We start from the raw sequence: 55836 nt of genomic DNA, 5'->3' as shown, positions 1-55836 counted from the left end.
AAGGTGATGCTGCCGCTGGTCTGGCCCGGCGTCGTCACCATCGCGCTGTTCGCCTTCCTCGGCGCCTGGAACGAGTTCCTGGCAGCGCTCGTGCTGATGACCGACCAGTCCAAATTCACCCTGCCGGTGATGATGACCGCGCTTCAGTCCGGCCGCTTCGGCGCCATCGACTGGGGCGCCGTGCAGGCCGGCGTCACCGTGATGATGGTGCCCTGCCTGATCCTGTTCCTGGCGCTGCAGCGCTTCTACATCCGCGGCCTGATGGCCGGGGCCGTCAAGTAATTCGAATGGAGTGAAATCATGACCGCAACGCAGCCCGCCGCGCCGACCGGCACCTCCGCCAAGCCGAAGCTCGCCTTCCGCCCGTTGCCAGTGCCGCAGGTCGATGTCCACGGCTTCTGGGGTGACCGTGTCGACGCAGTGGCAGCCAAGACCGCCGGCATCCTCTACGACCGCTGCGTCGAGGCGCACATGCTGGAGCAGATCGATCCGGACGTGCCGTCGCCCGGCGTCGTCATCCCCTTCCATGTCAGCGACGGTTTTACCGCGCGCACCGTGACGACGCAGATGTTCTGGGATTCCGATTGGGGCAAGACCATCGAGACCGCGGCCTATTCGCTCTACCGCCGCCGCAACCCCGATCTGGAAAAGAAGATCGACGCCGTCATCGACATGTACGGCAAGCTGCAGCAGGAGGACGGCTATCTCTCCAGCTGGTACCAGCGCATCCAGCCCGGCCTGCGCTGGACCAATCTGCGCGACTGCCACGAGCTCTACTGCGCCGGGCATCTGATCGAGGGCGCCGTCGCCTACTTTCAGGCGACGGGCAAGCGCAAGCTGCTCGACATCATGAGCCGCTATGCCGACCACATCGCCGACACTTTCGGGCCGGAGCCCGGCAAGCGGAAGGGATATTGCGGCCATGAGGAAATAGAGCTGGCGCTGGTCAGGCTCGCGCGCGCGACCGGCAACGACAAATATATGAAGCTGGCTAAGTATTTCATCGACCAGCGCGGCCAGCAGCCGCATTATTTCGACGAAGAGGCGCTGGCGCGCGGCGCCGACCCCAAGGACTTCCACTTCAAGACCTATGAATATAACCAGTCGCACAAGCCGGTGCGCGAGCAGGACAAGGTCGTCGGCCATGCGGTGAGGGCGATGTATCTCTATTCCGGCATGGCCGACATCGCGACCGAATATGGCGACGATACGCTCAAGATCGCGCTCGAGCGGCTCTGGGACGATCTCACGACGAAGAGCCTTTACGTCACCGGCGGCCTCGGGCCGTCGGCCGACAATGAAGGCTTCACCAACGACTACGACCTGCCCAACGAGACCGCCTATGCCGAGACCTGCGCCTCGGTCGGCCTGGTGTTCTGGGCAAGCCGCATGCTCGGCATGGGCCCGAACGCCCGCTACGCCGACATGATGGAACGGGCTTTGTACAACGGCTCGATCTCCGGCCTGTCGCTCGACGGCTCTTTGTTCTTCTATGAGAACCCGCTGGAGAGCCGGGGCGGCCATCATCGCTGGAAATGGCACCGCTGCCCGTGCTGCCCACCCAATATCGGCCGCATGGTGGCGTCGATCGGCAGCTATTTCTACGGCCTCGCCGACGATGCGCTGGCGGTGCACCTCTACGGCGATTCGAGCGCCCGCTTCGAGATCGCCGGCCAGCAGGTCAGCCTGGTCCAGACCAGCAACTATCCGTGGGACGGCGCGGTCTCGATCGCGGTCGAGACCGAGACGCCGGTTGCGTTCACGCTTCACCTGCGCATACCTGCCTGGTGCCGCAAGGCGGCGCTTAGGGTCAACGGCAAGCTGGTCGATCTCGAAGCGGCCACGGTCGGCGGCTATGCTGCGATCCGCCGCGAATGGCAAAAAGGCGACAAGGTTGAGCTCGACCTCGAAATGTCGATGGCGCGCCTCTTCGCCAATCCGCAGGTGCGCCAGGACATCGGCCGCGTGGCGCTCGCGCGCGGCCCGCTGATCTACTGCGTCGAGGAAACCGACAATGGCGGCGGGCTGCATCGCATAGCGCTATCGCGCACGGCCAGGATCGAGGCGCACAGGGAGCCGAACCTGCTCGGCGGCGTCGTCACCCTTTCGGCGATCGGCAGCAGGGCCGAGACGGAAAACTGGGGCGCCGACCTCTATCGCTCGAAGCCGCCGGTGACGCAGGAGACGAAGCTCAAGGCCGTTCCCTATTTCGCCTGGGACAATCGCGATCCCGGCGAGATGCTGGTCTGGCTGCGGGAAGGCTGAACGCGGCCTCTCTCAAAGATGCACGAAGGCCGTCAGCGGCAGGTGGTCGGAGGCGACCCGCGACAGCGGCGTGTCATGCGCCTCGACGCCTGAAACCAGGTCGTGCCGGTTGCCCATGATGCGGTCGAGCGCCAGCACCGGCAGGCCGGATGGGAAAGTCGGCACCGCCGGCGTCGGGCCGAAGGTCGTGTGCAGCGTGTTCAACGCCGAGCGGTTGCCGAGCCGCCATTCGTTGAGGTCGCCCAGAAGCAGCGTCGGCCGCTCGTCGGCGCTGCTCATGATGTCGAGCACGACGCGGGCCTGTTCCGAGCGCGAGCGGCGCAGCAAGCCGAGATGGGCGGCGATGACGCGCAGCGACCGTTTCTCGTCGAGATCGATCTCGGCGACCAGCGCGCCGCGCGGCTCCAGTCCCGGCAGTTTGAGCTGGTGGACGTCGCGCACGGTGCCGCGCTTGAACAACAGCACATTGCCGCGCCAGCCATGGCCCTTGCCGTTGCCGCTGACCGGCACCGGCACCAGCCCCGTTTCCAGCTCCAGGCGGGCCAGGTCGAGCAGCCCGGCCCTGTCGCCGAAGCGGTTGTCGGCCTCCTGCAGCGCGATCACGTCAGGGCTCATTTCGCGGATGACGCGTGCCGTCCGTTCGGGGTCGAATCTGCGGTCGGTGCCGATGCATTTGTGGACGTTGTAGGAGGCAACGACGATTTCAGTGTCGTTGACGCGCTTGCGCGGCGTCGCCTTCGCCTTGCGTGCGCTTCTGCTGCGGATCGAGAGCAGCACGGTCTCGGGCAGGCTGCGTCCTTTGATGTCGTCTATCTCCATGATCCCGATGCTCGATTTCCTGCTCTAAAGATAGGGCGATCCCAGCCACAGCAAACGGTCGAAGACGCGGATTGCGAACGGCCTTGCCTTCAGCGTCTGCAGCGTCACCGGCTGGGCGGTGGAGATGGCGGCGGCGATGCGGGCGTCGATCTCGGCGGCGAAGTTTTCATCCAGGACTTCCATGTCGATCTCGAAATTCAGCCTCAACGAGCGGGCGTCCAGATTTGAAGAGCCGACATAGGCCCACACGCCGTCGATCGCCATCAGCTTCGAATGGTCGAACGCGCCTTCATGGCGCCAGACGCGGCAATAATGCTTCAAAACCTGGTCGAACTGCGCCGTCATCGCATGATCGACGAGGAAGAGGTTGTTCACCGCCGGCACGACGATGTCGATTTCGACGCCGCGCCGGCCGGCCGTGGTCAGCGCGCTGATGAACTCCCGGTCCGGCAGGAAATAGGGCGACATGATGCGGATCGATTTGCGGGCGACCGAGAACGCCCCCATCAGCAGCTTGAGATTGGTTTCGTTGGACGCGTCCGGCCCGGTCGCGACCGCGCGCACCAGCATCGGCTGCCCTGGCGGCGGCAGGACGCGCTCGACCTGCCAGGGTCCGTCCTTCAGGGCTTCGTTGCCGGCGAAGCGCCAGTCCTCGGCGGCCACCGAGAACAGATCGGCCACCACCGGCCCGGTGACCTCGAAATGCGTGTCGCGCGAACTGTCGGAACCGGCGAATTCGGCCGAGAATCCCTTGCGGATGTTCATGCCTCCCGTGAACGCCACCATGCCGTCGACGATGAGTATCTTCCTGTGGGTCCTGAGATTGGCATAGGGAAGTCTCAGGCCCATGACGATGTTGCCGTTGAAGAGATCGACCGTGACGTCGGCCTCCCTGAGCTGCTTCAGGATGCTGGGCACGGAATAGCGCACGCCGACGGCGTCGATCAGCACGCGCACGGTGACGCCGCGCTTGACGGCGTTGCCGAGCGACTGGACGAAAAGCGCCCCGACCGCGTCGTTGTCGAAAATATAGGTTTCCAGAAGCACGCTTCGTTGCGCCGCGTCGATCGCCCGGCACATCGCCGTATAGGCCTCGTCGCCGGTCTTGAGCACCGCGATCGTGTTTCCCGAGGTGAGCGGACGCCGCGCCACCCTGTCGCCCAGCGTCTTCAGCCCGGTGAAACGCTGGCCGAATTCGGCGTTGATCAAGGCTTCCAGCGCGACGTCGCGGTCATGCCTGGCGGCAGCGGCCTCGGGCGAGACCGGCCGCATGGCGCTGATCGTCGCGCGGCGGATCCGGTTGATGCCGGCAATGGCGTAGATGATCGCGCCGAGGAAGGGCGACAGAAGCATCACGCCCACCCAGCCGGTGGCCGCGCGCACGTCTTCCTTGGTCATGATGGCATGCACGATGCCCACCGCCGCCATCGCCAGCGAGAGGACCAGGATAAGCGTCGACCAGTGACTCGCAATCGCCTCGAACATAGGCCCGACTATTGTGCGAGCCGCCGCGGAAGGCAATGCGGACGGGTTATTCCCGGGCTCATTCGGAAACCTGGCGGCAAGAACCGCGCTCATCCGCTCGGCCGGTTCCGTGACCGCGATCGAGCGATACGTCGGCAAGGCCGCCGGCCTAAAGCTTCCTGAAGAAGCCTGACAGAATGTTCGGACCTGCTTCGCCTGGCCGCAGCCTGATCCCGTCCTCGAAGCAGTTCAGCGTCACACACTCGAAGCCGTTGGCCGCGAGGAGCGCCACCAGCGAGTCGCGGTCGAAATGGTGCAGGTGCTCGTTGGGCAGACGCATGCGCCACTTGGCGAACCACGCGTCTCCGTCGGCGCCGAGCTCGCGCCAGCGGCAATAGGGGACGGCGACAGCCAGGTGGCGGGCCCGAAGGCGAGAAAGGAAGCCGAGATCAGGGATGTGCTCCAGCACGTCGAACATGGCGACGAGGTGCCAGGCGCCGGCGAGCGCCTCATCCCAATCGACGAAGCGGACACCCTTGGGCAGGGGAAACTCGGCGATATCGCAGCCGGCGCAATCGGCGACGCCGGTTATCTTCGCGGCTTCGATGAACGTGCCCGTGCCATATCCGATTTCCAGCACCGAGCGAGGAATCTCGCCGGTGATTCCCAGCACCCAGCCAAGCCGCTGATAACCGAGCTTGATGGTCCGGTCGCTCAGGTCCTCATAATAGGAGATGTATTTCTTGTCGTATTTGATCGGTGTAAAGTCGATCTGGTGGATCACGCCGAACCTGTCCACCTCATAATTGTCCAACATTGTCCGCTCGGTCTCCGGATGCCGAATTCCTTATAAGGTCAATTGCACGCAGCCACGGTTCTAAGTGCTTCGGCTCGGGAAGGTGCGGGCAAATTTCCGATCCGTCGAACAGAAGCGTAGAACCTCGGGTAGTCGCCGGAGCACAAGTCGAACAAGTGAAGGAACGCCGGAACCTGTTCGCCGTAGACAGCGGTCGCGGCAAGCTTTGCGTTGTTGATAGGGCTATCGAACCAGGCGTCATATCCCCGGTATCCGGCCCATCGCTTGTCGCGCATTTGCCGGTAGCGCATCCGCAGCCTGTCGATGGCGGCTGCTTTGGCGGCCGTCATCTGCTGCGGGCTGCGGGGACTTCCATAGACCTGCGTCAGCTCATCCCGGGTTTTCGATATCAGTCCGAGAAAATCGGCCTTGCGCTTGCGATCGATTTCGTAGCTGCGCAATCCGGCGCGATTGCCCGTGGCGCGCAGCCATTTCCTCGTACCGGTGGTTTCGACGGAAACCGCGAAAGCCTCGTTGAATGCGGAGTCGCCGTTCAAATAGATTTTCTGATGCGCCAGCTCATGGAAAATAAGGCTTGCGAGGTAGGTGTCGTCCTGACGCAGCATGGTGCTGAGCAGCGGATCGCTGAACCAGCCCAGCGTGGAATATGCGGTGACGCCCGACACATAGACGTCCAGCCCCTGCCGCTGCAGTTCAGCGGCACTCTCGAGCGCGTCTTTGCGCGAAAAATAACCCTTATAGGGAACGCAGCCGAAGACTGGAAAGCACCAAGTTATCGGCGCGAGCGAGAATTGCGGCGCGGCAAACACGGCCAAGGTCACATTGTTTCGACCGACGTCGACATAACTGCGGTAGCTGCTGTTATCGGGTAACGCCAGCTCTTCCGTGGCAAAGCGGCGTATCGCGCTCGCCGACGTCAACTTGGCGCGCAATGTCTGTGGCGTCGAGGGATCATGGATCAGCTTCGCAACATTCTTGCGCGCTGCCATGATCTCGACATGGCCCTCCAACGACTGCGCGTAATAGGAAATGCTGGTGCATCCGGTCACGCCGGACGCCAGGATCGCCGCGGCCAGCAATCGAAAAACGCGCTTCACAGCTTGCCCACCGCCTGCCCGTCTCCCATGGAGCAAATGTCTGCTCCCGTGTCTCAGGCGCGCCTGTTTTCGTCAAGACCTGGAGGGGCAGGGACAATGCGACCTTCGCCGCAAGTGACAGCAGGCTTAGGACTTTTCCCGCTAGGTATTGCTGGCTCGTGGGGGTAGCATGAGGCACACTGGGGATGCGGGAGATGACAGACGCCTCGATACGCCGGGCGGACTTCATGATGGTCCTTGCCTATGCTTCGGACCTTGCCACCGGCCATTCGCGTGATTTCGCGCTGAAATCCTGCGTGCTTGCAATGCGGGTCGCCAAGCTCGCGGGCCTTTCAGACGAGGTTCGGCGTAATGCCTATCACCAGTCGATGCTGCGCTATGTCGGCTGCAATGCCGACACCGACCTGCTGGCGGCCACCTTCGGCGACGAGATCGCGCTCCGCCAGGATCTTGTCGGTCTCGACATGGGCAACCGCGCGGAACTGGGCAGGGTCTTCGTGCAGGCCTTCAAGCGGTTCTACTACGATCTCGAGCCTGACGCGCAGGCCAGGGCGATAGAGGCCGCGATGGCGCAGGCGCTGGCGGTGGCCCGCCCGGTGCTGACCGCGCATTGCGAGGTCGCGCAGCGGATCGGCGAGCGGCTCGGCCTGTCCGAGGAAATCCGGCGCAATCTCGGACAAATCTACGAGCGCTGGGACGGCAAGGGTCTGCCGCGCGGGCTGAGCGGCGAGGACGTTCTGCCGGCCGTGCGCCTGATCACATTGGCGCAGGATGTGATTGCGCTCAGCGATGCCCTCGGTGTCGACGCAATGGCCGAAACCATCGCCAGTCGCGCGGATGGCCCATACGAAGCGGGTCTGGCCCGGCTCGTCTCGGCCAACGCGGCGGCCTTGATGGAAGGCATCGGCGCGACAGTCGACCGCGAGACGATTTTGGCGCTGGAGCCCGATCCGCCGGTAACGCTGGACGAGGCGGCTTGCGATGAGGCGTTCCTCGCTATTGCCGACATGATCGACATGCGCATGCCGTTCACGCAAGGCCATTCGCGGATGGTGTCGGAGCTGGCCGCGGGTGCGGGGAAACGGATCGGGCTGCCCGAGACTGACGTGCGCGCGCTGCGCTGGTCGGGCTGCATCCATGATATCGGCGAACTGGTGGTGCCGGTGGCGACCTGGATGCGCAACGGCCCGCTGTCGGTGCGAGAGCGCGACGCGGCGCAGCTGCACGCTTATTACGGTGAGCGGGCGCTGGCTTCCTTCGGCCACGGCGGCGACGCGATGGGCGCGCTCGTGCTGCGCCATCACGAGCGTCTGGACGGTTCGGGATATCACCGCAAGGTCAGCGGCTCCGATCTGTCTCCGGCGGCCAGGATCCTGGCCGCCGCCGAGGCGTTCCAGACGTCGCGGGAGGAACGTCCGCACCGCAAGGCGCTGTCCAGCGAGGCGGCGGCGACGCAGTTGCGTGCGGCTGTTCGTGACGGCTGTATCTGCCCCGAGGCTGCCGAGGCCGTGTTGTCCGTCGCCGGACAGCAGTCGCGCCGGACTTTGCCGCAGGCACTAGCCGGCATGACGCGGCGCGAAATCGAGGTGCTGCGCCTGATCGCCGCCGGCCTTACCGCGAAGGAGACGGCTCGCAAGCTCGGTATCTCGCCCAAGACCGCCGACCACCACATCCAGAGCGTCTACTCCAAGGTCGGCGTGACCACCCGCGCCGGTGCCGCGCTCTATGCGGTCGAGCACGGCCTTGTCCGACCGGGCGAAATGCCGGCATAGGGAATCCACCCCATGTGCGCCCGCTCCGGCGCGCGCATCGTGATCCTGTCGATGGACCAATGGTGGCCGCGACCGACAGGAGGAAATCAGATGCTTCTCGCAACGACCAAGGTGGCGGACGTCGACCACTTCATCCGTATCTTTTCGACCAAGGGCGCCGACAAGCGCCGGCTGCACGGCTCGAACGGCGCAACCGTGTTCCGCGACCCGAGCGAACCTGACCGCGTCTGGGCGATCTTCGACTGGGACGCCGAGGGTTGGAAGAATTTCGTGTCGGACCCGGAGGTTCCCGCGATCCTGCAGGAAGCCGGCCATGTCGGCAAGCCGCAGGCGGCGCTGCTGCTGGGCCACTACGAGGCCTGAGAGTCCATCTTGCGCGCCGCCTGCCTTTGGCGGCGGCGCGCCCAACGAATCCCCCAGAAACGGAGAAATCAGATGGATCCGAAACCCATCAAGATCGGCCTTATCGCCGAGCTCACCGGCCCATTGTCCTTCATGGGCATCGCCAACGCCAACCTCACCACCATGCTTGTCGACGACATCAACGCCAAAGGTGGTCTCCTCGGCCGCCCGGTGGAGCTGGTCGTCGAGGACGGCGAGACCGTCGAAAGCGTCGCCAAGGCAAAGGCTGCGAAACTAGTCGACGTCGACAAGGTCGATGTGGTCGTCGGCGGCATCTACAGTTCGACCCGCCTGGCCATCAAGAGCGAGGCGGTCACCCGGGGCAGGACGCTTTACATCTATACCGAGCAGTATGAGGGGCAGGAAAACGATCCGCTGATTTTCTGCACCGGACCCGTTCCCGCTCAGCAGGTCGAGCCGCTGATACCGTGGCTCATGAACAACACCGGAGCGAAGCGGTTCTATTTTCCGTCAGCCGATTACATCTGGCCGCATTTGCTGAACAAGGCTGCGAGCCGGGCGGTGCTCGCCAATGGCGGCGAGATCGTCGGCGAGGAGTATTTTCCGCTGGACACCGTCGATTTCCGGCGGACGGTGCAGCAGATCATGGCCAGCGGCACCGACGTGGTTTTCAACACCATCGTCCCGCCGGGGCTGACACCGTTCCTCGAAGAACTGCACAAGGCCGGCTTCGGCAAACGCGGCGGCCGGATCGTCTGCACCTACTTCGATGAGAACTTCTTCAACCTGGTGCCGTCCGAGCAGATCGAGGGCCTTTACAGCTGCCTCGACTATTACCAGGAACTCGACGAACCGTTCGGCCGCGCGCTGTTGCGCCGCTACAGTGAACGGTTCCCCGGCAGCGCTACCTTGACTGCCGGCAGCGGGTGCACCGGGCACTACCGGGCGATCAAGATGTGGGAAGCTGCCGTCAACGAGGCGGGCAGTGTCGAGCGCGACGCGGTCATACGGGCACTCGACCATGCTCGTATCGCCGAAGGCCCAGGAGGTGCGGCCGAGATGGTTCCCGGTCAGCACCACGTTCGCATGAATATGTACATCGCGCAGGCGCAGGCCGGTCAATTCCGGGTCGTGAGAAACCTGGGTCCGATCGATCCCAACGAGCGCGTGATTACCAATGAATTCCAGCCAAGCTAGGTGGGGTGACCGTCAGCACCTTTCTTTCAATTGGCAGGGCCGCTGAACGGCGCCTCCGTCCTGCCATCCACTTGGCCAGCAACGACGTTGCTGGCCAAGTGGAGATTGCCGACGGAATTGCACCTTCTGGCCAGCGCATTCGCCGAACCGGACTGACACGGCCATGCGTCGCGAACTCGCGCTTGGCCGGATATTCAGGGCCGCTCGCCGATGCTCCGCGGTCCAGTCTTACGCCCGCCGCGCCGCCAACCGCAGCCACGGCACCAGATGGAACGCAGCCATCAACAGATACATCGGCACCATGCCGCCGAGCGCCGAGACGCCCGACATGCATATCATGTCCCGGCCGCCATAGGCCGCCGTGAGCAGCGCCATCGTGGCGAAGGTAGGAGCCGCGGCGAGGCAAAGCCAGTCGGCTAGGCCGAAGCCGCTCAGGCCGTTTGGGCGAGGGGCAGGATTGTCGATGCTCATGATATCCACCTTGGTACGGGCAGGTTTTGAGCCCATTGGAACAAGCGCGAGGCGATCGGCTCCGGCGGCGCGCGGTTTGCGCCGCCGGAACCGCTTCACGCTCAGGCGTTCTTGTTGCGGAACGCTGCTTCGCCGGCATCCGACACCTCGACCCATCTCTGGTCGGGGGCGGCACCTTCCTCGTAATTGTCGTGCCAGTTCCACCATTTGTAGGTCTGGGTCTGCGGATAGCCCTCGGGTGAATCCTCCCACACCTCCTGTCGGCCGAGCGGGGTGACGTCGAGATAGCTCCAGACGGTGCCAAAGGCTTCGTCGCCGCGGTTGTTGACGAAATAAGTGCGGAAGATGCGCTTGCCGTCATGGATGAAGACGTTGTGGCCATGCCATTCGTCGACGCCGAAATCCTTATCCCAGCAATCGGTGATGGTGTACCAGGGCATCTTCCAATCCATCCGCTGCTTCAGCCGCTGGATGTCGGCCTGCGGCGCGCGCGAGGCATAGGCAAGCGTGGTGTCGCGGGCGTTGAGATGGGCGAGGTTGCCGACCTGGTCGGCGCCGAGCGAGCAGCCGCGGCACGCATGTTCGGGCCAGCCATAGACGCCGGGCTCGAAGAAGGCGCGGTAGACGATGAGCTGGCGGCGGCCTTCGAAGAGGTCGAGCAGGCTCATCTTGCCGTTCGGGCCTTCGAACACATAGTCCTTCTTGACTTCCATCCACGGCATGCGGCGGCGTTCGGCGGCCAAAGCATCGCGAGCGCGGGTGAGCGCCTTTTCTTTCACCAGCATCTCTTCATAGGCGCCTTCCCACGCTTCCTGCGAAACGACCGGCGGTGTCTTCATGTGTTGGGTCATTGCTCTTGTCCCGTTCTTGGGTTTGGTTGGGGGTGACGAGGACAGACATAGGGCCGCATCCGGCGATGGTGAGAGTTACAAGTGTGACGCGATTTGCTGCGGCGGGCTTTGAGGCGACGGCATGGACTCGCTGATCAACGCCGCCGGCCGCGCGCTTGCCGCGGGCGATCCGCTCGGCGCCTTGAAGCGCGTCGCGCTACGCGACGACGCGCCGGCGCTGGCCTTGCGCGGCATCGCGATGGCACAGCTCGGCGATTTCGCCAAGGCCAAGGCGCTGCTGAAGGACGCCGCCCGCGCCTTCAGTCCGAGGGAAGCGGTGGCGCGCGCCCGCTGCGTCGTCGCCGAGGCCGAGATCGCGCTGGTCTCGCGCGACCTCGGCTGGCCGGAGAAGGCGTTGCGGTCCGCCCGCGCGACGCTCGCCGCGCATGGCGACCGGCTGAACGCCGCCTATGCCGGCAGCCTCGAGGCGCGCCGCCTCATCCTGATCGGCCGCCTCGACGAGGCCGAGCGCCTGCTTGCGGACTTCGATCCGACGCCGCTGCCGCCGGTGGCGCGCGTCGCGCATGAACTGGCCGCGGCCGGAATCGCCGTCCGGCGCCTGAGGACAAAGGCGGCGCGCTCGGCATTCGGCCGGGCATCGCTTGCCGCCTATCAAGCCAACATTCCGGCATTGAAGGCCGAAGTCGAAGCGGCGTCCCTGGTGCTGAACACGCCGGTGGGCCGGCTGATCGCGCGCGGCGCGGAGAAAGAGTTGCTGCTCGACGAGGTCGAGGCGCTGCTGGGGTCGGGCGCGCTGGTCATCGATGCCTGCCGCAACGTCGTGCGCGAAGGCGGCACCGTGGTCTCGCTGGCGACCCGGCCGGTGCTGTTTGCGCTGGCGCGCACGCTCGCCGAAACCTGGCCGGCGGATGCATCGCGCGAGACATTGCTGAGGCGCGCCTTCCGAGCGAGGCATGCCGACGAGTCGCACCGCGCGCGGCTCAGGGTCGAGATGGGGCGGCTCCGCGCCGAGCTCGCCGGCTTGGCCGAGATCAATGCGACAACAGGTGGCTTTGCGTTGACGCCGCTGAACGCCGCCAAGATCGTCGTGCTGGCGCCGCCGGTCGAGGACGAGCATGGCGCGGTGCTTGCCTTCCTGACCGATGGCGAGGCCTGGTCGAGCTCGGCGCTGGCGATCGCGCTTGGCGCCAGCGCGCGCACGGTGCAGCGGGCGCTGGAGCAGTTGTCGGCCGAGCACAAGGTGCAGGCGGTCGGCCGCGGCCGGGCGCGCCGCTGGATGATGCCGCCGATGACCGGATTCCCGACTGTCTTGTTACTCCCCGGTCCGCTGCCGAGCGAGTAGTTTGCCGCCATTGTTCGAACGGAGATCGAAAATGAAAAGAGCCGCCGCCGAGATCCTGCGCGAATATGGTCCCTTTCCGGACGCCGAGCGCGTCAATGGTGTCACCTATGACGGCAAGAATGTCTGGTTCGCCACCGGCGACAAGCTGAAGGCCCTCGACCCGGAGAGCGGCACCATCGTGCAATCGGTCGACGTCGCCTCGCATGCCGGAACCGCTTTCGACGGCGAGCACCTCTACCAGATCGCCGAGGACCGCATTCACAAGGTCGACCCAAAGACCGGCGAGGTCGTCGCCACCATTCCCGCGCCGGGCAATGGCGGCGATTCAGGCATGGCCTGGGCCGAAGGTTCGCTCTGGGTCGGCGAATACAGGGCCCATAAGATCCACCAGATCGATCCTGAAACGGGCGAGGTGATCCGTAGCATCGAGTCGAAACGCGTCGTCACCGGCGTCACCTGGATCGACGGCGAACTCTGGCATGCCACTTGGGAAGGTGAGGAGGGCGATCTGCTGCGCATCGATCCCGAGACGGGCGACGTGCTGCAGGAGGTCGCGATGCCCTCCGGTGTATCGGGACTGGAATCAGATGGCGACGGCTGTTTCTTTTGCGGCGGCGGCAGCAGCGGCAAGATCAGGGCCGTGCGCCGGCCGGGATACGGCGCCGGCAAATAACGGATGGCCGGAACGGGCGGCCCGGTCAGGCCGCCTCGCGTGCCGGCCGGCTCATGGGCTTGCCGGAGGCCTTGGCGGCTGTCGGCCTGTCGAAATGCGCCCAGGCCGGCCGCTCGAACAGGAAGGTGCCGAAGCCGACGCGCTGGACGATGAAGTAGAGCACCACCGGGCTTATGACCGAAACCAGCAGCACCGCCAGGCTCAGCACGCCGGTATCGGTCAGCAGGCCGCTCGCCAGCATGACGCCCCGGAAGATCGACATCGGGATGGTGAAGGCGACATAGACGACCAGCGAATGCTCGCCGAGCCAGCGCAGCCATTCCATGGAAGCGAATTTTGACAGGAAACCGCCGGCAACGCAGAGCGCCACGGCGCCGGCGACGGCAAGCGACAGATGCAGCGGCGGCCATGCCGCCAGTCCCATCTGCATGCCGACCGGTTGCATCGCATAGCCCGGCGAATAGACGAGCAGGCCGTTGACGATCGCCCAGGCGAGCAGGCCGAGAACGGCGACCGCCGGCCGATCCTGCGTCCACGCCACCAGCCGGAATATCAGCGGCGCGAGCACGAAGCCGAGATAGAAGAACACGAAATAGGCCGCGAACTGCTCAAGCGCGTAGCTGTCCGGCTTCGGCGCCCACATCTGCAGCGCGGCGGCAGCCAAGATGACGATCCAGTGCGGCACGCGAAGCTCGCGCAGCACGCGTATGACGATCCCGAACACCGCCAGCATGTAGATGAACCACAACACGCCGTATGGCTGGACGGCGGCCATCGCGAGATCATGCAGCATGCCGGCGGGGTCGCGGCTGAAGATGCCGATCTTCAGCCCGATCGAGATGATCGCCCAAAGCACGTAGAAATAGAGGTAGTGGACGACGCGGCGGTCGATATAGCGCCGCCATGGCCGGTCGATCACCTGCGACAGGAACAGGCCCGAGATCAGGAAGAATTCCGGCATGCGGAACGGTGTCGCGAAGCCGATGACATAATGCAGGAAGCCGACGCCGCCGGTGTATTCACCGGTGTTGTAGGCGGCATACATCATCACCACCAGAATGATGGAAAGACCTTTTGCCGTATCCACCCACGGCATGCGGTTCGGGTTGCTCATGCGCGATCTCGAGGAAATGTACCTGTTCAGATTGTAGCGGACCGGCGCATCCCGCGCAGCATCAAGCTTCCATTAACGTAAACGCGGTCCTCGTTTCGCAGGCGGTCTCAACTGTCGCCCGATGTCGGAACCACGGTGGCGGAACGCGGCTCACGCATCGTCACCGCGACGATCGCGCCCGACAGGAAGGTCAATGCGGCAATAGCCGCAATCGCGGCGACGAAGCCGAAGAAGTCGGCGATCAGGCCGGCGGACAGCGCCCCGATCGCATAGCCGAGGTCGCGCCAGAAACGGTAGACGCTGAGCGAGCGCGCCCGCCAGGAGGGATGCGATGCGTCCGACACCGCCGCGATCAGGCACGGATAGACCATCGCCGTGCCGAGACCGAGCAAAAGGCTGGCCAGCAGCCACCAGCCGAAATTGCGGGTCATGGCGGTGGTGAGAAGCCCCGCTGCCTGCACCCACATGCCGGCGACGATCAGCCCCTTGCGGCCCCAGCGGTCGCTCAGCGGCCCGGTGGCGACCTGCAAGATGCCCCACACCGCCGGATAGATCGCCTTGAGGATACCGATGCGCTCGATGCCGAGCCCATTGGCGGCGAAGAAGAGCGGAAACAGCCCCCAGCTCATGCCATCGTTGAGGTTGTTCACCAGGCCGGCTTGCGACGCGGCGAACAGATTGCGATCCCCGAACGAGGTCAGCATGAAAATCTCGCGGAAGCCGAGCGGGGAAGCTTGTCTTGGATGGTTGGCCAGCTCCAGCCGCAGATGCTCGCGCGTGTCGCGCACGAGTAGGATCGACAGCGCCGCACCCAGGATCGCGTAGCCGACGCCGAGATAGATCGGCACGGGACGAAAGCCGTAACGGCTCGCGAGATAGCCGGTAAGGAAAGCGGTGACGCCGACCGCGAGGTAACCGGCGAACTCGTTGAGGCCGACGGCGAGCCCGCGCGACTTCGGTCCGACCAGGTCGACCTTCATGATCACCGTCATCGACCAGGCGAAGCCCTGGTTGATGCCGAGGAGCGCGTTGGCGGCGACGATCCAGCCCCAGCTCGGCGCCCAGATGATGATGAACGGCACCGGCAGGCCGAACAGCCAGCCGAGGATCAGCACGCGCTTGCGGCCCCATCTGTCGGCAAGCTGGCCGGAGACGAGGTTGGCGCAGGCCTTGACCACCCCGAAGCTGACGATGAAGGAGACGACCAGCGTGGTCGACGCTACGCCGAACTCCTCCGCGCCGATCAGCGGCACCACGGTCCGCTCGATGCCGACCATGCCGCCGACAAAGGCGTTGATCAGCACCAGGAGCGAAAACTGCTTCCAGTTGGCCTTGAGGCCGAGCGCGACGACAGACGCCGCTATGTTCAAGATTTCGCTCCGGCGTTTACGGCCCGGGTCCGGGCGGCCTGCGGCGGCGGGGGAGGGATGTCGGCGGTCATGGCGGCGACGAACTCACCCTCGTCCTCGATGCGGAAGGCCTTGTTGAAGCGTCGCTCGAAGCCGATGGTCGATGTCGGCTTGCCGCTCAGCGAGCGGCCGCAAACCGAGCCGGAATAGGCGCCGGGCAGCACCTCGATATGGTCGGGCAACTCCTTCAGGCGGCGCACACTGGCATAAAGCGCGCGCGCCCCGTCCTCGGCGCTTGAAGCAAGCTCGGTGCGGCCGAGATCGCCGACCATCAGCGTGTGCCCGGTGAGCACGAACCAGGGTTCGGCCGACCGCGTCCGGTCGGTGACCAACAGGCTCAGATGCTCCGGCGTGTGGCCCGGCGTATGCAAGATCGTCGCTGTGACATTGCCGAGCTCGAGCACCTCGCCGTCCTTCACCCGCCGGAACGGGAAGCCTGCTTCGGCCCCTTCGAACAGCACGTATTCCGCGCCCGTCGCCTCGGCCAGCGAGCGTCCGGCCGAGATGTGGTCGGCATGGATATGCGTGTCGACGACATAGAGGATGCGCATGCCTGTCGCGCGCGCCGCCTCGATATAGGGCGCGATGTCGCCGAGCGGATCGACCACGGCCGCGGAAGCCTTGCCGCCGCAGCCGAACAGATAGGAGGCGGCAACCGGATCGTTGTGCAGGAACTGCCTGAGAATCATCGCTTTTTTTCTCCGAACAGGCGAACGTGTCGGGCAGCGTGCCCTTGCTTGACAGTCTGAGCTGAAACTGTCATTCAATAATTCTATTGAATGACGATGCGTTAGCGAAAAGGCTATGTCAATCCGCAATCCGAAACAGGCGCTGTACGAGCAGTTCTCGATCGTCGCCAAGGCGCTCGGCCATCCGCTGCGCCTGGAGATGATCGAGCATCTGGCGCAAGGCGCGCGCAGCGTCGAGGCGCTCGCCGCGAAGCTCGGCCAGCCGGTCGCCAACATCTCCCAGCATCTACAGGCGCTGCGCCGCGCAGGCATCGTCTCCGCCGAGCGCGACGGCAAATTCGTGCATTATTCGCTGGCCGATGACAGCGTGCTTTCCGCCTTCGCCGCTGTGCGCGGCGTTGCCGAGCGGCAGCTCGCCGAGGTCGACCGCATCGTGCGCGGCTATTTCGACGCGCGCGACGATATGCGGCCGGTCACGCGCGACGAGCTTCAGACGCTGATGCGCGACGGACTGGTGACGCTGATCGACGTCCGCCCGGCAGACGAGTTCGCGCTCGGCCATGTGCCGGGCGCCATCAATGTCCCGCTGGGGAAAGTCAGGGCCTGGTCGGCCGACGCCGCTATCGGCCGCGAAATCGTCGCCTATTGCCGCGGCCCGTGGTGCGTGATGTCGTTCGAGGCGGTCGCGGCGCTGCGCGCGCTCGGCCATTCCGCGCGCCGGCTGGAGGACGGCATGCCGGAATGGAAAGCCGCCGGCCTGCCGGTGGAAGTGGTTGGCTGATCGTGGCCAATTAGGCTGTGAACCCATAAACGGGGAGGTCCGCAACTAGGTGGAAAGCGGACGCGCGATTTAGTGCCCTGCCGCCTTGGAGAACATATTCATCACAATTACGCCTGCCACTATCAATCCAATTCCCAGCAGTGCGGGCACGTCCAATTTCTGTCCCTGGAACACCCAAGCAATTGCAGTGATGAGCACGATGCCTGACCCCGACCAAACGGCGTACGCGACGCCCGTCGGGATCGTCTTTAATGTCTGTGATAGACAGTAAAATGCGATTGCGTAGGCGACCGTCGTGATGATGCTTGGGACCAGTCTCGAAAAGCCGTCCGACTGCTTCATAAAGCCGGTGCCGACGACTTCGGCTACAATCGCACCCGCTAGGTAAAGGTAGTTCATAGTCGCTCCTGTTGGTGACGGAGCGAACCACGAGGCCACGCGCCATCACCCATCTTGGGATTTTGACGCCGTGGCGGGGAAGAACCCTTACGGGGGCAGGAGACACCACCCTGCTACTCTATTCTCGGCGCACATACTCTACACCACCGTGCTCTCATCGTCACGTCTCCGAAGGGGGCCGACCGGCAGTTTTCAGATCATGTCGACTCTGATTCAGCATCGGCATGAGCCGCTACGCCGAACGCTCGCAAGCGGATAGACCGCTGAGCGCCAGTTGCAGACGCTTGATGACAAACTGGCGAATGCCTTAAGCGGGACCGCGAGCGGATTGGCAGGTCTCCACCCTTTCCGCTACGCCAGACCCTGGCAAACCATCTCGACCGCTTAGTAGGTGATCTTCGGGTACCAGTCGGTCCCGCGACCTTCCGGCGTCCAGTCCAGGACGTTCCACAGCATCATCAAGTCCGGCTCGGTTGTCGGGTCTTTGCCTGGATCGGCTGACTCGAAACCCAATTCCGCGCCCCAGAAGTGCCGGATGGTTCCGTCGCGCCGGGTGAAGACGTTTTCGGCGGCGGTGTCGGTCCCATCGTCCATGATCGCGTGGTAATCCCGGCTAAAATTCCCGTTGACGTCGGCGTAGAAAGGCAGGTTCTTCCAGCCACGCTCTACCTTGAAGGCGATCTGCCGCTCGATGGCCGAAAGGCCGACGACGGCGAGGGCAATTCGCTGGCGGAGGTGGTCGGCATTGCCGTCCAGGCAGCTCAGCAGAGCGGTGCACATGGGGCAAGGGCGCTGGCGCTTGGGGCCATACATCCAGTTGTAGACGAACAGAGTGTCCTTATCGCCGAAGAGCTCCTCGAAGCCGACGGGATTGGCGCCGGCCACGCTACTGGCTTCGCCGATGAATTGATAGTCGCCCTTCACCTCGCCGCCAGGCGGCAAGGCGCGACGCTGGGCGGCGACGCGCGCGATATGGCGGTTGAGTTCGATCTCCTCGATCAACAGGGCCTCGCGCGCCTTGCGGTACTCGACGCTCTCGTTCGGCTGGCGGGCGCGGTTCTTGTGAGCGATCGCAGCAGCGGGTTGCAAGTCGGAACCGTCGGCCATGACGTTGTCTCCATTCCAAACCCTTTCAACTGGTCACCCGTCTTAGGGTTCCGCCCGGATCGCTGCTGCGCGCGATATGCCGACTGTCGTATTAGACGGTACTTTATTGCGCCTCGTAGAGTTCCAACGGCAATCCATCCGGGTCGCTAAAGAAGGTGAAGCGCCGACCCGTATATGGGTCGATCCGGATTGGCTCTACGGCAACGCCGGCGGCTTCCAGGCGCGCAACTACGGCTTCGAGGTTCCCCACAGCAAATGCCAAGTGCCGCAGCCCTGTCGCCTCTGGATAAGACGGCCGCGGCGCTGGGGCAGGGAAGGAAAACAATTCCAGCTGGGCGGATCCGATCCGCAGGTCGGCCTTCCAGGACTGCCGCTCCTCCCGATAGACCTCGCGGATCAGGTCCAGGCCGAGGAGCTCGACATAGAACCGTCGCGACCGATCGTAGTCGGTGCAGATAAGCGCGACGTGGTGAATAGCGTCCAGCATCTTTCGAACTCTAGCCAAGCTGGGCTTTGGGGCCAAGGTCACCACTTTGTTGCCGCCGTCGCTGACAGACGGCGGACACCGTGCTGACCCGTGGCCCGCTTGGTCGCAGGCGGGCTGATGCCCAGCGCTCCCTGGTCCTCTACCGTACTGATATGGATTTCTGTCGGCACAATGGCAGCGCCTTATCCTCATTGTCCACCCTGCACGTCTACCGGGCAGGACAATCACGCAACCAGCCAGCCAGCCTTCTCGATCGGCGTCGGGAGGCTCCTGTTGTCGGCATTACGCAGCCGCCCCGCCGGAGCGCCGCGCTCCAAAAGGGCTGACCTAGTAACCGAGACTTGGCGCTCGTACTCCACTGCAAATTTTACAGGCGCAGCTTTTCTACGCGAAGAGGAAGTCTGATTCGGTGATGTGGGCTGCCGCCGTCTCGCCTACCGCCACGTTTAGGTCGATTGTACCGGCGTCGTCGCTGAAACCGACAATGAGCCCGCTGCTGCCGGTGTCGACTTTCACCACTGCTCCTTCGGCGGATATGTTGTGTCCGTGAAGATAGTCGAGAGCTGCCTGGGAGGAGGCGAAAGTTCCGCTACTACCGGGAGCGTCGTTAAGGATCAAAGCGACATGCCGGGATTCATGCAGATCGATTTTATCCTCGCCATGCTTGAATCCCTGGACGGTGTCCTGCACGGTCGCCGATGAGTCGCCCGAGAAGAAGACAAAGGTGTCCCGGGCGCCGTCCCCGGTGGTGATGCCGTTATTCGCCGACATCCAGTCCGCGCCAGCGCCGCCGAGGATGATGTCGGCGCCCCTGCCGCCATAGATGGTATCGTTCTGGTCTCCACCCAATATCGTGTCATTCCCGGCATCGCCGTATAGGGTGTTGGTACCGTGACTATCTTCTACCACGTCATCGCCGGCACCGCCGTGGATGGTGTCGTTACCGCTGGTGGGGGAGGTGGCGGTGTCGTCGCCGTAGAGGGTATCGTTGCCGGCACCGCCGTCGATATAGTCGTCGCCGGCGTTGCCGAAGATCGTGTCGTTGCCGGCACCGCCGTAGAGTGTGTCGTTCGTGTCGCCGGGAGTGTGATCCTGACCGTCGCTCGGGCGAATCCCGCTGCCGCCGTAGATAGTGTCGTCCCCGGTACCGCCGTAAATCACGTCGCTGTCGATACCGCCTCGGATTGTGTCGTTGTCAGCGCCGCCATTGATCGTGTCGTTGCCGGCGCCGCCGTCGAGAAGATCATCCCCGGCCCCGCCGGTGATGAAGTCGTTGCCGTCATCGCCGTTGAGGGCGTCGGCACCGGCGCCGCCGTGGAGGAAATCGTTGCCGGGGCCACCGGAAAATAGGTTGGTGAGATCGTCACCGATCATTCGGTCGGAGAAAGCCGAACCGAACCAGGTGCCGGTGTATGTGAAATCGGTGGTGTATGCGGTCCCGCCGGCGAAATAAGCTGCCTCGTTGGTGACTGTCGCGCTCGGCGGGATGTTCTCTTCTAATTGGACTGTGTGGGTGTGCAGATTCAGATCGACACTCGCCGTCGACTGCGAGAAATCCGGGCCGACTGATACTAAGACTGGCTTTTTAGTCATGGTATTCATCTCTCTGTTGTGCACAAGATTGTGCGCGTTGTGGCGCTACACTGCGGATATGAAATATGTGTCTTTGGTCTGGGTTCTCCTTTGTTGTGAAAAGGATGCGTACGGAGCTGTTGAAGATTTCATTTCTCGCGCAATGAGCGACGGATATTTTGCGTGAGCGGTTCGGCAAGATATGCCAGCACGGTGCGGGTGCTGGTCTTGATCATGGCCTCGCTCGACATACCCGGCAGCAGACTTTGTCCACGCCGCCGAGCCGTCGGAGATTTGGAAGCCGTCTGCATTATCGCCGCCCGAGGCCGAGGTGTATGGAGGCGGCCAGGTCGGCTCTGATACCGCTTCGGGCACCCGCTAAACCGCGCACTCCCTACCTCTGTCCGCATACGTGTATCTCACTATCAGGTGTTGGGGGGACTTGTGCGCCGCCCCTCACTGTAGGTTACACCAGAGCGCCGAAGAGGAAGTCCGCCTGTGTGATATGCGCCGCCGCCGACGCGCTTACCGACACGTTGAGGTCGAGAGTGCCGGCGTCGTCGCTAAAACTGACGACGTCGACGGCAGAACCGTCGATGACCTTTACTACTGTACTCTCGACAGAGAGATTGTGCGCGTGGAGATAATCGATAGCCGACTGTGCCGAGTTAAAGTTGGGGCCTTGCAGGAACGCGGTGTCGTGAGTGTCCCTCAGGTCGAACTTATCGTCACCGTGTTTGAAGTCGGTGATGACGTCATGTTGGCCGGCGACGAAGGTGTGGCTGTGGAAGACGAAGGTGTCGTTACCCCCGCCGCCCGTCAGGGTGTCGCTGCCGGAATTGATCGAGAAATTCGCCCTACCCCCTTCGATGGTGTCGTTGCCGGCCCCACCATTGATGGTGTCGTCACCGATAAACCCGACGATAGTGTCGTTGCCCCCGTCACCGTACAGGAAGTTAGCTCTGCCGGACGGGAGAAACATGACGTCACCTTCGATATAATCATCACCGGCACCGCCGTGGATGGTGTCGGTGCTGTTGCGATTCATAGCGCCGTTGTCGCCGTAGAGGGTGTCGTTGCCGGCCCCGCCGTTGATAGTGTCCTGGCCCTCGCTGCCGGTGATGGTGTCGTTGCCAGCGTCGCCATTGAATATGCCGCCGTCACGGCCGGCCCTGATAAAATCGTTGCCGCCACCGCCATTGACTATGTCGACACCGGGGGAGTAGTGGGCTTGGCTGTCGTCACTGGTATAGATGGCGTCATCACCGGCCCCGCCGTTGATGATATCGTTACCGTCACCGGCTCTGATAAAGTCGTTACCGTCACCACCTTTGATGGTGTCGTCGCCGGCGTTGCCGTAGAGGGAATCGTCGCCGGCGTCACCGGCAATAGAATCGCTGCCGTCACCGCCTTCAATCCAATCGTTACCGCCGCCGCCGTATATGAAATCGTTGCCGCCGCCGCCGAGAAGATGGTTGAGGAGATCGTCGCCGATCATTCGGTCTGAGAATTCCGAGCCGGTGTAAACACGGAGATAATCCCCGGTGGGGTTGGTGAAGTCGGTGGTGTAGGAGATGCCGTTACTGCCGGCGAAGTAAGCGGACTCGTCGACGACTGTCGCGCTCGGGGGGTTCTCTTCGAGCTGCACTGTGTGGTTATGCAAGTTCAGGTCGACGCTGGCCGCTGACAGTGAGAAATCGGGGCCGATTGTTATAATTACTGGATTTTTCGCCACGGTATTTCCTCCCTACTGCGCACACAATTGTGCGATTTATAACTCTATGGTGTGGGAATGGACATAACGAGTGAGGTGTAGACTTGTGTCTTTAATCTGGATCCTCCCTTGTTGTGACATGGATACGCACGTGAGCCACTGATGTTTGCATTATTTCTCACGCAAAGAGCGACGGATGTTTTGCGTGAGCGGTTCGGCGAGATAAGCCAGCGCCGTGCGGGTACCGGTCTTGATCATGGCCTCGCTCGTCATGCCCGGCAGCAGCCGGCGACCGTCAAGCTTGGCCAGTTCGCTCTTGTTGATGATCACCGTCGCGGAGAAGTAGGGAGCGTTCGTGCGCTCATCCACCAATCGATCGGCCGACACCGTTTCCACAACTCCGCTGAGCTGCGGCAGGTTGTATTTGGCGAAGGCCGGGAAGCTGACATAGGCCGTCTGGCCAGGGGCGACCGTCTCGACGTCCTCGGGCTTGACCATTGTCTCGACAACCAGCTTCTCGCCGAGCGGCACGACCGTCATCAGCGTGTCGCCGGGTTTCACCACTCCGCCCGCCGTGTGAACTTTCACGTCCATTACGATTCCGTCGACGGGCGCGGTGATGTCGGTGCGCTTGAGGACATCCGCGGCCGCGCGCGCTTGCTGCCGGAAGTCGAACAGCTCCGCTTCGACCTTGCTCAATTCGTCAACGGACTCGTTCAATTGTTGAGTTGTTAGGTTGAGGATTTGCATGTCGATTTCGGCGATCGAGCTGCGGGCGCGGGCAATCGATGCGACATTCGTGGCGCGTTCTCCCTCGGTCTGGCGTTGTTGTTGGGTGAGCGTCAGGTTGCGTTCGCGGGTGGTGAGCCCCTTGCTGAGCAAAGTCTCGAGGTCTTTGTTCTCGTTCGCCAATGCCGCGATCCGCTTGTCCTCGGTCGCGATAAGCTGTTGCAGTCCGGCAATTTGCTCGGCGGTCTGCTGGCGGCGTTCGTCGAGGATTGCCTTCTCGTCCTTCAGGTTGCGGTGCTTCGCGTTGAAGACGTCACGTTGAGTGGCCACCGCGTCCTTGACGGCAGGGTCCGGGTTGTCGAGCAATGCCTGGTCGAACTCGATCGTGTCCTTGCCATCGCGTTCGGCCCGGAGACGGGCGACGAGCGCCTCGCGTGTGGCGATCTTGTTTTGGATCGAGTCCAGTTGAGCCTTGGCTTGCGTGTTGTCGAGACGGATGAGCACTTTGCCCTTCTTGACGACATCGCCGTTGACGGCGTCCAGTTCGGCGATAATGCCGCCCTCGAGGTGCTGGATGAGTTTGCGGTCGCCGTCGACCTTGACCACTCCGGTCGTCACCGCCGCGCTGTCGAGCGGTGCCAGGGCCGCCCAGCCGCCGGCCACGCCGAAGAACAGGAACATGATTGAGAAACCGGCGTTCGTGACGGCTCTGAGACGGAGCGGTTGCAACGTCGGCGGGGGTGGCAGTGGCTGGGGGAGAGCGACTATGTTCATATCGTTGTCTGCTGGGTTTGCGCGGGTCATGACGTGACCGCCGTGACGTGAGTGGTGTTGGGCAGCTGGGCCACTCTCCTGGCGCTGGCGGCGAGTTCGTTGAAGACCGTGTCACGCGCCCCGAATAATTCTTGTCTGCCCTGATTGAGCACCAGCACCTTGTCGACTTTCTCCATGATGCTTGGGCGGTGTGCGATCAGGATGATTGTGGTGCCCGTCGCCTTGACTGCGCTGATGGCGGCGATCAGCGCGTCTTCGCCATCGCGGTCGAGGTTGGAGTTCGGTTCGTCCAGGATGATGAGGGCCGGATCGCCGTAAAGTGCTCGTGCCAGCCCGATTCGTTGGCGCTGTCCGCCCGACAGCGATGCGCCTGAGTCCCCTACTTGAGTTTCGTAGCCTTTCGGCAAGCCCTTGATCAATTCGTGAACGCCCGCCAGATGCGCGGCCTTGATCACGCTGTTGAAGACCGCGGGACTGAGCTTCGCGAAGCGGGCGATGTTCTCGGTGATCGTGCCGGCGAACAACTCGATGTCCTGCGGCAAATACCCGACGTGCCGACCACGGTCCTCGGCGGGCCACTCGGCGACGTCCATGCCGTCGAGCAAAGCGCGACCGGCTGATGGTCGCCAAGCGCCGGCGAGAACGCGGGCCAGACTTGTCTTGCCGGATGCGCTCGGGCCGATGAGCGCCATCACTTCACCGGGCTTGAGTTGGAAACTCACGCCTTTCAAGACAGGCTCACCACCACCCTGTCGGGCGAGGACAATGTTCTCTGCTTCGAGCTTTCCTTGTGGGCGTGGCAAAGACAACACTGCTTTGGCCTCGGGTCGCTGGCCGACAAACGCGGTGAGACGCTTATAGGCGGCGCGTGCCCCAAGTGTCGCCTTCCACGTGCTGATCGCTTGCTCCACAGGGGCCAGCGCGCGACCCATCAAGATTGAGGATGAAATCATGATGCCGGGAGAGGCCTCATTTTGCAGCACCAGGTAAGAGCCGAGGCCGAGCATGGCCATTTGCAAAGCCATCCGACAGAAACGCGCGACAGATGCGATGGCACTGGCGCGGTTGCCGGCAGCGGCTTGTCCGATGCTCGCCTCATCCTGCTGTTCTTGCCATCTGGCGAGCAATGGCCGCAGCATACCCATGGCCTGGACGACCTCGGCGTTGCGGACTGTCGAGTCAGCTTGGATGAAGGCCCGCGCCTGTGCGTTGCCGGCCTCTGTGAGCGGTTTGCGGGTAGCGAGTTCGTTGAGCAATGCCAGCGCGAACAACACACACCCGCCGGCCAGCGCCAACCAGCCGAGCCACGGATGCATGAAGAAGATGGCGATGAAGAAGATTGGCGCCCACGGTGCGTCGAGGATTGGGTAGATGCTCGGGCTGGTGAAGAAATTCCGCACTTGGTCGAGATCGCGCAGAGACCGCGTGGTGCCTTGACCCGGCGCGGCGGCCGACTGCTCTACTGACGCGGTCAACAGGACTGGAGCCAGCCTCGAGTTCATCCAGGCGCCTACGGTTGACAGCAGGCGGGCGCGTACCATTTCGAGCCCTGCCATTGTCAGGATCGCGGCGCAGGCCATCAACGACAATGCTGCTAAAGTTTCCACGCTGTGGCTGGATAGCACCCGGTGGTAGACTTGAAGCATGTAGAACGAGCTGGTGAGCATCAGTATATTGATGCCGCCGCTGAACCAGATCAGCGGCGTTATGGCGCGTTTGGCCTCTTTCATCACTGCCTGCAGAGCAGGAGCCTGTTTGTTGCTTATTTGCATGACGGCGACCGCGCCCGTTCCGCGCGCCGCACGCTATCTTGCTTTTTGGCCTCTGAAATCCATCAAAGGAATGATGCGGCGCTACAAGCGTGCCTCGCCTTTCGCTAAATGTTCGGGGTGTAACTGCCTTTGATAAACGCAGCGTGCGCTGGGTATTGGGCAATCAGCAGATGCCCATGAGGCGGCGCGGGCCTTTGGTGCCAACAATATTTCAGCTTTCAGGTGTCGGCATTCGTGGTTCGCGCGGCTGAAGTGAGGCGTAAAGCGATCGTCCGCAGCCGAAACTGGCGGATACGGGTCAAAAAAGCCAACTCTGCGTGATTGCAGGCCCGCCTGTGCTCAGGCGAGCCATTTCAAATCGCCCTAAGATCTCAGTCCTTGGCGCGTTCGACGTAAGAGCCGTCGGCGGTCATCACCACGACGCGCGTGCCGGCCGAGATATGCGGCGGCACGGCGGTGCGCACGCCGTTGGAGAGCATCGCCGGCTTGTAGGACGAAGACGCCGTCTGGCCCTTGGTGACAGGCTCGGTGTCGACCACCTCGAAGGTGGCGCGCTGCGGCAGCACCAGCGAGATCGGCACGCCGTTGAACTGCGCGAGCTGCACGGCCATGCCTTCCTGCAGATAGGGCGCCATGTCGCCGACCACGGCTTCGGAAGCCACGACCTGGTCGTAGCTTTCCGGGTTCATGAAGTGAAAACCTTCGCCATCGGAATAGAGGAAGGTGTGCTCGCGCTCCTCGACATAGGCGCGCTCGACCATTTCGGTCGTACGGTAGCGCTCCGAAACCTTCACCCCGTCGCCGATGCGGCGCATATCGAGCTGGGTCACTGGCGTGCCCTTGCCAGGGTGGATGTTTTCGGCAAAGAGGATGACATAAAGCTTGCCGTCCTTATCGACGACGTTGCCTTTGCGTAAGGAACTGGCGATGACCTTGACCACGATATTCGATCCCGTTCGAGTTTTTCGGCCTGCAAGCGTCGATTTCCGCGAAGCGGCGACGGCGGCCATCGCGTGCGCCCTAGCGCATCTTGCGCCGAACCGCCAGCCTGTCGGGCGATTTTCCTGCCCATGACCGCCGCTTCGCCCTGGTGGACGCCGCATATCCATGCCGACCGCCGGCCCCGGCTGATGGCGCGCAATGCCATCGCCGCCGCCCTGCGCGGCTGGTTCGCGCAGCGCGATTTCGTCGAGGTGACGACCTCGGCGCTGCAGGTTTCGCCGGGCAACGAGGCGCATCTCGCCGCCTTCGCCACCGAGGCGATCGGGCCCGACGCATCGCGCCGGCAGCTCTATCTCCACACCTCGCCGGAATTTGCCTGCAAGAAGCTGCTCGCCGCCGGCGAGGAACGCATCTTCAGCCTCGGCCCGGTCTGGCGCAACCGCGAGCGCGGGCCGTTGCACCACCCCGAGTTCACCATGCTCGAATGGTACCGCGTCGGCGATACAGTTGAGCTTCTGATGGCCGACTGCGCCGAATTCCTGGCGCTCGCCGCGGAAAAGGCCGGTGCCAAGAGTTTCCGTTTTCGCGGTTGCGAGGCCGATCCCTTCGCCGAACCGGAGCGGCTGAGCGTGGCGGAGGCTTTCCTGCGCCATGCCGGCATCGACCTGCTGGCGACCGTGTCGGCCGACGGCAGCACGGACCGCGACGCCCTTCACGAGGCACTGGTCCGCGCCGGCCTGCGCACTGCGCCCGACGACAACTGGGCCGACCTGTTCAGCCGGGTGATGGTCGAAAAAATCGAGCCGGTGCTGGGGCAGGGGCGGGCCACCATCTTATATGGCTATCCGATTTCGGAAGCGGCGCTCGCCCGGCCGAGCGCGCAGGATCCGCGCGTTGCCGAGCGCTTCGAGCTCTATTGCTGCGGCGTCGAGCTTGCCAACGCCTTCGGCGAGCTGACCGACGCAGCCGAGCAGCGCCGCCGCTTCGTCGCCGAGATGGACGAGAAAGAGCGCATTTATGGCGAGCGCTATCCGCTGGACGAGGATTTCCTCGCCGCTTTGGCCGTCATGCCGCAAGCCAGCGGCTCGGCCCTCGGCTTCGATCGGTTGGTGATGCTGGCGACGGGAGCCGCAAGGATCGACGACGTGATCTGGGCCCCGGTAGCCAACCACTGAGCTGCAAGCACTTCATGGCGCTGTCCTGTTCGCGCCGGCATTTCCATCGCGCACCCTGGCCATGAACACGTCGTAGCTCTTTCGCCCCATGCGCGCACGCAATTCCTTGCTGGTTTGTGTTTTGCCACACGCAGCGACGAGTTCGTCAAAATGTTCGCGCAGTATGTCCTGGATAACTGGATCGTTGAAATAGTCATGCCGGGAAACCCCGTCGGGGACAGGGGCGGCGTCCATTATCATCCAGAACGTCTCGGCGTGCGTGGAAACGAAATCGCGGGCACGTGACGCCAGAGTCCGGATCATTGCCTTCCTGTCTGCATAGGTGCGCGCGGCGGATTGTTTGCTGGTCGGCCGTAAGCCCGGGCCTGCCGGAATGACACTGTAGCGATTCCTGCCGTGTATCCGATAGGCCGAAAGCGGTATGTCGATGCAACCCGAGCCGCCCAAGGCGCTCAGGAACGGCATGAAATAGTTGTCGGTGGACGTTGAGTTGACCACGTTCAACATTGGCCGTGCCCGTTTCAGGAACGATAGTTTGTACATGTTCGCCGTACCTGGCGACCAATGCCACCCATGTTCGTGTGGCGCGATGAGTGTCGATTGTCGCCACAACAGCTCCCGGTCAGACTGGCTTAACAAACGCGGCACGCCCTCGGCGTCGCCGGGACACATCGCCGTGCCGGCCTTGCTATGCAAAAAGAATGCGTAGCTTGGCGTCAGCATGGCGCCGGTTCCATCAACCTCACAAACGTCCCCCGATGTCACCGCGATCCGATCGCCGCAATCGAGGTGAAGCTGGACGTGAAACGCGGCGAAGTTCGCAAATAGGAAATCGTCGGCATCGACGATACAGACCAGCTCGCCCGACAGCCGGTCGATGGCATGTAGAAAGCTACCCATTTGATTGAGGTTTCTATCCAGATATTCGATGCGCAACCTGTCGTCCGCGTTTTCGAATTGCCTGATCGCATCCCGACTTGAATCGGTCGAGGCGTTGTCGAGGACAAGGCATTCGAACTCGGCGTAATCCTGCGACAGAACGCTCGATATCGCCTGGCCGACATACTGGCCGTAATTGTGGTTGATGATGACGAAGCTGATCTTTGGCGCGGTCATTATCGCTTCCGTCCGATCCTCAGAGAGATGCGGGCATCGCGGAACAGCGATTTCGAGAGGACGCGCATCGGAATTCGGCCTCCGAAACCGGCTCTGAGGACAGATCTTGCCTGGGCTCCGGAAAAGCGGACCAGGACCTCTCTGCCGAACCTCCTGGCACCGAAAACAGACCTTAATTGCGGCGCGTTGCGCTTGAATATCTCGACCGCGATCTCGTCGCTGAAATAGTCGCGCAGCCTGTCGGGGTTTTCTCGCGTGACCCGGTCCACGACCGGCCAGAACTCGCCCCCTAAGAGCCAGTCGAACCTTTCGCTTCCTTCGATCAGATACTTGACGCTTTCATATGTGAATTTCCGCAATTTGGCCGCGTATTCTCTGGTACCGGTGCGAATGCCCTCCATGCTTTCGCCCGTGGCGAAATAATTGCTTGAGTGCAGGCGATAGCCGGACAAGGGCATGTCGATCAGCGCGCTGCCGGCAACCGCATGGCATATCGTATTGAAATAGCCGTCGGCCGACGTCATCCAAGGTTTGCCGCCATCGTCCAACCGCAACAGACGCAGAACCGAGGTGCGGAACATGTTGGCGCTGCCCGGCGCCCAGAACCAGCCGACGTGCCCACGCGGTATGGTCGCCGTGCTGGCGTCGAGGAGCCGGTATTGCGACGGGGAGACAGTCGGCAGCCGCAGCACGGTCCGCTCACCTCGCAGGCCTCGCTGCGCGCCCGGTCTGTTCAGCCGGAGTTGCTGGTACGAGGCCGTCAGGGCTATGCCTGTCGAGTCCATCTCCGCGACGTTGGCCGAAGTGAAGCCGACGCTTCGTTGCAATGCCATATGCACCTGAATGTGCGTCGAAGCGTAGTTGTCGAACAGCACGTCGTCCGCGTCCACGAAGGTGACGAATCCGCCGTTCACCTTCTCCAGAGCCCACAGCGCGGCGCCGAGCTGGCCGTGGTTCTGCGCCAGCGTCTCGACCCGGAAACGCGGATCGCCTTCGACATGCCGGGCAATCACCTGCGCGCTGTCATCGGTCGAGCCGTTGTTGATGACGATGCACTCGAAATGCGGGTAGTCCTGCCGGCGTATGGAATCGATCGTCGCGCCGACGTAGCCGCCGTAATTCCAGTTGATGACGACGAAGCTGACCAGCGGCGGCGACAGCGCGCCGCCGGCGAGCCCGTCAATGTCGCGGCCGGCGATCGTGAATGACTTGGCCGCGACGATCTCGCTCTTGCGAATGACGATCTGCTGGCCCCGGTGCAACAGCTCGTATTCCCCGGCGATCTGGCTCAGGAAGGCTTCGATCCCTGCCTGGGGACGCCTGGCCATCGGCAGATCCGGCCCCCACCGGTAATCGTCCAGGATCATGACACCGTCATTGTCGAGCAGGTCCCAGGCCATTCGGGCATCGCTGTAGACGGACGTGGCGCAATGGTCGCCGTCGACATAGACCACGTCATACAGCCTTCCTTCGCCGGCAAGGCCGGGCAGGATCGTTAACGAATGGCCTTTGCGTTTCTCGACCCGGCCGGCGAAGGGCTTGAGGTTGCGGTCGAAGCGTCGTTCGACCTCGGCCATATCCGATTCATGCTTCGAGCCAGGCTCGAGATGCTCTTCGCTGCCCTGGAAGCTGTCCACGCAGATAATGCGGGATTTTGGCAGGAATTGCAGGAAAAACAGCGCGGAACGCCCCTCGAACGAGCCGATTTCGAGCACAGCCGTCGCCGTGCCGGCCTTGTCGCCGAGAAACTCCTCCCAAAGCGTCAGGTGATGGGAGGTCCAGTCATGGGTAAACTCTCCGTCGACAAAATAGTCCATCCTTCCCCCATTAGCCCGGCGCTGAAGCGCGCGCGGCCAAGCCCATTTCGCCAGAACGAGACACTGTTCCAGCGACCGGAACCCCTTCCGGTCGCTTTGGACGGTTTGGCCGCGGTATCCTGATTGTCCCGAGCCCATTGCGCAAGCGGCAATGGAACAATAGATGGTGCGTGAGCACCCAGCAGATGGTGCGTGAGCATCCACAGACGGTGCGTGAGCATCGATGGATGGGCGCGGGCGTGATCCCGACCTGACAGACCGCGTGAACAGACAGGAACAACCGCATGACCGATAAGCTCGACGCAGCGAAATTGACCGATCGCGTCGCGGCGCTCGTCGAGGCCGCCAAGCGCGCCGGCGCCGATGCGGCCGACGCGGTGGCGGTGCGCGGCCGTTCGGCCGGCGTCTCGGTTCGGCTGGGCAAGGTCGAAGGCACCGAATCCTCGGAGAGCGAGGACGTGTCGCTGCGCGTCTTCGTCGGCCAGCGTGTGGCGAGCGTCTCGGCCACCGCCGCATCCGACCCGAAGGCGCTCGCCGAGCGTGCCGTGGCGATGGCCAGGGTTTCGCCCGAAGACCCGTTCCAGGGCCTCGCCGATCCCGCGCTGCTCGCGCGCAATCTGCGCGATCTCGATCTCTTTGACCCGACAGAGGTATCGGCAGACGAGCTTAAGGAAGCTGCCCTTGCCGCCGAAGCGGCCGCGTTGGCCGTCAAGGGCGTCACCAATTCCGCCGGCAGCAGCGCCGGCGCCGGCATGGGCGGCCTGGTTCTCGCCACATCGCATGGCTTTGTCGGCCAGTATGTCGCCTCGCGCTTCTCGCGCTCGACCAGCGTCATTGCGGGTGAGGGAACCGCGATGGAACGCGACTACGAATTCTCGTCGCGCCAGCATTTCGCCGACCTCGACACGCCGCAGGACATCGGTCGCAAGGCGGGCGAACGTACCGTTCGTCGCCTCGGCGCCCGCAAGGCTAAGACCGGCCCGGTCGACGTAGTGTTCGATCCGCGCGTCGCGCGCGGCATTGCCGGCCATCTCGCCGGCGCCATCAACGGCGCCGCGGTCGCCCGGAAGACCAGCTTCCTGCGCGACATGATGGGCAAGCAGGTGGCGTCGGCCGCGATCACCGTCACCGACGAGCCTTTGCGGCGGCGCGGCCAGGCCTCGCGCCCCTTCGATGGCGAGGGCATCGAGGGCGAGAAGCTGCTGATGGTCGAGAAGGGCGTCTTGAATCACTGGTTCCTGTCAACCTCGGCCGCGCGCGAGCTCGGCCTTGTCACCAACGGGCGCGGCTCGCGCAGCGGCTCGTCGGTTTCGCCGTCCTCGACCAACCTTGCCATCGAGCCCGGCGAGCGCTCGCCGGAAGATCTGATCGCGTCGTTGAAGAGCGGTTTCTATGTCACCGAGGTGTTTGGCCAGGGCGTCGACATGGTGACCGGCGAATACAGCCGCGGCGCTTCCGGCTACTGGATCGAGAACGGCGCATTGGCCTATCCGGTCGCCGAGGTGACGATCGCCTCGAATCTGAAGGCCATGTTCATCAACATGGTCCCGGCGAACGATCTCGACCGCAATTTCGGCACCGCGGCGCCGACGCTCCTGATCGAAGGAATGACCCTTGCCGGCGCTTGACCAATTGATCTCGAGCGACGCCCGCGACGACCTCGCTTTGCTGCGCGATGCCGCCCGCGAGGCCGGCGCCATCGCCATGGGCTATTTCGGCAAGAACCCGCAGGTGTGGATGAAGGGCGGCACCTCGCCGGTGAGCGAGGCCGATCATGCCGCCGATACCTACCTGCGCGAGACCTTGCTCCGGCTGCGTCCGGATTATGGCTGGCTGTCGGAGGAGACCGCCGATGACCATGCCAGGCTGTCGGCCCGCCGCACCTTCGTGGTCGACCCGATCGACGGCACGCGCGGCTTTCTCGACGGCCTGCATTCCTGGTGCGTCAGCGTCGCCGTGGTCGAGGACGGGCGCTCGCTCGCCGGCGTGCTCGAATGCCCGGCCAAACGCGAGACCTATTGGGCGCTGCCGGGCGAGGGCGCCTATCTCAACGACAAGCGCATCCATGTGCGCCCGCTGGGCGAAAGCGTCGATATCGGCGGGCCCAAGCCGCTGGTCGACTTGATGCCGCCGGCATGGCAGGACAGACTGCGGCGGACGGCCTACATCCCTTCGCTTGCCTATAGGCTGGCGATGATCGCCGCCGGAAAGCTCGATGCGACCTTCGTCAAGCCGAGCGCGCATGACTGGGACATCGCCGCCGCCGACCTCATCCTTGCCGAGGCGGGCGGAGCATTGCTCGACCGCACCGGCAAGCCGCCGCGCTATGCCGGCGAGGTGATCAACCATGGCGCGCTCGCCGCGGGCAGCGGCGAACTGCTCGGCGTGCTCGCCAGGGTGATCGCGGGGATTGACCAAGGGTGAGTCGGCCCGCAGTTCCAAAATCGGCTGCTTTGGGCTAAACGTTTCACAAAACTCATGAATCTGCGAAGGATCGGCATGGCCGTGGAAGACGGAAAGAAGCAGCTTTTGCACCTGGTGTTCGGTGGCGAGCTGAAAAAGCTGGGTGGAACCGAGTTTCGCGACCTGGACGCGCTCGACATTGTCGGCATCTATCCCGACTATCAATCGGCGCACGCCGCCTGGAAGGCGAAGGCGCAGGCAAGTGTCGACAATGCTCATATGCGCTATTTCGTTGTTCATCTGCACCGCTTGCTCGATCCAGAATCGAAGGTCGGCGGTTGACGTCGATGGAGCATGAAGCGGTGAAAGGGGCGACCCGGCCGCGCGCCGGCAGACGCGGCGGAACGCGCACGCTGTGGCGGCGCATCCGCGAGCCGTTGGCACAGTCGAGTTTCGTCAAGAACTTCATCGCCAGCCTGTTCGCCTGGTTCTTGCGGCTGATTCGGGTTACCAGCCCGCTCGTCGACGGCTCGACCCGAGTAGCCGGCGGGGCTTATGCGCATCTTGAGCCGGGCATCATCGCGCTCTGGCACGGTCAGCATCTTTTGACCCCTGCCTATTACCCCGAGGGCCGGCCGCTGGTCGCCATGGTTTCGCGCAGCGCCGACGCCGAGCTCCAGGCGCTGATGATCGAGAAATTCGGCATCGAGGCGGTGCGCGGCTCCGGCGGCCGCAACAATTCGAGGCATTTGGACAAGGGCGGCGCCAAGGCCCTGATCGCGCTGAGGAAGGCGCTCGCCACCGGCAAGAACGTCGCCATGATCGCCGACATTCCGAATGGCACGCCGCGCGACGCTGGGCTTGGCATCGTTCTCCTGGCAAGGCTTTCCGGCCGGCCGATCCTGCCATCGGCCATCGCCACCAGCCGCCGCAAGGTGCTGGAGAAGAGCTGGGACAAGACCACAATCAACCTGCCGTTCGGCCGCTCCGCGGTCATCGTGGGCCAGCCTGTCTTCGTGCCCGCCGATGCCGATGACGCCGAGATGGAGCGCAAGCGCCAGGAGGTCACGGCCTCCCTCAACGCCGCGACGGCTGAGGCTTATCGCCTCGTGGACGGCGGCAAATGAGCGAGCGCTGGGCGCGTGCGGCCCTGACTGCCTATCGCTATGCGGGGGCGGTCGCCTATCCGCTGATCGGCCCCTATGTCGCCTGGCGCGCCTCGCGCGGCAAGGAGGATCGTGTCCGCCGCCGAGAACGCTATGGCGTCGCCGGCCGTCCCCGTCCGGAAGGACCGGTGATCTGGATCCATGCCGCAAGCGTGGGCGAGACCATCGCGGTGGTGCCGCTGGTCGAGAGCATCCTCGACTATGGCGTCAACATCGTCTTGACCACGGGCACGGTGACCTCGGCCAAGGTCGCCGAAGAGCGCCTCGGCAGCCGCATCATCCACCAATATGTGCCGCTCGATCTCAAGCCCGCGGTAAGCCGTTTTCTTGATCACTGGCGGCCGGAACTGGCGATCATCGCCGAATCGGAAATCTGGCCGATGACGATCCTGGAACTTGGCGCCCGCAACGTGCCGCAGGTTCTGGTCAACGGCCGGCTGTCGGACCGCTCCTTCATGTCCTGGAAGAAGCGCGCCGGCGTTGCCGAGGCGCTGTTCGAGAATCTTGCCCACGTCATTGCCCAGTCGGATGTCGACGGCGAGCGGTTCCGCGCGCTGGGCGCCCGGCCGGTCACCGTTTCCGGCAACCTCAAGGTCGACACCAACCCGCCGCCGGTCGACGAGCGGGCCTTGGCCACCCTGCAGCGCCAGATCGGCGAGCGCCCGACCTGGGCTGCGATCTCGACCCATGACGGCGAGGAGGTCGTGGCCGCCGAGGTCCATGCCAGCCTGTACAAGCGTCATCACGGGCTCTTGACCATCATCGTGCCGCGTCACCCCGATCGCGCCGATGCGCTGGCCGCGCAGATTTCCGGCATGGGCCTGTCCGTGGCAAGGCGCAGCAAGGGTGACCGCATCTCCCACGATACCGACATCCTGCTCGGCGATACGATCGGCGAAATGGGCCTTTATCTGAGGCTGACCGAGATCGCTTTTGTCGGCCGCTCGCTGACTTCGCAGGGCGGCCAGAACCCGCTCGAGCCGGCGATGCTCGAAACCGCAGTGCTGGCCGGCCGTAACGTGCAGAATTTCCGCGAGGCCTATCAGCGCCTGCTCGACAGTGGCGGCGCCAAGCTGGTGCGCGACCGCGACATGCTGGCCGGCGCCGTCAATTTCCTTTTGACCAACGAAGCGGCGCGCCACGAGATGATGGCGGCGGGTGCCGCCACAGTCGACGAAATGCGCGGTGCGCTTGCCCGCACGCTGAAATCGCTCGAGCCCTATATCCAGCCTCTGGTCGTCAAGGCGCGCCTGAAAGGCGCAAACGGGCGCTAGATCATGACCCCAGAAATCGGATCCGATTTTTGGAAAAGTCGATGCGCGAAGCCGAGACGCATGGGGCAGGCGCGATGACCAGCGAAGCGCCACCCTTCTGGTGGGAAAAGCCGGACTGGCGCGTGCTTGCGCTGTCGCCCGCATCGGCGATCTATGGACTGGTCGCCGGCCGCCGCATGCGCCACGCGCCGCGCGAGAAGGTCGCAGCGCCGGTCCTGTGCGTCGGCAACCTTACCGTCGGCGGCAGCGGCAAGACACCGGTCGCCATCGCTTTGGCCAAGCAGGCCAGACGAATGCAGCTCACGCCAGGCTTCCTGTCGCGCGGCCATGGCGGCTCGTTCGCCAAGCCGCATGTCGTCGATGCGCATCACGACGCCGCCAAGCATGTCGGTGACGAGCCGCTGCTCCTGGCCGAACATGCGCCCGTCGCGGTGACGGCGAACCGCGCCGCCGGTGCGAAGCTGCTCATCGAAGAACGTGGCTGCGATTTCCTGATCATGGATGACGGGTTCCAGTCGGCGCGCGTCCATATCGACTATGCGCTGGTCGTGGTCGACGCCCGCTTCGGCATCGGCAATGGCCGCGTCATCCCGGGCGGGCCTCTCCGCGCCAAGGTCGTCGACCAGCTGGTCTTCACCAGCGGCTTGCTGAAGATGGGCGAGGGGACCGCCGCCGACGGCGTCGTGCGCCAGGCGGCGCGCGCCGGCCGGCCGATCTTCCTGGCGCATGTCGAGCCGGCCGACCCGTCGCGCTTCGCCGGCGGCCGCTTCCTGGCCTTTGCCGGCATCGGCCATCCGGAGAAATTCTTCGATACGGTGCGCGCGGCAGGTGGCGAAGTCGCGCTGTCGCGCGCTTTTCCAGATCATCATTTTTACGCCCAGGACGAGCTAGCCGACCTGCTGGTGCTTGTGCGGCAGGAGGGGCTGCGGCTTGTCACCACGGCAAAGGACGCCGCGCGGCTGCGCCACGGCGAGACGCCTGCCGGTTTTCTCGCCCAGCTGGACGTGCTCGATATCGAGGCCGTGTTCGAGCTCGATCATGTGCCCGAACGCATTGTCGACGAGACGCTCGACGCCTGGCGTCAGCGCAAGATGCGGGGCTGAGCTTCGAGCTTGATGAGGGGAGGCGAACAAGTGGCTACGGCTATCCTGCGCGCCGCATCGCCTGCAGGATCGCCTCGTCGCGCTCGACATTGAGCTTGCTTTCGAAGTCGAAATGCCAATCCCTGTCGCGCAGCGCGGAAGTCGAGGCGTCGCCGCGCCGGATTTTCTGGTCGAGGTCGGAAAGCGATCGCGACCAGTAGTGATTGATCCTCAGGATATCGAACTGGGGAGGCATGCCGGGCACGATGGTCCGTCGACGGGTGTCCATCCCCTCACCGGACAGGAATTTCGACTGATGGACGCCCACCCTGTAGACCATGCGCGGGTTGAGGATTGTCTTGACCGTCGTGATGTCCGGCCCGGCTCGCATCGTATAGGCCTCGACCACCGGCCGTTCCGGTCGCTCGACCTGGCCGGAGGAGCCATAGAAAGCTTGCCAGACGCAAACGCCTGGCAGGTCGCGATAATCCTTCAGAACCGAGGCTACGTCACATCCGTCGGGCGCGAAAAGAAACTCATCGATGTCGAAGAATCCGATCCACAACGCTTCGCGCCAGCGCCTGCGGATGCAGTCCCCATAAGCCGACAGCTGCCCCACCGGCCGCGGCCAGTCGACCAGCGTAACCAGGCCCTCCTGGATGAACGGGTTCAATACGGCTTTGAAGTCGTCGGTCGAGAAGTTGTTGTAGAGATAGAAATGCTCGAATCCCACATTCTGATGGAACCTGATCCATTCGGCCAGGAACGGCGCTTCCTCGCGGAAGATGGCGCAGGCCGTCAGCTTGAATCGGGGCGCCCTCGACACCGCCCGATCGCGCCATCTCGCGCGCATGACAAGCGGCATGCGAAGAAGTATCTTGAGAGATTTCCTGAAGTTTTTCAATGTAGTACCTGAGCGGTCGAGCTTGGCTGCCAAGGCGCCATGGGCTCGCAAGGCTTATCCCCGCTTGCGCAATTCCGGGTGCATCTCGATCTCGCGGGCAAGCGACACCGCGGCGTTCACATAGGGCTCCTGCCGGGCGACGCTCCAATATTTGAGCTCGTCGAGCGGAATGTTCTCGCCCGTCACCGCACAGCGCACGAAAGAGCCGGGACTGGTGACTTGGAAGTCGCCGTCGAGATAACGGATCCGGGCTTCCCTGCCGCCCGGGCCTTCAAAACGGTTCATCATGAAAGGACGCTGCAGTTCATCGGGTTTCAATCGCCATAAATCGCAAGCAACGTCAAGCTTGACGCAATGCTCATCCGGTATGGCTGCGGCGACAAATGGTTCCCGGAGCCCCGGCATGGACATCACTCCGACCCGCTTGAACACGCTGATCAATGAGGCGCTCACCCCGCAGGCGGTGCTCTCGCCCAAGGCCGATCCGGCGACGGCGGCTTTGATCAAGACGCTGGTCCAGCCGCCGGTGCTATCAATGGTGCAGGCGGCGCAAATCGCGGCCCAGTCGCTGCCAAGCGCGCTGCCGCGCCCTTCAGCTCAGGCATCGCCACGCCTGTCGTCCTCCGAGGTCGAGGACGCTTACCGGGCCGTCATGGAGCCCGATGCCGCCTCAGGCGATGCGCCGGCAAGACCTTCGACAGGCAGGGCGGCGACGGATACAGATCAGGCACCGCGCGGCTTCGCCCCGCCACCGGCAGCGGTCATCGACACCACGCCGAGCCCCGCGGTCACTCCGCCATTGTCCACATTTTCGCCGACCGTCGCTTCCGCCGCGATGCTGGTCGCGGCCAACGCCAACGCGCCGCGGCCTCGCGGCGCCGCGGTTCGTCCGGCTGGTCACGCGCCGCGATCCGATTCTGTTGCGGTATCGCTCTGGACAATTTCGGTCGTCACGGCAATCGTCTCGGCCGTGACCGCCACCATCATGGTTCTGTTGCTTCGATAAGCCCGCTCAGACGCCGTCCTGAAGGAAAGCCTCGAGCTTTTCCGGAGCAAGCCCTGCCTGTTCGGCAATGCGCCTGGCAAGGTCCGCCGCCGCCGCGCGCGGCCGGCCGACCGGGCGGTCCATCCAATAAGACACCGGATTGAGCGCAGAGCGCTCGTCGACGGCAACGATGCGGCCGGATTGGAGCTGGTCTGCCGTCAGCGGCGGCCGCGCCAGCGCGATGCCCAACCCATGCGCGGCCGCATCGAGCACCAGATTATAGTCCTCGAAACGCCGGTCCTGCGGACGCGGGCGATAGTCCATGCCCTGCGCCGCGAGCCAGGCGCGCCAGGCGGACGCGTCGGAATCGTTGATCAGCGGGAATTTCAGCAGCCGGGCAGGGTCGCCTCGTCCGATCTCTTTCGCCAGCCCCGGCGAGGCGATCGGGAAAATATGCTCCTCGAACAGCTGCACCGAGACGCGGCCCGGAATGCGGCCGCGCCCGCAGCGCACCGAAAGGTCGATGCCTTCGTCGGCGAGATCGGCCTGGCGGTTGTCGACGTCGAGCACGATGCGCAGCTTGGTCGGATGGTTCTCCAGCGCGGCCATGCGCGGCATTAGCCATAGCCCGCTCACCGACGGGATCGAGGCCAGCCGCACCACGGCGGTGCCGCGCGGCTCGACCCAGCGGTCGGAGTTGAACGAGATCAGCGCGAAGGCCTCGGCGGTCCTCAAATGCAGCCGGTTGCCCTCGATCGTCAGCGTCACGCCACGCGCGTTGCGCTCGAACACTTTCAAGCCAAGCCAGTCTTCCAGCTTGGCGATCTGGCGGCTTACCGCGCCATGGGTGAGGTTGAGTTTTTCGGCTGCCGCGGAAAAACTCCCTGTTCGCGCCGCCGCATCGAAAGCACGCAGGGTTTCCAGAGGCAATATCTGGTCAGAGCTGTGATCCATGGTCACAGCTGACCCTCGAATTGGTCGTTTGTCAATCGGCCGGCAATAGCGTTTTCTGCATCCATGACGCAGAAGGACGAGGCTACGGCAATGAGCGCTTACACCGGCACGTTGAATGAGACACAGCGCATGGACACCGCGGCCGCAATCGCGGTGACGCTGACGGTCATCGGCTGGGCCTCGGCTTTCCCGGCGATCCGCGCCGGCCTTGCCGCCTTCCAGCCGCTGGAGCTCGGCGCGCTGCGCTTTGCCATCGCGGCGGTTCCGGCCGCCATCTTCCTCGCGGTGAAGCGCCCGGCACTGCCCCGGATGGGCGAGCTGTGGCGCTTCGGCTTCGGCGGCGCCATCTTCGTCGCGCTCTACACCGCCACGCTCAATTTCGGCGAGCTCACCGTCTCGGCGGGCGCGGCCGGCTTCATCATCAATGTCAGCCCGATCTTCACCGCAATCATGGCGATGGCACTGCTCGGCGAGCGCTTCTCGCGTCTGGCGTGGCTCGGCACGGTCATTTCCTTCGCCGGCATCGGCATCATCGCGGTGGCCGACGGGCACGGCCTTCATTTCAACGCCGGCGCGCTGCTGGTGCTGGGCTCCGCGCTCTGCTCCGCCGTCAACACCATTGTGCAAAAGCCGCTCTTTGCTCGCCATCATCCGCTGACTATTTCCGCTTCCAACATGGTGCTCGGCGCGCTCTGCCTGTCACCCTTCCTGCCGGAAGCGTTTTCGCAGGCGGCGGTCGCCGACACCGCCGGTCTTGGCGCCGTCATCTATCTCGGCATCGTGCCCTCGTTGATCGCCTATGCCGCCTGGGCGACCGCGCTGTCGCGCCTGCCTGCCGCGCGCGCCTCGAACTTCCTCTACCTCGTCTCGCCGACCTCCGCCTTGATCGGCTTCTTCTGGCTAGGCGAAGTGCCATCGCTGCTCGGCATCCTGGGCGGCGCGCTGGCGCTGGGTGGCGTGATCGTGGTGAATTTCAAGCGGTAGACCGGTGGATTGAAGACTTTTCCTGACTCAAGAAAAGAGCCGCTTCCAGCGGCTCTTTTCTTGCCCCTCATCCGGCCGCTACGCGGCCATCTTCTCCCCGTCGGGGAGAAGAGATTGGCGCCGGCGCCGAAAGTCTCCTCTCCCCGCCGGGGAGAGGTCAGCCGAGCGAAGCGGAGGCTGGGTGAGGGGCCTTGGCGCACGCTCACCGCCTCCCGAACAGCCGCTCGATATCGGCGAGCTTGAGCTCGATATAGGTCGGGCGGCCATGGTTGCAGGTGCCGGAGCCGGGCGTCGCCTCCATCTGCCGCAGCAGCGCGTTCATCTCCTCGGCCTTGAGCAGCCGGCCCGAGCGCACCGAGCCATGGCAGGCCATGGTGGCGGCTATTCTGTCCAGTCGATCCTTCAGCGTCTCGACCGTGTCGTTGTCGGCGATCTCGTCGGCGAGGTCGCGCACCAGCTGCTGCACATTGGTTTCGCCCAGCATCGAGGGCGTCTCGCGCACCGCCACCGCACCGGGACCGAAGCGCTCGAGGCCCAGGCCGAATTTGGCGAGCGTCTCGGAATGCATCGCCAGTCGCTCGGCATCCTCTTCCGGCAGGTCGACGATCTCGGGCAAGAGCAGCATCTGCGACGGCACGGCGCGCGAATGCAGCGCATTCTTCAGCGCCTCGTAGACCAGCCGCTCATGCGCGGCATGCTGGTCGACGATGACGAGCGAATCCCGCGTCTGGGCGACGATATAGTTCTCATGCACCTGCGCGCGCGCCGCGCCCAGCACCGTGCCGAGCAGCGCCTCAGTCGGCTCGGCCATGCCGGCGCGGACATCGGCGCTGGCGAGCGGCCCGGTGTCGAAGGCCGCCTGCTCGTTCTCGGCGAAGCCGTTTCGTGGCGCTCGTGCTTCGCCCATGTCGAGCGGCCGCTGCGCCGAGCGCAACGGGTCGAACCCTCCGGAGGCGGAAGCGTGATAAGCGGCCTCGTAGCTGCGATGGCCGTTGGCCGGGCCGGGATGCGAGTAGGGCGCCGCGCCCGGCCGGAATGCCGCCATCATGCCGGCGGCGCCCGTCGTCGCCGCGCGGATGCCGGCGCCGGCCAGCGCCTCGCGGATGGCGCCGACGATCAGCCCGCGCACCAGGCCGGGGTCGCGGAAGCGCACATCGGCCTTGGCGGGATGGACATTGACATCGACCGTCGAGGGATCGAGCGACAGGAAGAGCACCGTCACCGCGTGCCGGTCTCGCGGCAGCACGTCGGCGAAGGCGCCGCGAATCGCGCCGGCGATCAGCTTGTCGCGCACCGGCCGTCCATTGACATAGGCATATTGCTGCAGCGCATTGGCGCGCGTGTAGGACGGGATCGAGACGTGGCCGGCAAGGTGAACTCCCTCCCGCGCGGCATCGATGGCAATGGCATTGTCCGGGAAATCCTTGCCCATCACTTGCGCGACGCGGGCAAGCCGGCCCTCCGGCGTGTCGCTGGTTGCCGGCAGTTCCAGCGTCGAGCGGTCGGCACCGGCAAGCGTGAAGCGGACAGCGGGAAAGGCGATGGCGATGCGCTTCACCACGTCGCTGGTGGCCGAGCTTTCGGCGCGCTCGCCCTTCATGAATTTCAGCCTGGCCGGCGTGGCGAAGAAAAGGTCGCGCACCTCGACCGTGGTGCCGCGGTTTGCCGCCGCCGGCTTCACCGCCGAGACGCGCCCGCCGTCGATGCCGATCTCGGCCGCGCTGTCGCCGCCAGCCGTGCGCGAGCGGATCGACAGCCGCGCCACCGAGCCGATCGAAGGCAGCGCCTCGCCGCGGAAGCCGAGCGAGCGGATGTCGTGGATGCTGTCGGAAAGCTTTGAGGTGCAGTGGCGCGCTATCGCCAGAGCGAGTTCCTGTTCGGGAATGCCCGAGCCGTCATCGGTGACGCGGATCAGGTTCAGTCCGCCACCCGCCGTGACGATTTCGACGCGCGAGGCTCCTGCGTCGAGCGCATTCTCGACCAGTTCCTTCACCACGCTCGCCGGACGCTCGATGACCTCGCCGGCGGCGATCTGGTTGATCATCGTTTCGGAAAGCTGGCGGATGGGCATCAGGCGATTATAGCCGGATTCGGACGGCGTGGGGGAGTGGCACGATGAAGTTGGCAACAGTTAACGCCGCGATCCTTCGCGCCCCCCTCTGTCCCCCACGAGGGGGGAGATTGGCAGCTTCGCCGGTGGCGCTTCCCTTGCAACGTTGGAGATTGGCTAAGGTCGGCGCGAAATCTGATCTCCCCCTCGTGGGGGAGATGGCCGGCAGGCCAGAGGGGGGCGCTGTCCTTCCAGCGTTGCCTGCATCGCCGAACGAATGCAAATCTAAGCCTGTGCCACCAGCCAGTCCCTGACCCTGCGAGCATTCTCGCTGAGGTCGCGGTTCTTCGGCCAGATGACGTGGAAGCCGATGCCGGTCCGCATGACATGATCGGTCACCGGCACCAGCAGTCCTGATGCCACCAGACGCTCTACCAGATGCCGCCATCCGAGCGAGATGCCTTGTCCCTCCATCACCGCCTGGATCACCAGCGCATAATCGTTGATGCGCAGGCCGCGCTCGGCATTGCGCAGGCTGGTTCCGGCCGACGCGAACCATTCGTCCCAGTTCGGCGCCTCGCGATAGGGTTCCTCGAGATGGATCAGCCGGTGCGTTGCCAGTTCCTCGACCGTCTTCGGCTTGCCGAATTTGGCGAGGTAGCTCGGCCCCGCGACCGGCAAGATCTCCTCGTCGGAGAGCGACAGCGAGTGGTAGTCCGGCCAGTCGCGCGGCACCCCGCCGCGCACGCCGAGCGGAATCCCTTCGGCGATGATGTCGAGGTCGCGGTCGGCGGTCTGGATGCGCAGATCGATACCCGGCAGCTCGTCGCGGAACTGCTGCAGGCGCGGCATCATCCAGAACGAGCCGAAAGCGGTCGAGGCGGCTAACGTCACATGCCCGCCGGTCGCCTGCAGGCGCAGGTCCTCCGCCGACTTGCGGATATGCGACAGGCCGAGCGAGACGTCGGCATGGAAGCGCTCGCCGGCTTCCGTCAGAAGCACCTGGCGGTGGCGCCGCTGGAAGAGCTTGGCGCCGAGCTGCTCCTCCAGCCCGCGCACGGCATAGGAAACGGCGGCCTGCGTCATGCCGAGCTCGCGCCCAGCGGCGGTGAAGCTCGACAGCCGCCCGGCGGCTTCGAAGACGATGAGGCTGCCGGCCGAGGGCAGGAGGTGGCGCAGGCTTCGCATAAGGTGAACTTATACAGAAGATCAGGATTTTCCAGCGTCACAGCCATATTTTGCCTCGCTAACGTGAGTGGCGGGAAGAAGGAGCCTCCATGAACGCACCGGCCGTTGAATTGACCGAACAGACCCACCGCCGCGGCGGTGGCCGTCTTGGCCGCAAGGCGCTGAGAAGCGCGCCGATCGCGTCCTTCCCCACCCTTGTGCGCAAGATCCCCGCCTATGAGATCGTGCCCGACGAGGCGGTGGAGCTGATCCACGAGGAATCGCTCAAGATCCTCGAGGAGGTGGGCTGCGAATTCCGCGACGACGGGGCGATAGAGCTCTGGAAAGCGGCCGGCGCCGATGTCAGGCAAACGCGCGTCCGCATCGACCGCGCGCTCTTGATGGAACTCGTCTCGAAAGTTCCGCCTGAGTTCACGCTCAACGCGCGCAATCCGGAGCGCACCGTGCGCGTCGGCGGCAAGAACTCGATCTTCGTGCCGATGTATGGCGCTCCCTATATCCGCGACCTCGACAACAAGCGCCGTTACGGCACGCTCGCCGACCTCAACAATTTCCACAAGATGGCCTACATGGCGCCGGCGCTGCATTCGTCGAGCTCGGTCATCTGCGAGCCGATGGAAATCGCGGTGCCGAAGCGGCATCTCCACATCATCCATTCGGCGCTGAAACATTCCGACAAGCCGTTCATGGGCATCGTGACGTCGAAGGAGCGCGCCGAGGACACGATGGCGATGGCTGGCATCGTCTTCGGGGAGGACTTCGTGCGCGACAACCCTGTGCTGGTGGCGATCACCAACTGCAATTCGCCGCTGGTCTGGGACGCCACCATGATCGACGCCATGCGGGTCTATGCGAGCCACAACCAGCCGCTGATCCTGGCGCCTTTCGCGCTATGCGGCGCCTCGACCTCGGCCTCCGCCGTCGGCGCGGTGGCGCAGGTCAACGCCGAGGCGCTTGCCGGCGTGGCTTTGACCCAGCTCATCCGGCCCGGCTCGCCGCAGCTCTACGGCCAGTTCATGGTCACCGTCGACATGAAGACCGGCGCGCCGATGGGCGGCACGCCGGAAGCCGCGCAGATGATGTATCTGATGGGCGCCCTGGCCAGAAAATACAAGCTGCCGTGGCGCACCTCCGGCTTCCATGTCGGCTCCAAGCTCAACGACGCCCAGGCCGGCTATGAGGCGAACATGCTGATGCATGCCGCGATCCTTTCCGGCGCCAATTACATCTGGCATTCCGCCGGCTGGCTGGAGGCGGGCCTCACCTGCGGCTATTCGAAATTCGCCACCGACTGCGAGCAGCTCGTCGGCTGGTACAAATATGCCGGCGGCGTTCCCTTCGACGATTTCAAGGAAGCGATGGCGGCAATCCGCGAGGTCGGTCCGCAAGGGCATTTCCTCGGCACGCAGCACACGCTCGAGCATTTCGAGAGCGCCTTCTTCATGCCCAACATCATGGACTTCAATTCCTTCGAGCAGTGGAGCGCCGAAGGCGCCAAGGATCATGACACGCGCGGCCGCGAAAAGGCGCGCGCCATGCTGGCCGACTACCAGGAGCCGAAACTCGACGAGGGCATTGCCGAGGGTCTCGCGGATTTGATCGCGCGGCGTGAGGAAAAGCTGCCGGACAGCGTTAGTTGATGGATATCAACGACAGTTGAAACCAACCGGGCGAAGACCTGAAGAAATCAATGGGAGAACGAGAATGACACTTTTCAGAAGCAATGGCGACCGGGTCCCGGCCGCTATCGAGGCGATGGCCGAGGAGGCGCGGGCGGGTCGTGTCGACCGGCGCGAATTCCTGGCCCTGGCAAGCGCCTTCGGCGCATCGACGGCTTTCGCCTATGGCATGCTCGGCCTTGCCGCGCCGACCAAGGCCCTAGCCGACGAGCCCAAGAAGGGCGGTACGCTGCATGTCGCGATGTCCGTCAAGGCGCAGAAGGATCCGCGCACCTATGACTGGACTGAGATGGCGAACGTCACCCGCACGTGGCTGGAGCCGCTGGTGCGCTACACGCATCAGTTCACTTTCGAGCCGGTGCTGCTTGAAAGCTGGGACGTCAATGACGACGCCACCGAATACACGCTGCATCTGCGCAAGGGCGTGACCTGGAACAATGGCGATGCCTTCAACGCCGATGACGTGGTTTTCAATCTGAACCGCTGGTGCGAGAAGGCCGCTTCCGGCAATTCCATGGCGGCTCGTGTCGGCGCGTTGATCGACGCCAAGACCGGCAAGGCCAAGGACGGCGCGATCACCAAGGTCGACGACCATACGGTCAAGCTGAAGCTCAACGAAGCCGACATCGCCATCATCCCCGGCCTCACCGACTATCCCGCCCTGGTCGTGCACCGCGACTTCGACAAGGACGGCGCCGACCCGATCAAGAAGCCGATCGGCACCGGAGCTTTCGAGCTGGTGTCCTATTCGGTTGGTCAGAAGGCGGTCGTCAAGCGCCGCGAGAACGGCAAGTGGTGGGGCGGCGAAGCGCCGCTCGACGGGGTGGAATTCATCGACTACGGCACCGACTTCAACGCCACGCTCAACGCCTTCGATTCCGGCGAGATCGACCTCGACTTCGAAACGCCGGCCGATTTCATCGACCCGCTCGACAAGATGGACCTGGTGAAGTCGGAGGTCGCGACGGCGACCACGCTGGTCGCCCGCACCAACATCACGCACAAGCCCTATGACGACAAGCGGGTGCGCAATGCGCTGCAGATGGCGGTCGACAACAACCAGGTGATGCAGCTCGGCTACAATGGCCGCGGCACGGTCGGCGAGAACCATCATGTCGCCCCGATTCATCCCGAATACTACCCGCTGCCCAAGAAGGAGCGCGACGCCGCCGGCGCCAAGAAGCTGATGGCGGAGGCAGGCCAGGCCGATTTCGAGCATGAGCTGATCACCGTCGAGGACGAATGGCAGAAGAACACCGGCGATGCGATTGCCGGCCAGTTGCGCGACGCCGGCATCAAGGTGAAGCGCACGGTACTGCCCGGCTCGACCTTCTGGAACGACTGGACGAAATATCCCTATTCGATGACCATCTGGTACATGCGCCCGCTCGGCGTACAGGTGCTGGCGCTCGGCTACCGCACCGGCGAGGCCTGGAACGAGACGGCCTATTCCAACCCCGAGTTCGACGCCAAGCTCAAGGAGGCGCTGTCGCAGATCGACGTCGCCAAGCGCAAAGAGGTGATGAAGGATGTCGAGCAGATCCTGCAGGATTCCGGCGTCATCATCCAGCCCTTCTGGCAGAAGCTCTACTGCCACATGAACAAGAAGGTGAAGAACTATTCGATGCACCAGACCTACGAAATGGACTTCCAGAACGTCTGGCTGGATGCCTGAGCGCGCCTGGACTTCATGAGCCGCAAAAAAGCCGGTATGCAGGATGCGTGGTGGCTATCTCGCCGCCACGCACCGAACCTCGGAGATCCTGCATGAAGCCGATAGTGCTTGCCGCTGCCATGTCGATTGCCTTGCCCGGCGCCGTGCTTGCCGGGCCGGCTTCCAACACTGTGAAGTTCTTCTATGTGCCGGAAGTGAGGTTCGAGGCGGACGCCAAATACCGCGACCGCTTCACCGAGCCGGTGACCAAGCTGTTCGAAGCCAACGACAAGGCGCAGAAGGAGAAGCCCGACGAGGTGTCCTGCATCGACTTCGACCCCGGCCTCGACGCCCAGGACTTCGATCAGAAGACCCTGTCGAAGACGCTGAAGCTCACCGAGGCCGTCAATGGCGACACCGCCGAGGTGACGGCAAGCTTCAATCTTTTTCCGGAAGGCGATGACTCCAAACGCGAAATGGTGTGGTCGCTGAAGAAAGTGGACGGCAAGTGGAAGATCGCCGATATCACCTCAAAGACCAGCGACTGGAAGCTCAGCGCGCTGGAATGCGGCGCCTCGACGGAGTGACGCCGTGCTTCGCTGGTTCGTCCTCGTGCTGTCGAGCTTGTCGATGCTGGCCGCGGGGCTGGATGGCGGAGCCTCGGCGCAGGCGCTCTTCGGCTCGCCGCCCCCGAACGCGTCTTCAGGCGACAAAGCGCCAGCGGATAATAGTTCGCCGCCAGCGGTCGACAAGTCGCCGCCTGCCGCGGCGCCGGAAGGCAAGCCGGCCGAACCGGCGCCCGTCGCACCTGTCCTGCCCGGATCGCCGACCGCGGTGGTGAAGCCGTTCTACGAACATGTCGGGCTGGAACTCGACCCTTCTCAGCGCAAGAACTTCATCGATCCGGCGAAAACCGTGCTCGACAAGAGCGATGCGCTACGCGTCTCGGGGCAGGGCGAGTGCCTCGACCCCAACATGGCGCTCGACAATGCAGATTACGACAAGCTCGCCATCGACCGGAGCCTGCGCACCATCGAAGCCGTCAATGGCGACGAGGCCAAGGTGGTCGTCGCCTTCGTCGTCGAAGGCCATCAGCATCGCTTGGAATGGAAGCTGAAGAAGGTCGGCGGCGCCTGGAAGGTCTCCGACCTTCTGTCGGTCACCGGCGAATGGGCGCTCAGCCAATATCAGTGCGAATGATAATGGTTATTGAAGATCAGGGCTGGCGTTCCTTCGCGCGCTGTCTCGCCAGCCTTTCGCAGCAGATCTCAACCGCGCCCGCGATAAGGCGCAACGCCGGTATCCGGCAGCCAGGCGTCCTTGGGCGGCGCGCCGGTCTGCCAGAAGACGTCGATCGGGATGCCGCCGCGCGGGAACCAGTAGCCGCCGACGCGCAGCCAGAGCGGCTTGGTCGCCTCCACAATGCGGCGGCCGATCATCACAGTGCACTCCTCATGGAAGGCGCCGTGGTTGCGGAACGAGGTCATGAACAATTTCAGCGACTTCGATTCCACCAGCGTCCGGTCTGGCGCGTAGTCGATGACGATGTGGGCGAAGTCGGGCTGGCCGGTGACCGGGCACAGCGAGGTGAATTCGGGGCAGGTGAAGCGCACGATCGCCGGCGGGCCGTCGCCGCGCTGGAACGGCACGGTCTCCAGGACCGCCTGTTCGGGGCTCTGTGGCGTCTCGACGTGCTTGCCGAGCTGGGTGAGGTTCTTGGCGTCGGTCATGGTGGCTCCTTGCTGCCGCAAGCCAATCGGGCGCGGCTTTTGGCGGCTCCTTAACACAATTGAAATGGCAGGAAGAAGATGACCAGCAACGACCCGCTTCTCCAACCCTATCAGCTCAAGCACCTGACGCTGAAGAACCGGGTGATGTCGACCAGCCATGAGCCCGCCTACTCCGAGGACGGCATGCCGAAGGAGCGCTACCGGCTCTACCATGCCGAGAAAGCCAAGGGCGGCATGGCGCTTACCATGACGGCGGGCTCGGCGATCGTCTCGCGCGACAGCCCGGCCGCCTTCGGCAACCTGCATGTCTATGACGACAGGATCGTGCCGTGGTTGGCCGAACTCGCCGATGCCTGCCATGAACATGACTGCAAGGTAATGATCCAGATCACTCATCTCGGCCGTCGCACCGGCTGGAACAAGGCCGACTGGCTGCCGGTGCTGTCGGCCTCGCCGGTGCGCGAGCCGGCGCATCGCGCCTTCCCGAAGACCATCGAGGAGTGGGACATCGAGCGCATCGTCGCCGACTATGCCGCGGCCGCGCAGCGCTGCCAGGCAGCCGGGCTCGACGGCATCGAGTTCGAATCCTACGGACATCTGATGGACGGCTTCTGGTCGCCGCTCACCAACCATCGCGACGACGAGTTCGGCGGCTCGCTCGACAACCGGCTGCGCTTCACCGACATGGTGCTCGACGCCGTGCGCGCCGCGGTCGGTAAAGAATTCATCGTCGGCATCCGCATGGTCGCCGACGAGGACGTCGAAAAGGGCATTTCGAAGGAAGTTGGCGTCGAGATCGCCAGGCGCTTGGCCTCATCCGGCAAGGTCGATTTTCTCAACATCATCCGCGGCACGATCGAGACCGATGCGTCGCTGACCAAGGTCATCCCGGTGGCCGGCATGCGGTCCTCGCCGCATCTCGATTTCGCCGGCGAGGTGAGGGCGGCGACGAAGTTCCCGACCTTCCATGCGGCGCGCATTTCCGATGTCGCCACGGCCCGCCACGCCATCGCCACCGGCAAGCTCGACATGGTCGGCATGACCCGCGCCCATATCGCCGATCCGCATATCGTCCTGAAGGTGATGGAGGGTCGCGAGCACGAGATCCGGCCTTGCGTCGGCGCCACCTATTGCCTCGACCGCATCTATGAGGGCGGCGAGGCGCTTTGCGTCCACAATGCGGCGACCGGCCGCGAGGCGACCATTCCGCATATCATCGCGAAGAGCGAAGGACCGAAGAAGATTGTTGTGGTGGTGGGCGCTGGCGCCGGCGGTCTGGAGGCCGCCCGCGTCGCGGCCGAACGCGGTCATCAGGTGACGGTGCTCGAGGCCTCCAGCCAGGCAGGCGGCCAGGTGAGGCTCGCAACCCAGAATCCACGCCGCAAGGAACTGATCGGCATTATCGACTGGCGATTGGCCGAGCTCGACCGCCTTGGTGTCGAGATCCGCTACGACACCTGGGCCGAGAAGGACGATGTGCTGGCGCTGGCGCCGGATGTGGTGATCGTGGCGACCGGTGGGATGCCGCAGAACCCGCCGCTGACGGCCGGCGACAATCTGGTGACCTCGAGCTGGGACATCATGGCCGGGAGCGTCAAGCCGACCGAGAATGTCCTGCTTTACGACGACAATGGCGGCCATCAGGGCATGGGCGCCGCCGAGCTCATCGCCAACAGCGGCTCGAAGCTGGAACTGGTTTCGCCCGAGCGCTTCTTCGCGCCGGAAATGGGCGGCATGAACCACGTGCCCTATATGCGCGCCTTCCACGAGAAGGGCGTCACCGTCACCATCAACACCCGCCTGCGCTCGGTGCGGCGCGAGGGCAATCAGCTCGTCGCCGAGCTGGCGTCGGACTTCGCCGACGGCTGGCGCGGCGAGCGGCGCGTCGACCAGGTGGTGGTCGAGCACGGCACCGTGCCGCTCGACGATCTTTATCTGTCGCTCAAACCCCTGTCGAAGAATGGCGGTGCCGTCGATTATGAGCGGCTGGTGAGCGGCGGCGACATCTTCCCCGCTCGCAATGCCGAAGGTGGTTTCGTGATGTTTCGCATCGGCGACGCGGTCGCCTCGCGCAACATCCACGCCGCCATCTATGACGGCATCCGGTTCGGGATCAGGATCTGAGGGTTGTGACGCGCAACGGACCTTTGCAAGGAGAGCCACCTGCCGCTTTGGTCCGTTGCGCGCCGCGCCCGGTCGGTTTGCCGGCCGTGCGATGTCAAAACAGCTTGGCAGACGCCATGCAAAACACGGTGATGACCAGCAGCCCGCCGGCAATGCGTTCGCCTCTGGTCATCTTCGCCCGCAGCTGGGTTTGCGTCGCCTGATCGGCACCGGCCAGCTGTCTGCTGGCGGAGGCGACAAGCGCGCCCTGCACGCCGGCGGCGACCAGCGCCGTCAAAATGCCCAGCGCCAGCACCTTCTCCATCGGGCCGAAAGCCCCCTCGTGGAAGAAATACCAAAGCAGTATGCCGGTCAGGAACGCCAGGCCGGAGGCGCCGAGCTGCGGTCGGATGAAGCGCTCCGCCTTGATCTCCGGATCGCGTGCAACCGCAATGGTTGTGCCGGCCCAGAACACGCCGGCCATGACGTGCAGACCGATGGTGACGATATAGACATATTGCATGACCGCATTCCTCTCTGCCGCCCGCCGCGCGTCGCAGCATGTCGACGCCATCAATAAGACAAAGTTAGATATCTAACGGTTAGATGTCAATCATGAAGCCAGGTTTCATGTTCCAATCGCTTTGCTCTACTGTCAGGTCATGACACCGTTTGACCGTCCGCCCGTCGGCATGACTCTGGCTCGCACCTCGAAAGTGGTGGCGCAGGCTTTCGACGCCGCGATGGTCGAGGCCGGCGGAACGCTGCCGGTCTGGGTGACTTTGCTGTCGGTCAAGTCGAAGGAACTGGCGAACCAGCGCGAGCTTGCCGGCATGATCGGTATCCAGGGCGCGACGCTTACCCATCACCTCAACGGTATGGAGGCGCAAGGGTTGCTGACACGCCGCCGCGATCCGGAAAACCGCAGGGTCCATCAAGTGGCGCTGACCGAGGCCGGCGAAGCGCTGTTCGAAAAGTTGCGCCTCGCGGCGGTCGCCTTCGACAAGCGTCTGCGGGCTGGCATCCCCGATGACAAGCTCGCCGAATTCACCAAGGTGCTTGCGGCGCTTAGGCGCAACGCCGAGCTGCCTCAGTCGTAACCCGTGATCGCGCCGAAGGCGTAGTGGCGCAGTTTGAGCGCCGCGATCAACGCCGTCAGTTTCGCCTTGCCGTCAAAAGCGTCCTGGAACATTTCGTCATGCATGAGCAGGATCAGCTTGTTCGGCTTGGCGAAATGGCCATACCCGAACAGATGGTCGATCTCGCTGACCAGATGGTCGACGCTCTGCACCGGCTTGCCGCTGTCTTCATGCACCCATTCGTGGTCCCAGCCGTAGAGCCAGAAGCCGGAGGCCGCGACGAATTCGTAGTCCGGATCCTCGCGCCCCGCCTCCGCCAGCCCGAGCGAATTGTCGTCCTTCGAGTAATTGGGCAGCCGGAAAACGTCGCGTCCCGGTAGCCGCGCATGCACTGCCGGCTTGAGGCCGAGCACGACATTGGCCCTGAGCATATCGGCGACAACACCTTCGGTATCGCCGTAAAAATGCCGGTAGTGATTGTAGGCATGGCTGTAGCTGTGATTGCCGATCGTCACCAGCGGCGTCGATTTTGCCCGTTGCAGCAACGCCCGGCTGGTTGCGTTCGCCTCGGCATGCATGCCGACCATGAACAGCGTCGCCGGCACCTGCTCGGCTTGCAGCACGTCGAGGATGTTGCTGGTGCCGTTCAGCGGACCGTCGTCGAAAGTGAGGTAAATGGTGCGATCGGCGGCCACTGCCGGCGATGCGACAAGCAGCAGCAACAGGTGAAATAGGAGCCGCATCCGTGAAACCCGGTGGCAATCCCAGCAAGCCGCCATGCTCGAACCGGTCTGTCAAGCTTGCTGACGTGCCGAAGCGCCCTGAAATTCTGGCCAGACCGAGTCGAGAATCACGGCGTCCGAGAACCAGAAGTAGAGCGTAGTTAAGTTATGTGAGACCGGATGCGCAGGAAGCCTGCAATGGTGTCTTAGTTTGAAATTTGGATCAACCTGCAGATCATGAAATAGACTGCTACATGAGCCGCTTCGAACATCGCTAGTGTAGCGACAAAAGCTCCGGCAAAAGCAAATAAAGGGTACCACGAGGGCGACTCGTCGCCTTCGTTGAGAACTGCGAAAACTTGCTTCCAAGTGGCCAGAAAGCGAACTCCGGTCCACACCGCAGCCCATACCAGGACGAATTCAAGGGAAAAGCCCCGGGCGGCAAAATAAATTGGGCCAACGAGCGACACCAGTGGAACAAGAAGATTCATTCAGTTGGGCGCTTATTATGGGGATCACGCCTACCCGGCTTGGGCGCAACAGCGTTCAGGCACGTGAAGCAAGCCTGAATATCGGTGCATCTCAAGCCAAGCTGCCGTGCAGCACCTTCAGCTTCGCCTTCTTCGGGCTGCGCGCCAAAAGCCATTCGCGCGCTTTGTCCTGCGGCATCGGGAAGGCGATGGAATAGCCTTGCACTTGGTCGCACCCGATCGCCATCAGCGAGTCGAGCTCGGCCTCGGTTTCGGCGCCCTCGGCGACGATCGAGATGCCCAGCCCCCGCGCAAGCTCGGTGATGGCGCGTACGATCTTGGAGTTGTCGCCGTTCTCGTTGATGTTCTGGACGAAGCGGCGGTCGATCTTGAGCCGGTCGATCTCATTGGGGTTGACGTGGCTGAGCGAGGCATAGCCGGTGCCGAAGTCGTCAAGCTCGAGATGCACGCCGGCGGCGCGGATGTGGCGCAGCTTCGCGGCGATCCCGGTCTTCTCGTCATCGAGGATGACGGATTCCACGATCTCCAGCGCCAGCTTCTGTGGGGGCAGCCCGGCCCGCTCCAGCGTGCCGAACAGGAAGGCGTCGAAATCGGGCTCGCGCAGCTCCGTGCCCGAGACGTTGACGGCGAGGCGTCCGAAATCGATGCCGGCGCGGTTCCATTCGGCAGCTTCCTCGATCGCCTTGGCGATGACGATGCGGCCGATATCCGGCATGAAGCCGCATTTCTCGGCGACGGGAATGAATTCGCCGGGCGAGATCATGCCGCGCGTCGCGTGCTTCCAGCGCACCAGCGCCTCGATGCCGCTGATCTTGCCGCTGGTAAGCGATACCTGCGGCTGGAAATAGACCTCAAAACTCTTGTTGGCGATCGCCGTGCGGATGTCCTGTTCGAGCTGCTTGCGATAGTCGAGCTCGCGGCGCAGTTCCTCGGAGAAGAAGGAGAAGTTGCCGCCGCCGAGCTTCTTGGCGGAATAGAGTGCAAGATCGGCATGGACGAGCAGGTCCTGCGCGTTGTCGGCGTCGACCGGATAGACTGCGATGCCGGCGCTGGCGCCGGGCATGATGGTCGTGCCCTGGAACGTGATCGGCTCGTTGATCTCGCCGAGAATGCGCTTGGCCAGCGCATGGATGTCCTCGGTGCTGCCGGCGCCGTTGAGGATCATGACGAATTCGTCGCCGCCGAGCCGCGCGCACAGATCCGATGCGCGGCAGGAATCGCGCATGCGCTGCGCGGTCACCACCAGCACGTAGTCGCCGGCGGCATGGCCAAGCGTGTCATTGATCTGCTTGAAGCGGTCGAGATCGAGCTGGATCACCGCCAGGCGCTCGCGGCGGCGGTGCGCGCCCTTGATCAGCGTTTCGAAATGGTCGGTGAGGAAGGTGCGATTGTGCAGCCCGGTCAGGCCGTCATGCACGGCGATGAAGGCCATCGAGTTGCGCGCGTCGACCAGCTCGCGCGTCTTGCGCAGGATGGCGTTGGACATCGGCCGGAAGATGAACAGCGCGACCAGCACGATGACGCCGAGGGTGGCGAAGAACAGCGTGCGGTGCAGGCTGAGCAATTGACCGGAGCGTTCGTCGGCAAAGGCGCTGATGCGCTGGCCGAGCGCGGCATAGCCGGACAAGGTCGCATTGGCGACGGAGGCGTCGAGGCCGGCGCGCTCGGTGCCGCCCTTGTAGCCGTCGCTTTGCATGCCGAGTTGGGATCCGAAGGACGAGGCCAGTCGCTCTCCGTTGGCCACCAGGCCGACGGAGAAATAGTCGAGATGGAACGGCTTGCTGAACAGCACGTATTCGATCGACTTGGGATCGTTGCGCGCCGGCGACAGCGGATCGGCGCCGGTCTCGGTGAGCAGCCGGTCGTAATTGGTCTCGAACTCGCCGGTCGCCTGCTTGAGCGCGGTCACCAGCGCCGGCTGCTTGTCGCGCGAGGCGGCACCCGTGGCGCTGGCCAGGAAGACGATGCGCTGCGACAGCGCCTTCTGCGTCGAGACGATGTCGAGCAGTGCGTCGTTATGTTGCTGCTGCGCCATCAACTGCTGCAGAAGAATGAACGACGCCACCACCATGGCGGCGATGATCGTCAGCGCCAGCCAATAGCCGGTCTTGATGAGCAGGATCAGCGTGCGTGAAACGCTCTGCACTGGCTGCTGCGACATAACTGGGTGACCCCTCCGGTCGACGGATTCCTGCCAAGGATTCGTGGCGGGTAAATGCTTGCCTTGAAAGGGTTAACAGGTCGGCAAGGGGGAGCGGCGGCTGTCATGGCGGTTCGACAATGCTTGCAAGATGGTTATCACGTCCTTTCTCGCACCCCGTTTTTTTGATCGTATTGCCGCCCCGCCATCGCAGGGATTGCGACCGGGCTTTCGCAGCGCCACCGAAGCGGTCGCTTTTGCGATGGATTTTTCGTGCCCGTAGCGCGACAGTCCGGCCTCGAACCGAACAGGGCCGGACCATGAGCAAAGCATTCCTTTCCCATATCGACAGCGAGCTTCAAGGCCTGAAATCGGCCGGACTCTACAAGTCCGAGCGGGTGATCTCCTCGATGCAATCCGCCGAGATCGAGGTCGGCGGCGAAAAGGTGCTGAATTTCTGCGCCAACAACTATCTCGGCCTCGCCGACAGCCCGGATTTGCGCGATGCGGCAAAGCACGC

At 63.8% G+C, this 55836-nt stretch carries 52 protein-coding genes and 2 pseudogenes (1 of these 54 only partly in view); 24 read left to right on the top strand and 30 right to left on the bottom strand.

What is annotated here, in order from left to right; genetic code table 11:
• Nucleotides 1–282, top strand: partial view of a carbohydrate ABC transporter permease gene (locus FJ980_RS10135; protein WP_140542759.1) — the end only. 576 nt of this gene lie to the left of the window's left edge; only the last 282 of its 858 coding nucleotides appear in the window; the start codon falls outside the window, past its left edge; its stop codon occupies nt 280–282.
• An 18-nt stretch (nt 283–300) separates the two neighbouring features.
• Complete coding sequence (locus tag FJ980_RS10130) at nt 301–2265, top strand: glycoside hydrolase family 127 protein (RefSeq protein ID WP_140542758.1); 1965 nt, start codon at nt 301–303, stop codon at nt 2263–2265.
• Nucleotides 2266–2277: 12 nt separating this feature from the next.
• Here the strand turns inward: FJ980_RS10130 and FJ980_RS10125 are convergent, their stop codons facing one another.
• The 4 genes from FJ980_RS10125 to FJ980_RS10110 all read right to left on the bottom strand — a co-directional run bounded on the left by FJ980_RS10125 (nt 2278) and on the right by FJ980_RS10110 (nt 6462).
• Nucleotides 2278–3084: an endonuclease/exonuclease/phosphatase family protein gene (locus tag FJ980_RS10125; protein ID WP_181170758.1), complete on the bottom strand. Its 807-nt coding sequence runs from the start codon at nt 3082–3084 to the stop codon at nt 2278–2280.
• 24 nt (nt 3085–3108) lie between these two features.
• Nucleotides 3109–4569: a phospholipase D-like domain-containing protein gene (locus FJ980_RS10120; RefSeq protein WP_140542757.1), complete on the bottom strand. Its 1461-nt coding sequence runs from the start codon at nt 4567–4569 to the stop codon at nt 3109–3111.
• A 148-nt stretch (nt 4570–4717) separates the two neighbouring features.
• Entirely contained in the window at nt 4718–5365 is a 648-nt protein-coding gene (locus FJ980_RS10115; protein ID WP_140542756.1) for a class I SAM-dependent methyltransferase, read from the bottom strand.
• Between the two features lie 38 nt (nt 5366–5403).
• Nucleotides 5404–6462, bottom strand: a complete 1059-nt coding sequence (locus FJ980_RS10110) for an aminopeptidase (RefSeq protein ID WP_140542755.1) — start codon at nt 6460–6462, stop codon at nt 5404–5406.
• A 305-nt stretch (nt 6463–6767) separates the two neighbouring features.
• Between FJ980_RS10110 and FJ980_RS10105 the strand changes: the two genes are divergently transcribed.
• The 3 genes from FJ980_RS10105 (at nt 6768) to FJ980_RS10095 (ending at nt 9794) form a co-directional block, all read left to right on the top strand.
• Nucleotides 6768–8234: an HD domain-containing phosphohydrolase gene (locus FJ980_RS10105; protein WP_246676380.1), complete on the top strand. Its 1467-nt coding sequence runs from the start codon at nt 6768–6770 to the stop codon at nt 8232–8234.
• A 90-nt stretch (nt 8235–8324) separates the two neighbouring features.
• Nucleotides 8325–8597 carry a hypothetical protein gene (locus tag FJ980_RS10100; protein WP_027024197.1) on the top strand — a complete coding sequence of 91 codons (273 nt, stop codon included), beginning with the start codon at nt 8325–8327 and terminating at the stop codon, nt 8595–8597.
• A 72-nt stretch (nt 8598–8669) separates the two neighbouring features.
• On the top strand, nt 8670–9794 hold the full coding sequence (locus FJ980_RS10095) for a substrate-binding protein (RefSeq protein WP_140542753.1): 1125 nt from the start codon (nt 8670–8672) through the stop codon (nt 9792–9794).
• Between the two features lie 228 nt (nt 9795–10022).
• On the opposite strand, the pseudogene FJ980_RS10090 reads toward FJ980_RS10095, so the two are convergent.
• Together FJ980_RS10090 and FJ980_RS10085 are read right to left on the bottom strand one after the other, a co-directional pair.
• Nucleotides 10023–10211, bottom strand: a pseudogene (locus FJ980_RS10090) (hypothetical protein); the annotation flags it as partial.
• A 155-nt stretch (nt 10212–10366) separates the two neighbouring features.
• On the bottom strand, nt 10367–11116 hold the full coding sequence (locus FJ980_RS10085) for a DUF899 family protein (RefSeq protein ID WP_140542752.1): 750 nt from the start codon (nt 11114–11116) through the stop codon (nt 10367–10369).
• 121 nt (nt 11117–11237) lie between these two features.
• Here FJ980_RS10085 and FJ980_RS10080 point away from each other — a divergent pair, with 121 nt between their 5' ends.
• Complete coding sequence (locus tag FJ980_RS10080) at nt 11238–12458, top strand: helix-turn-helix domain-containing protein (RefSeq protein ID WP_140542751.1); 1221 nt, start codon at nt 11238–11240, stop codon at nt 12456–12458.
• A gap of 31 nt (nt 12459–12489) precedes the next feature.
• The gene (locus FJ980_RS10075) at nt 12490–13131 is read left to right on the top strand and encodes a DUF5074 domain-containing protein (protein ID WP_140542750.1); all 642 of its coding nucleotides are present in this window, start codon (nt 12490–12492) and stop codon (nt 13129–13131) included.
• A 25-nt stretch (nt 13132–13156) separates the two neighbouring features.
• Here FJ980_RS10075 and FJ980_RS10070 read toward each other — a convergent pair whose 3' ends face one another.
• The 3 genes from FJ980_RS10070 to FJ980_RS10060 all read right to left on the bottom strand — a co-directional run bounded on the left by FJ980_RS10070 (nt 13157) and on the right by FJ980_RS10060 (nt 16343).
• A complete protein-coding gene (locus tag FJ980_RS10070; protein WP_140542749.1) occupies nt 13157–14245 on the bottom strand; it encodes an acyltransferase family protein in 1089 nt (362 codons plus the stop codon).
• A 107-nt stretch (nt 14246–14352) separates the two neighbouring features.
• Nucleotides 14353–15615, bottom strand: a complete 1263-nt coding sequence (locus FJ980_RS10065; protein WP_246673491.1) for an MFS transporter — start codon at nt 15613–15615, stop codon at nt 14353–14355.
• Nucleotides 15612–16343: an MBL fold metallo-hydrolase gene (locus FJ980_RS10060; RefSeq protein WP_140542747.1), complete on the bottom strand. Its 732-nt coding sequence runs from the start codon at nt 16341–16343 to the stop codon at nt 15612–15614. The genes FJ980_RS10065 and FJ980_RS10060 overlap by 4 nt, the downstream gene beginning before the upstream one ends.
• A 115-nt stretch (nt 16344–16458) precedes the next feature.
• On the opposite strand from FJ980_RS10060, the gene FJ980_RS10055 reads away from it, so the two are divergent.
• Nucleotides 16459–17124: a metalloregulator ArsR/SmtB family transcription factor gene (locus FJ980_RS10055; protein WP_140542746.1), complete on the top strand. Its 666-nt coding sequence runs from the start codon at nt 16459–16461 to the stop codon at nt 17122–17124.
• Nucleotides 17125–17193: 69 nt separating this feature from the next.
• Here the strand turns inward: FJ980_RS10055 and FJ980_RS10050 are convergent, their stop codons facing one another.
• The 9 genes from FJ980_RS10050 to efp all read right to left on the bottom strand — a co-directional run bounded on the left by FJ980_RS10050 (nt 17194) and on the right by efp (nt 26619).
• Nucleotides 17194–17523: an SMR family transporter gene (locus tag FJ980_RS10050; protein WP_140542745.1), complete on the bottom strand. Its 330-nt coding sequence runs from the start codon at nt 17521–17523 to the stop codon at nt 17194–17196.
• 384 nt (nt 17524–17907) lie between these two features.
• On the bottom strand, nt 17908–18630 hold the full coding sequence (locus tag FJ980_RS10045; protein WP_140542744.1) for a DUF899 family protein: 723 nt from the start codon (nt 18628–18630) through the stop codon (nt 17908–17910).
• A gap of 103 nt (nt 18631–18733) precedes the next feature.
• Nucleotides 18734–19117 carry a VOC family protein gene (locus tag FJ980_RS10040; RefSeq protein ID WP_140542743.1) on the bottom strand — a complete coding sequence of 128 codons (384 nt, stop codon included), beginning with the start codon at nt 19115–19117 and terminating at the stop codon, nt 18734–18736.
• A gap of 384 nt (nt 19118–19501) precedes the next feature.
• The gene (locus FJ980_RS10035) at nt 19502–20719 is read right to left on the bottom strand and encodes a calcium-binding protein (RefSeq protein ID WP_140542742.1); all 1218 of its coding nucleotides are present in this window, start codon (nt 20717–20719) and stop codon (nt 19502–19504) included.
• Between the two features lie 119 nt (nt 20720–20838).
• The gene (locus FJ980_RS34660) at nt 20839–21000 is read right to left on the bottom strand and encodes a hypothetical protein (protein WP_348640652.1); all 162 of its coding nucleotides are present in this window, start codon (nt 20998–21000) and stop codon (nt 20839–20841) included.
• Nucleotides 21001–21155: 155 nt separating this feature from the next.
• Nucleotides 21156–22424 (bottom strand): calcium-binding protein, encoded by a 1269-nt coding sequence (locus FJ980_RS10030; RefSeq protein WP_140542741.1) that lies wholly within the window; start codon nt 22422–22424, stop codon nt 21156–21158.
• Nucleotides 22425–22574: 150 nt separating this feature from the next.
• On the bottom strand, nt 22575–23906 hold the full coding sequence (locus tag FJ980_RS10025; RefSeq protein ID WP_181181164.1) for an HlyD family type I secretion periplasmic adaptor subunit: 1332 nt from the start codon (nt 23904–23906) through the stop codon (nt 22575–22577).
• Nucleotides 23907–23932: 26 nt separating this feature from the next.
• On the bottom strand, nt 23933–25636 hold the full coding sequence (locus tag FJ980_RS10020) for a type I secretion system permease/ATPase (RefSeq protein ID WP_246676379.1): 1704 nt from the start codon (nt 25634–25636) through the stop codon (nt 23933–23935).
• Nucleotides 25637–26049: 413 nt separating this feature from the next.
• Nucleotides 26050–26619: an elongation factor P gene (efp, locus tag FJ980_RS10015; RefSeq protein ID WP_140542739.1), complete on the bottom strand. Its 570-nt coding sequence runs from the start codon at nt 26617–26619 to the stop codon at nt 26050–26052.
• 129 nt (nt 26620–26748) lie between these two features.
• On the opposite strand from efp, the gene epmA reads away from it, so the two are divergent.
• Nucleotides 26749–27795 (top strand): EF-P lysine aminoacylase EpmA, encoded by a 1047-nt coding sequence (epmA, locus tag FJ980_RS10010; protein WP_140542738.1) that lies wholly within the window; start codon nt 26749–26751, stop codon nt 27793–27795.
• 12 nt (nt 27796–27807) lie between these two features.
• Here epmA and FJ980_RS10005 read toward each other — a convergent pair whose 3' ends face one another.
• Both FJ980_RS10005 and FJ980_RS10000 read right to left on the bottom strand, forming a co-directional pair.
• The gene (locus FJ980_RS10005) at nt 27808–28911 is read right to left on the bottom strand and encodes a glycosyltransferase family A protein (protein ID WP_140542737.1); all 1104 of its coding nucleotides are present in this window, start codon (nt 28909–28911) and stop codon (nt 27808–27810) included.
• Nucleotides 28911–30866, bottom strand: a complete 1956-nt coding sequence (locus FJ980_RS10000; RefSeq protein ID WP_140542736.1) for a glycosyltransferase — start codon at nt 30864–30866, stop codon at nt 28911–28913. The genes FJ980_RS10005 and FJ980_RS10000 overlap by 1 nt, the downstream gene beginning before the upstream one ends.
• Nucleotides 30867–31012: 146 nt before the next feature.
• Between FJ980_RS10000 and FJ980_RS09995 the strand changes: the two genes are divergently transcribed.
• The 6 genes from FJ980_RS09995 to lpxK all read left to right on the top strand — a co-directional run bounded on the left by FJ980_RS09995 (nt 31013) and on the right by lpxK (nt 36674).
• Nucleotides 31013–32356 (top strand): TldD/PmbA family protein, encoded by a 1344-nt coding sequence (locus FJ980_RS09995; RefSeq protein ID WP_140542735.1) that lies wholly within the window; start codon nt 31013–31015, stop codon nt 32354–32356.
• Nucleotides 32343–33152: a 3'(2'),5'-bisphosphate nucleotidase CysQ gene (locus FJ980_RS09990; RefSeq protein ID WP_140542734.1), complete on the top strand. Its 810-nt coding sequence runs from the start codon at nt 32343–32345 to the stop codon at nt 33150–33152. Before FJ980_RS09995 ends, FJ980_RS09990 begins: the two co-directional genes overlap by 14 nt.
• Nucleotides 33153–33227: 75 nt before the next feature.
• Complete coding sequence (locus FJ980_RS09985) at nt 33228–33473, top strand: DUF4170 domain-containing protein (RefSeq protein WP_041002569.1); 246 nt, start codon at nt 33228–33230, stop codon at nt 33471–33473.
• A 5-nt stretch (nt 33474–33478) separates the two neighbouring features.
• Nucleotides 33479–34258, top strand: coding sequence for a lysophospholipid acyltransferase family protein (locus FJ980_RS09980; RefSeq protein WP_140542733.1), 780 nt, complete (start codon nt 33479–33481; stop codon nt 34256–34258).
• A complete protein-coding gene (gene waaA / locus FJ980_RS09975) occupies nt 34255–35571 on the top strand; it encodes a lipid IV(A) 3-deoxy-D-manno-octulosonic acid transferase (RefSeq protein WP_140542732.1) in 1317 nt (438 codons plus the stop codon). The genes FJ980_RS09980 and waaA overlap by 4 nt, the downstream gene beginning before the upstream one ends.
• Nucleotides 35572–35645: 74 nt before the next feature.
• Entirely contained in the window at nt 35646–36674 is a 1029-nt protein-coding gene (gene lpxK / locus FJ980_RS09970; protein WP_140542771.1) for a tetraacyldisaccharide 4'-kinase, read from the top strand.
• A 40-nt stretch (nt 36675–36714) separates the two neighbouring features.
• Here lpxK and FJ980_RS09965 read toward each other — a convergent pair whose 3' ends face one another.
• Together FJ980_RS09965 and FJ980_RS09960 are read right to left on the bottom strand one after the other, a co-directional pair.
• Nucleotides 36715–37518, bottom strand: a complete 804-nt coding sequence (locus FJ980_RS09965) for a glycosyltransferase family 92 protein (RefSeq protein ID WP_140542731.1) — start codon at nt 37516–37518, stop codon at nt 36715–36717.
• 93 nt (nt 37519–37611) lie between these two features.
• On the bottom strand, nt 37612–37845 hold the full coding sequence (locus tag FJ980_RS09960; protein WP_040986608.1) for a DUF2093 domain-containing protein: 234 nt from the start codon (nt 37843–37845) through the stop codon (nt 37612–37614).
• A gap of 115 nt (nt 37846–37960) precedes the next feature.
• Here FJ980_RS09960 and FJ980_RS09955 point away from each other — a divergent pair, with 115 nt between their 5' ends.
• Nucleotides 37961–38563: a hypothetical protein gene (locus tag FJ980_RS09955; RefSeq protein WP_140542730.1), complete on the top strand. Its 603-nt coding sequence runs from the start codon at nt 37961–37963 to the stop codon at nt 38561–38563.
• Nucleotides 38564–38569: 6 nt separating this feature from the next.
• Here FJ980_RS09955 and FJ980_RS09950 read toward each other — a convergent pair whose 3' ends face one another.
• On the bottom strand, nt 38570–39496 hold the full coding sequence (locus FJ980_RS09950; RefSeq protein WP_140542729.1) for a LysR substrate-binding domain-containing protein: 927 nt from the start codon (nt 39494–39496) through the stop codon (nt 38570–38572).
• Between the two features lie 90 nt (nt 39497–39586).
• Between FJ980_RS09950 and FJ980_RS09945 the strand changes: the two genes are divergently transcribed.
• Entirely contained in the window at nt 39587–40480 is an 894-nt protein-coding gene (locus FJ980_RS09945; protein WP_140542728.1) for an EamA family transporter, read from the top strand.
• A gap of 202 nt (nt 40481–40682) precedes the next feature.
• On the opposite strand, the gene mutL is transcribed toward FJ980_RS09945, so the two are convergent.
• Nucleotides 40683–42551, bottom strand: coding sequence for a DNA mismatch repair endonuclease MutL (gene mutL, locus FJ980_RS09940; protein WP_140542727.1), 1869 nt, complete (start codon nt 42549–42551; stop codon nt 40683–40685).
• A gap of 264 nt (nt 42552–42815) precedes the next feature.
• Entirely contained in the window at nt 42816–43718 is a 903-nt protein-coding gene (locus FJ980_RS09935; RefSeq protein WP_140542726.1) for a LysR substrate-binding domain-containing protein, read from the bottom strand.
• Nucleotides 43719–43807: 89 nt separating this feature from the next.
• Here FJ980_RS09935 and FJ980_RS09930 point away from each other — a divergent pair, with 89 nt between their 5' ends.
• From FJ980_RS09930 to FJ980_RS09915, 4 genes are all read left to right on the top strand, one after another.
• On the top strand, nt 43808–45358 hold the full coding sequence (locus tag FJ980_RS09930) for a trimethylamine methyltransferase family protein (RefSeq protein WP_140542725.1): 1551 nt from the start codon (nt 43808–43810) through the stop codon (nt 45356–45358).
• 64 nt (nt 45359–45422) lie between these two features.
• Entirely contained in the window at nt 45423–47072 is a 1650-nt protein-coding gene (locus tag FJ980_RS09925; RefSeq protein WP_140542724.1) for an ABC transporter substrate-binding protein, read from the top strand.
• Nucleotides 47073–47164: 92 nt separating this feature from the next.
• A complete protein-coding gene (locus FJ980_RS09920) occupies nt 47165–47638 on the top strand; it encodes a DUF3828 domain-containing protein (RefSeq protein WP_140542723.1) in 474 nt (157 codons plus the stop codon).
• Between the two features lie 4 nt (nt 47639–47642).
• Entirely contained in the window at nt 47643–48251 is a 609-nt protein-coding gene (locus tag FJ980_RS09915) for a hypothetical protein (RefSeq protein WP_246676378.1), read from the top strand.
• A 68-nt stretch (nt 48252–48319) separates the two neighbouring features.
• On the opposite strand, the gene queF is transcribed toward FJ980_RS09915, so the two are convergent.
• A complete protein-coding gene (gene queF, locus FJ980_RS09910; RefSeq protein WP_126083116.1) occupies nt 48320–48781 on the bottom strand; it encodes a preQ(1) synthase in 462 nt (153 codons plus the stop codon).
• A gap of 78 nt (nt 48782–48859) precedes the next feature.
• On the opposite strand from queF, the gene FJ980_RS09905 reads away from it, so the two are divergent.
• Nucleotides 48860–50905, top strand: coding sequence for an NADH:flavin oxidoreductase (locus FJ980_RS09905; protein WP_140542722.1), 2046 nt, complete (start codon nt 48860–48862; stop codon nt 50903–50905).
• 94 nt (nt 50906–50999) lie between these two features.
• On the opposite strand, the gene FJ980_RS09900 is transcribed toward FJ980_RS09905, so the two are convergent.
• On the bottom strand, nt 51000–51407 hold the full coding sequence (locus tag FJ980_RS09900) for a hypothetical protein (protein WP_140542721.1): 408 nt from the start codon (nt 51405–51407) through the stop codon (nt 51000–51002).
• Between the two features lie 139 nt (nt 51408–51546).
• Here FJ980_RS09900 and FJ980_RS09895 point away from each other — a divergent pair, with 139 nt between their 5' ends.
• Nucleotides 51547–51984 carry a MarR family winged helix-turn-helix transcriptional regulator gene (locus tag FJ980_RS09895; protein ID WP_140542720.1) on the top strand — a complete coding sequence of 146 codons (438 nt, stop codon included), beginning with the start codon at nt 51547–51549 and terminating at the stop codon, nt 51982–51984.
• On the opposite strand, the gene FJ980_RS09890 is transcribed toward FJ980_RS09895, so the two are convergent.
• From FJ980_RS09890 to FJ980_RS09880, 3 genes are all read right to left on the bottom strand, one after another.
• Nucleotides 51975–52706 (bottom strand): polysaccharide deacetylase family protein, encoded by a 732-nt coding sequence (locus FJ980_RS09890; RefSeq protein ID WP_140542719.1) that lies wholly within the window; start codon nt 52704–52706, stop codon nt 51975–51977. The genes FJ980_RS09895 and FJ980_RS09890 overlap by 10 nt on opposite strands.
• 185 nt (nt 52707–52891) lie before the next feature.
• The gene (locus tag FJ980_RS09885; protein WP_140542718.1) at nt 52892–53176 is read right to left on the bottom strand and encodes a hypothetical protein; all 285 of its coding nucleotides are present in this window, start codon (nt 53174–53176) and stop codon (nt 52892–52894) included.
• A gap of 91 nt (nt 53177–53267) precedes the next feature.
• Nucleotides 53268–55337 (bottom strand): EAL domain-containing protein, encoded by a 2070-nt coding sequence (locus tag FJ980_RS09880; RefSeq protein ID WP_140542717.1) that lies wholly within the window; start codon nt 55335–55337, stop codon nt 53268–53270.
• A gap of 299 nt (nt 55338–55636) precedes the next feature.
• Between FJ980_RS09880 and FJ980_RS09875 the strand changes: the two are divergent.
• Nucleotides 55637–55836, top strand: a pseudogene (locus tag FJ980_RS09875) (glycine C-acetyltransferase); the annotation flags it as partial.

The organism is Mesorhizobium sp. B1-1-5, assembly GCF_006443065.1.
In the GTDB taxonomy this organism is placed as follows: domain Bacteria; phylum Pseudomonadota; class Alphaproteobacteria; order Rhizobiales; family Rhizobiaceae; genus Mesorhizobium.
This window is presented reverse-complemented; position numbering and strand designations above follow the sequence as displayed.

Excerpts from the sequence above, each read along its gene's own strand:
- FJ980_RS09950 (WP_140542729.1), bottom strand. The coding sequence starts at position 39,496 with ATGGATCACAGCTCTGACCAGATATTGCCTCTGGAAACCCTGCGTGCT.
- FJ980_RS09945 (WP_140542728.1), top strand. The coding sequence starts at position 39,587 with ATGAGCGCTTACACCGGCACGTTGAATGAGACACAGCGCATGGACACC.
- FJ980_RS34660 (WP_348640652.1), bottom strand. The coding sequence starts at position 21,000 with ATGCAGACGGCTTCCAAATCTCCGACGGCTCGGCGGCGTGGACAAAGT.
- FJ980_RS10085 (WP_140542752.1), bottom strand. The coding sequence starts at position 11,116 with ATGACCCAACACATGAAGACACCGCCGGTCGTTTCGCAGGAAGCGTGG.
- FJ980_RS09965 (WP_140542731.1), bottom strand. The coding sequence starts at position 37,518 with ATGCCGCTTGTCATGCGCGCGAGATGGCGCGATCGGGCGGTGTCGAGG.
- FJ980_RS09905 (WP_140542722.1), top strand. The coding sequence starts at position 48,860 with ATGACCAGCAACGACCCGCTTCTCCAACCCTATCAGCTCAAGCACCTG.
- FJ980_RS09935 (WP_140542726.1), bottom strand. The coding sequence starts at position 43,718 with ATGCGAAGCCTGCGCCACCTCCTGCCCTCGGCCGGCAGCCTCATCGTC.
- FJ980_RS10035 (WP_140542742.1), bottom strand. The coding sequence starts at position 20,719 with ATGAATACCATGACTAAAAAGCCAGTCTTAGTATCAGTCGGCCCGGAT.
- FJ980_RS10080 (WP_140542751.1), top strand. The coding sequence starts at position 11,238 with ATGGACTCGCTGATCAACGCCGCCGGCCGCGCGCTTGCCGCGGGCGAT.
- FJ980_RS09930 (WP_140542725.1), top strand. The coding sequence starts at position 43,808 with ATGAACGCACCGGCCGTTGAATTGACCGAACAGACCCACCGCCGCGGC.
- mutL (WP_140542727.1), bottom strand. The coding sequence starts at position 42,551 with ATGCCCATCCGCCAGCTTTCCGAAACGATGATCAACCAGATCGCCGCC.
- FJ980_RS10070 (WP_140542749.1), bottom strand. The coding sequence starts at position 14,245 with ATGAGCAACCCGAACCGCATGCCGTGGGTGGATACGGCAAAAGGTCTT.
- FJ980_RS09890 (WP_140542719.1), bottom strand. The coding sequence starts at position 52,706 with ATGCGGCTCCTATTTCACCTGTTGCTGCTGCTTGTCGCATCGCCGGCA.
- FJ980_RS10095 (WP_140542753.1), top strand. The coding sequence starts at position 8,670 with ATGGATCCGAAACCCATCAAGATCGGCCTTATCGCCGAGCTCACCGGC.
- epmA (WP_140542738.1), top strand. The coding sequence starts at position 26,749 with ATGACCGCCGCTTCGCCCTGGTGGACGCCGCATATCCATGCCGACCGC.
- FJ980_RS10005 (WP_140542737.1), bottom strand. The coding sequence starts at position 28,911 with ATGACCGCGCCAAAGATCAGCTTCGTCATCATCAACCACAATTACGGC.
- FJ980_RS10130 (WP_140542758.1), top strand. The coding sequence starts at position 301 with ATGACCGCAACGCAGCCCGCCGCGCCGACCGGCACCTCCGCCAAGCCG.
- FJ980_RS10045 (WP_140542744.1), bottom strand. The coding sequence starts at position 18,630 with ATGGCCGACGGTTCCGACTTGCAACCCGCTGCTGCGATCGCTCACAAG.
- FJ980_RS10050 (WP_140542745.1), bottom strand. The coding sequence starts at position 17,523 with ATGAACTACCTTTACCTAGCGGGTGCGATTGTAGCCGAAGTCGTCGGC.
- FJ980_RS09995 (WP_140542735.1), top strand. The coding sequence starts at position 31,013 with ATGACCGATAAGCTCGACGCAGCGAAATTGACCGATCGCGTCGCGGCG.
- FJ980_RS10055 (WP_140542746.1), top strand. The coding sequence starts at position 16,459 with ATGTCAATCCGCAATCCGAAACAGGCGCTGTACGAGCAGTTCTCGATC.
- lpxK (WP_140542771.1), top strand. The coding sequence starts at position 35,646 with ATGACCAGCGAAGCGCCACCCTTCTGGTGGGAAAAGCCGGACTGGCGC.
- FJ980_RS10105 (WP_246676380.1), top strand. The coding sequence starts at position 6,768 with ATGCGGGTCGCCAAGCTCGCGGGCCTTTCAGACGAGGTTCGGCGTAAT.
- FJ980_RS10075 (WP_140542750.1), top strand. The coding sequence starts at position 12,490 with ATGAAAAGAGCCGCCGCCGAGATCCTGCGCGAATATGGTCCCTTTCCG.
- queF (WP_126083116.1), bottom strand. The coding sequence starts at position 48,781 with ATGACCGACGCCAAGAACCTCACCCAGCTCGGCAAGCACGTCGAGACG.
- FJ980_RS09880 (WP_140542717.1), bottom strand. The coding sequence starts at position 55,337 with ATGTCGCAGCAGCCAGTGCAGAGCGTTTCACGCACGCTGATCCTGCTC.
- FJ980_RS09980 (WP_140542733.1), top strand. The coding sequence starts at position 33,479 with ATGGAGCATGAAGCGGTGAAAGGGGCGACCCGGCCGCGCGCCGGCAGA.
- waaA (WP_140542732.1), top strand. The coding sequence starts at position 34,255 with ATGAGCGAGCGCTGGGCGCGTGCGGCCCTGACTGCCTATCGCTATGCG.
- FJ980_RS10000 (WP_140542736.1), bottom strand. The coding sequence starts at position 30,866 with ATGGGCTCGGGACAATCAGGATACCGCGGCCAAACCGTCCAAAGCGAC.
- FJ980_RS09925 (WP_140542724.1), top strand. The coding sequence starts at position 45,423 with ATGACACTTTTCAGAAGCAATGGCGACCGGGTCCCGGCCGCTATCGAG.
- FJ980_RS09885 (WP_140542718.1), bottom strand. The coding sequence starts at position 53,176 with ATGAATCTTCTTGTTCCACTGGTGTCGCTCGTTGGCCCAATTTATTTT.
- FJ980_RS09895 (WP_140542720.1), top strand. The coding sequence starts at position 51,547 with ATGACACCGTTTGACCGTCCGCCCGTCGGCATGACTCTGGCTCGCACC.
- FJ980_RS10120 (WP_140542757.1), bottom strand. The coding sequence starts at position 4,569 with ATGTTCGAGGCGATTGCGAGTCACTGGTCGACGCTTATCCTGGTCCTC.
- FJ980_RS10040 (WP_140542743.1), bottom strand. The coding sequence starts at position 19,117 with ATGCTGGACGCTATTCACCACGTCGCGCTTATCTGCACCGACTACGAT.
- FJ980_RS10100 (WP_027024197.1), top strand. The coding sequence starts at position 8,325 with ATGCTTCTCGCAACGACCAAGGTGGCGGACGTCGACCACTTCATCCGT.
- FJ980_RS09955 (WP_140542730.1), top strand. The coding sequence starts at position 37,961 with ATGGACATCACTCCGACCCGCTTGAACACGCTGATCAATGAGGCGCTC.
- FJ980_RS09920 (WP_140542723.1), top strand. The coding sequence starts at position 47,165 with ATGAAGCCGATAGTGCTTGCCGCTGCCATGTCGATTGCCTTGCCCGGC.
- FJ980_RS09985 (WP_041002569.1), top strand. The coding sequence starts at position 33,228 with ATGGCCGTGGAAGACGGAAAGAAGCAGCTTTTGCACCTGGTGTTCGGT.
- FJ980_RS10060 (WP_140542747.1), bottom strand. The coding sequence starts at position 16,343 with ATGATTCTCAGGCAGTTCCTGCACAACGATCCGGTTGCCGCCTCCTAT.
- FJ980_RS10115 (WP_140542756.1), bottom strand. The coding sequence starts at position 5,365 with ATGTTGGACAATTATGAGGTGGACAGGTTCGGCGTGATCCACCAGATC.
- FJ980_RS09900 (WP_140542721.1), bottom strand. The coding sequence starts at position 51,407 with ATGCAATATGTCTATATCGTCACCATCGGTCTGCACGTCATGGCCGGC.
- FJ980_RS09960 (WP_040986608.1), bottom strand. The coding sequence starts at position 37,845 with ATGATGAACCGTTTTGAAGGCCCGGGCGGCAGGGAAGCCCGGATCCGT.
- FJ980_RS10025 (WP_181181164.1), bottom strand. The coding sequence starts at position 23,906 with ATGAACATAGTCGCTCTCCCCCAGCCACTGCCACCCCCGCCGACGTTG.
- FJ980_RS10125 (WP_181170758.1), bottom strand. The coding sequence starts at position 3,084 with ATGGAGATAGACGACATCAAAGGACGCAGCCTGCCCGAGACCGTGCTG.
- FJ980_RS10020 (WP_246676379.1), bottom strand. The coding sequence starts at position 25,636 with ATGAAAGAGGCCAAACGCGCCATAACGCCGCTGATCTGGTTCAGCGGC.